At 70.0% G+C, this 56470-nt stretch carries 52 protein-coding genes, 1 tRNA gene, 1 pseudogene and 1 riboswitch (1 of these 55 running past the window's edge); of the genes and pseudogenes, 22 read left to right on the forward strand and 32 right to left on the reverse strand.

Translation table 11 applies throughout. The annotated features are described in order from the left end of the window. Positions 1-55: 55 nt before the first annotated feature. From carB to carA, 3 genes are all read right to left on the reverse strand, one after another. Positions 56-3529, reverse strand: a complete 3474-nt coding sequence (gene carB, locus MKK52_RS11735) for a carbamoyl-phosphate synthase large subunit (protein ID WP_243954027.1) — start codon at positions 3527-3529, stop codon at positions 56-58. Positions 3530-3688: 159 nt separating this feature from the next. Then, positions 3689-4066, reverse strand: coding sequence for a hypothetical protein (locus MKK52_RS11740; protein ID WP_243954028.1), 378 nt, complete (start codon positions 4064-4066; stop codon positions 3689-3691). A gap of 119 nt (positions 4067-4185) precedes the next feature. Further along, positions 4186-5418, reverse strand: a complete 1233-nt coding sequence (gene carA, locus MKK52_RS11745) for a glutamine-hydrolyzing carbamoyl-phosphate synthase small subunit (protein WP_243954029.1) — start codon at positions 5416-5418, stop codon at positions 4186-4188. Positions 5419-5597: 179 nt separating this feature from the next. Between carA and MKK52_RS11750 the strand changes: the two genes are divergently transcribed. The 8 genes from MKK52_RS11750 to MKK52_RS11785 all read left to right on the forward strand — a co-directional run bounded on the left by MKK52_RS11750 (position 5598) and on the right by MKK52_RS11785 (position 14685). After that, positions 5598-6062 carry a GatB/YqeY domain-containing protein gene (locus MKK52_RS11750; RefSeq protein ID WP_243954030.1) on the forward strand — a complete coding sequence of 155 codons (465 nt, stop codon included), beginning with the start codon at positions 5598-5600 and terminating at the stop codon, positions 6060-6062. A 124-nt stretch (positions 6063-6186) separates the two neighbouring features. Beyond that, positions 6187-8067 carry a DNA primase gene (gene dnaG, locus MKK52_RS11755; protein ID WP_243954031.1) on the forward strand — a complete coding sequence of 627 codons (1881 nt, stop codon included), beginning with the start codon at positions 6187-6189 and terminating at the stop codon, positions 8065-8067. Between the two features lie 219 nt (positions 8068-8286). After that, entirely contained in the window at positions 8287-10269 is a 1983-nt protein-coding gene (gene rpoD / locus MKK52_RS11760; protein WP_243954032.1) for an RNA polymerase sigma factor RpoD, read from the forward strand. Between the two features lie 69 nt (positions 10270-10338). Next, on the forward strand, positions 10339-11598 hold the full coding sequence (locus tag MKK52_RS11765; RefSeq protein ID WP_243954033.1) for an adenylate/guanylate cyclase domain-containing protein: 1260 nt from the start codon (positions 10339-10341) through the stop codon (positions 11596-11598). A gap of 28 nt (positions 11599-11626) precedes the next feature. Then, a riboswitch (TPP riboswitch) is annotated at positions 11627-11757 on the forward strand. Positions 11758-11825: 68 nt separating this feature from the next. After that, positions 11826-13043, forward strand: a complete 1218-nt coding sequence (gene thiO / locus MKK52_RS11770) for a glycine oxidase ThiO (protein WP_243954034.1) — start codon at positions 11826-11828, stop codon at positions 13041-13043. Beyond that, positions 13040-13252, forward strand: coding sequence for a sulfur carrier protein ThiS (thiS, locus tag MKK52_RS11775; RefSeq protein ID WP_243954035.1), 213 nt, complete (start codon positions 13040-13042; stop codon positions 13250-13252). Before thiO ends, thiS begins: the two co-directional genes overlap by 4 nt. A gap of 3 nt (positions 13253-13255) precedes the next feature. Continuing rightward, positions 13256-14056, forward strand: coding sequence for a thiazole synthase (locus MKK52_RS11780; protein WP_243954036.1), 801 nt, complete (start codon positions 13256-13258; stop codon positions 14054-14056). Next, on the forward strand, positions 14053-14685 hold the full coding sequence (locus tag MKK52_RS11785) for a thiamine phosphate synthase (RefSeq protein WP_243954037.1): 633 nt from the start codon (positions 14053-14055) through the stop codon (positions 14683-14685). Before MKK52_RS11780 ends, MKK52_RS11785 begins: the two co-directional genes overlap by 4 nt. Here MKK52_RS11785 and MKK52_RS11790 read toward each other — a convergent pair. The 6 genes from MKK52_RS11790 to map form a co-directional block, all read right to left on the reverse strand. Continuing rightward, on the reverse strand, positions 14661-15413 hold the full coding sequence (locus MKK52_RS11790; RefSeq protein ID WP_243954038.1) for a peptidase: 753 nt from the start codon (positions 15411-15413) through the stop codon (positions 14661-14663). The genes MKK52_RS11785 and MKK52_RS11790 overlap by 25 nt on opposite strands. A 27-nt stretch (positions 15414-15440) precedes the next feature. Continuing rightward, positions 15441-16265 carry a transglutaminase family protein gene (locus MKK52_RS11795; protein ID WP_243954039.1) on the reverse strand — a complete coding sequence of 275 codons (825 nt, stop codon included), beginning with the start codon at positions 16263-16265 and terminating at the stop codon, positions 15441-15443. 50 nt (positions 16266-16315) lie between these two features. Next, complete coding sequence (locus tag MKK52_RS11800) at positions 16316-17257, reverse strand: alpha-E domain-containing protein (protein WP_243954040.1); 942 nt, start codon at positions 17255-17257, stop codon at positions 16316-16318. Positions 17258-17317: 60 nt separating this feature from the next. After that, positions 17318-18754: a circularly permuted type 2 ATP-grasp protein gene (locus MKK52_RS11805; RefSeq protein WP_243954041.1), complete on the reverse strand. Its 1437-nt coding sequence runs from the start codon at positions 18752-18754 to the stop codon at positions 17318-17320. Between the two features lie 98 nt (positions 18755-18852). Continuing rightward, complete coding sequence (radC, locus tag MKK52_RS11810; RefSeq protein ID WP_243954042.1) at positions 18853-19560, reverse strand: RadC family protein; 708 nt, start codon at positions 19558-19560, stop codon at positions 18853-18855. A gap of 8 nt (positions 19561-19568) precedes the next feature. Continuing rightward, positions 19569-20393, reverse strand: a complete 825-nt coding sequence (gene map, locus MKK52_RS11815; protein ID WP_243954043.1) for a type I methionyl aminopeptidase — start codon at positions 20391-20393, stop codon at positions 19569-19571. Positions 20394-20603: 210 nt separating this feature from the next. On the opposite strand from map, the gene MKK52_RS11820 reads away from it, so the two are divergent. From MKK52_RS11820 to MKK52_RS11830, 3 genes are all read left to right on the forward strand, one after another. Continuing rightward, the gene (locus MKK52_RS11820; RefSeq protein ID WP_243954044.1) at positions 20604-20861 is read left to right on the forward strand and encodes a zinc-finger domain-containing protein; all 258 of its coding nucleotides are present in this window, start codon (positions 20604-20606) and stop codon (positions 20859-20861) included. A 17-nt stretch (positions 20862-20878) separates the two neighbouring features. Continuing rightward, the gene (locus MKK52_RS11825) at positions 20879-22084 is read left to right on the forward strand and encodes an FAD-dependent monooxygenase (protein WP_243954045.1); all 1206 of its coding nucleotides are present in this window, start codon (positions 20879-20881) and stop codon (positions 22082-22084) included. Positions 22085-22119: 35 nt separating this feature from the next. Continuing rightward, positions 22120-22206, forward strand: a tRNA-Leu gene (locus MKK52_RS11830). Between the two features lie 31 nt (positions 22207-22237). On the opposite strand, the gene MKK52_RS11835 is transcribed toward MKK52_RS11830, so the two are convergent. From MKK52_RS11835 to MKK52_RS11850, 4 genes are all read right to left on the reverse strand, one after another. Then, positions 22238-23923 carry a methyl-accepting chemotaxis protein gene (locus tag MKK52_RS11835; RefSeq protein WP_243954046.1) on the reverse strand — a complete coding sequence of 562 codons (1686 nt, stop codon included), beginning with the start codon at positions 23921-23923 and terminating at the stop codon, positions 22238-22240. 153 nt (positions 23924-24076) lie between these two features. Beyond that, positions 24077-24466, reverse strand: a complete 390-nt coding sequence (locus MKK52_RS11840) for a hypothetical protein (protein WP_243954047.1) — start codon at positions 24464-24466, stop codon at positions 24077-24079. A gap of 116 nt (positions 24467-24582) precedes the next feature. Then, positions 24583-25308 (reverse strand): YoaK family protein, encoded by a 726-nt coding sequence (locus MKK52_RS11845; RefSeq protein ID WP_243954048.1) that lies wholly within the window; start codon positions 25306-25308, stop codon positions 24583-24585. 69 nt (positions 25309-25377) lie between these two features. Then, a complete protein-coding gene (locus MKK52_RS11850; RefSeq protein WP_243954049.1) occupies positions 25378-26973 on the reverse strand; it encodes a gamma-glutamyltransferase family protein in 1596 nt (531 codons plus the stop codon). Positions 26974-27070: 97 nt separating this feature from the next. Here MKK52_RS11850 and MKK52_RS11855 point away from each other — a divergent pair, with 97 nt between their 5' ends. Next, complete coding sequence (locus MKK52_RS11855; RefSeq protein ID WP_243954050.1) at positions 27071-28606, forward strand: cation:proton antiporter; 1536 nt, start codon at positions 27071-27073, stop codon at positions 28604-28606. A 3-nt stretch (positions 28607-28609) separates the two neighbouring features. Here MKK52_RS11855 and gshB read toward each other — a convergent pair whose 3' ends face one another. Continuing rightward, positions 28610-29566, reverse strand: coding sequence for a glutathione synthase (gshB, locus tag MKK52_RS11860; protein WP_243954051.1), 957 nt, complete (start codon positions 29564-29566; stop codon positions 28610-28612). A gap of 32 nt (positions 29567-29598) precedes the next feature. Further along, entirely contained in the window at positions 29599-29886 is a 288-nt protein-coding gene (locus MKK52_RS11865) for a hypothetical protein (protein ID WP_243954052.1), read from the reverse strand. Between the two features lie 399 nt (positions 29887-30285). On the opposite strand from MKK52_RS11865, the gene MKK52_RS11870 reads away from it, so the two are divergent. After that, positions 30286-30477: a hypothetical protein gene (locus MKK52_RS11870; protein ID WP_243954053.1), complete on the forward strand. Its 192-nt coding sequence runs from the start codon at positions 30286-30288 to the stop codon at positions 30475-30477. A gap of 132 nt (positions 30478-30609) precedes the next feature. Further along, entirely contained in the window at positions 30610-31398 is a 789-nt protein-coding gene (locus tag MKK52_RS11875; protein ID WP_243954115.1) for a hypothetical protein, read from the forward strand. 7 nt (positions 31399-31405) lie between these two features. On the opposite strand, the gene MKK52_RS11880 is transcribed toward MKK52_RS11875, so the two are convergent. The 3 genes from MKK52_RS11880 to MKK52_RS11890 are packed head-to-tail and all read right to left on the reverse strand — an operon-like array spanning position 31406 to position 34922. Continuing rightward, complete coding sequence (locus MKK52_RS11880) at positions 31406-32005, reverse strand: hypothetical protein (protein WP_243954116.1); 600 nt, start codon at positions 32003-32005, stop codon at positions 31406-31408. Further along, entirely contained in the window at positions 31993-32664 is a 672-nt protein-coding gene (locus MKK52_RS11885; protein ID WP_243954054.1) for a DUF1214 domain-containing protein, read from the reverse strand. The genes MKK52_RS11880 and MKK52_RS11885 overlap by 13 nt, the downstream gene beginning before the upstream one ends. 11 nt (positions 32665-32675) lie before the next feature. Further along, the gene (locus MKK52_RS11890) at positions 32676-34922 is read right to left on the reverse strand and encodes a transglycosylase domain-containing protein (protein WP_243954055.1); all 2247 of its coding nucleotides are present in this window, start codon (positions 34920-34922) and stop codon (positions 32676-32678) included. 220 nt (positions 34923-35142) lie between these two features. On the opposite strand from MKK52_RS11890, the gene MKK52_RS11895 reads away from it, so the two are divergent. After that, a complete protein-coding gene (locus MKK52_RS11895; RefSeq protein WP_243954056.1) occupies positions 35143-35640 on the forward strand; it encodes a YcgN family cysteine cluster protein in 498 nt (165 codons plus the stop codon). Between the two features lie 10 nt (positions 35641-35650). On the opposite strand, the gene MKK52_RS11900 is transcribed toward MKK52_RS11895, so the two are convergent. From MKK52_RS11900 to MKK52_RS11925, 6 genes are all read right to left on the reverse strand, one after another. After that, entirely contained in the window at positions 35651-36304 is a 654-nt protein-coding gene (locus MKK52_RS11900) for an NrsF family protein (protein ID WP_243954057.1), read from the reverse strand. Then, positions 36301-36858, reverse strand: a complete 558-nt coding sequence (locus MKK52_RS11905) for an RNA polymerase sigma factor (RefSeq protein WP_243954058.1) — start codon at positions 36856-36858, stop codon at positions 36301-36303. The genes MKK52_RS11900 and MKK52_RS11905 overlap by 4 nt, the downstream gene beginning before the upstream one ends. A 110-nt stretch (positions 36859-36968) precedes the next feature. Next, positions 36969-37664, reverse strand: a complete 696-nt coding sequence (locus MKK52_RS11910) for a DUF1223 domain-containing protein (RefSeq protein WP_243954059.1) — start codon at positions 37662-37664, stop codon at positions 36969-36971. Between the two features lie 64 nt (positions 37665-37728). Continuing rightward, entirely contained in the window at positions 37729-38514 is a 786-nt protein-coding gene (locus MKK52_RS11915) for a creatininase family protein (protein ID WP_243954060.1), read from the reverse strand. 65 nt (positions 38515-38579) lie between these two features. Beyond that, entirely contained in the window at positions 38580-39116 is a 537-nt protein-coding gene (locus MKK52_RS11920) for a protein phosphatase CheZ (RefSeq protein WP_243954061.1), read from the reverse strand. A 104-nt stretch (positions 39117-39220) separates the two neighbouring features. Next, positions 39221-39604 (reverse strand): response regulator, encoded by a 384-nt coding sequence (locus MKK52_RS11925; RefSeq protein ID WP_243954062.1) that lies wholly within the window; start codon positions 39602-39604, stop codon positions 39221-39223. 243 nt (positions 39605-39847) lie between these two features. Between MKK52_RS11925 and MKK52_RS11930 the strand changes: the two genes are divergently transcribed. Together MKK52_RS11930 and MKK52_RS11935 are read left to right on the forward strand one after the other, a co-directional pair. Further along, a complete protein-coding gene (locus MKK52_RS11930; protein WP_243954063.1) occupies positions 39848-40834 on the forward strand; it encodes a bifunctional riboflavin kinase/FAD synthetase in 987 nt (328 codons plus the stop codon). A 49-nt stretch (positions 40835-40883) separates the two neighbouring features. Beyond that, a complete protein-coding gene (locus MKK52_RS11935) occupies positions 40884-41102 on the forward strand; it encodes a DUF2093 domain-containing protein (RefSeq protein ID WP_243954064.1) in 219 nt (72 codons plus the stop codon). A gap of 40 nt (positions 41103-41142) precedes the next feature. Here MKK52_RS11935 and lpxK read toward each other — a convergent pair whose 3' ends face one another. Genes lpxK through MKK52_RS11950 form a run of 3 tightly spaced genes read right to left on the reverse strand, consistent with a single transcriptional unit; the run spans position 41143 to position 44242 of the window. Next, positions 41143-42135: a tetraacyldisaccharide 4'-kinase gene (gene lpxK / locus MKK52_RS11940; RefSeq protein WP_243954065.1), complete on the reverse strand. Its 993-nt coding sequence runs from the start codon at positions 42133-42135 to the stop codon at positions 41143-41145. Continuing rightward, positions 42135-43454, reverse strand: a complete 1320-nt coding sequence (locus tag MKK52_RS11945) for a 3-deoxy-D-manno-octulosonic acid transferase (protein ID WP_243954066.1) — start codon at positions 43452-43454, stop codon at positions 42135-42137. Before MKK52_RS11945 ends, lpxK begins: the two co-directional genes overlap by 1 nt. Continuing rightward, positions 43451-44242 carry a lysophospholipid acyltransferase family protein gene (locus tag MKK52_RS11950; protein ID WP_243954117.1) on the reverse strand — a complete coding sequence of 264 codons (792 nt, stop codon included), beginning with the start codon at positions 44240-44242 and terminating at the stop codon, positions 43451-43453. The genes MKK52_RS11945 and MKK52_RS11950 overlap by 4 nt, the downstream gene beginning before the upstream one ends. Before the next feature lie 108 nt (positions 44243-44350). Between MKK52_RS11950 and MKK52_RS11955 the strand changes: the two are divergent. Both MKK52_RS11955 and MKK52_RS11960 read left to right on the forward strand, forming a co-directional pair. Then, a pseudogene (locus tag MKK52_RS11955) lies at positions 44351-44965 on the forward strand (rubrerythrin); the annotation flags it as partial. A gap of 57 nt (positions 44966-45022) precedes the next feature. Further along, entirely contained in the window at positions 45023-45949 is a 927-nt protein-coding gene (locus MKK52_RS11960) for a metallophosphoesterase family protein (protein WP_243954118.1), read from the forward strand. 3 nt (positions 45950-45952) lie between these two features. Here the strand turns inward: MKK52_RS11960 and MKK52_RS11965 are convergent, their stop codons facing one another. After that, positions 45953-46111, reverse strand: a complete 159-nt coding sequence (locus tag MKK52_RS11965) for a hypothetical protein (RefSeq protein WP_243954067.1) — start codon at positions 46109-46111, stop codon at positions 45953-45955. Positions 46112-46424: 313 nt separating this feature from the next. On the opposite strand from MKK52_RS11965, the gene MKK52_RS11970 reads away from it, so the two are divergent. Next, entirely contained in the window at positions 46425-47822 is a 1398-nt protein-coding gene (locus tag MKK52_RS11970) for an amidase family protein (protein WP_243954068.1), read from the forward strand. Between the two features lie 3 nt (positions 47823-47825). Here the strand turns inward: MKK52_RS11970 and MKK52_RS11975 are convergent, their stop codons facing one another. The 4 genes from MKK52_RS11975 to MKK52_RS11990 all read right to left on the reverse strand — a co-directional run bounded on the left by MKK52_RS11975 (position 47826) and on the right by MKK52_RS11990 (position 54581). After that, entirely contained in the window at positions 47826-48956 is a 1131-nt protein-coding gene (locus MKK52_RS11975; RefSeq protein ID WP_243954069.1) for a M20/M25/M40 family metallo-hydrolase, read from the reverse strand. After that, positions 48953-50434 carry a M81 family metallopeptidase gene (locus MKK52_RS11980; protein WP_243954070.1) on the reverse strand — a complete coding sequence of 494 codons (1482 nt, stop codon included), beginning with the start codon at positions 50432-50434 and terminating at the stop codon, positions 48953-48955. The genes MKK52_RS11975 and MKK52_RS11980 overlap by 4 nt, the downstream gene beginning before the upstream one ends. 275 nt (positions 50435-50709) lie before the next feature. After that, positions 50710-53040 carry a penicillin acylase family protein gene (locus MKK52_RS11985; RefSeq protein WP_243954071.1) on the reverse strand — a complete coding sequence of 777 codons (2331 nt, stop codon included), beginning with the start codon at positions 53038-53040 and terminating at the stop codon, positions 50710-50712. After that, positions 53037-54581 carry an acetolactate synthase large subunit gene (locus MKK52_RS11990; RefSeq protein ID WP_243954119.1) on the reverse strand — a complete coding sequence of 515 codons (1545 nt, stop codon included), beginning with the start codon at positions 54579-54581 and terminating at the stop codon, positions 53037-53039. The genes MKK52_RS11985 and MKK52_RS11990 overlap by 4 nt, the downstream gene beginning before the upstream one ends. A gap of 202 nt (positions 54582-54783) precedes the next feature. On the opposite strand from MKK52_RS11990, the gene MKK52_RS11995 reads away from it, so the two are divergent. Both MKK52_RS11995 and MKK52_RS12000 read left to right on the forward strand, forming a co-directional pair. Next, positions 54784-56385: an ABC transporter substrate-binding protein gene (locus MKK52_RS11995; protein ID WP_243954072.1), complete on the forward strand. Its 1602-nt coding sequence runs from the start codon at positions 54784-54786 to the stop codon at positions 56383-56385. Positions 56386-56401: 16 nt separating this feature from the next. Then, on the forward strand, positions 56402-56470 hold the start of the coding sequence (locus tag MKK52_RS12000) for an amidase (protein WP_243954073.1). It continues 1317 nt past the right edge of the window; the window shows 69 of its 1386 coding nt (coding positions 1-69); its start codon is at positions 56402-56404; its stop codon lies off the right edge, out of view.

A 56470-nucleotide genomic window follows, 5' to 3' on the forward strand; every position in this document is an offset into this window, starting at 1 on the left:
GCCGGGAGCGGGTCACTCCCTCCGGGCCCTGATAGTGTTACCGGGGCCTGCAACTTCAGGCCGCGAAATATTCCTGCAACGCGCGTACCTTGAGATCGCCTTCGAGATAGGCCTTGATCCCCTCGGCCGCCGCCATCGCGCCGGCTAGAGTGGTGTAGTACGGCACCTTATGCAAGAGGGCCGCGCGGCGGAGCGAGCGCGAGTCCGACAGGGCGCCGGCCCCCTCCGTGGTGTTGAACACCAGCTGGATGTCGCCGTTCTTGATGGCGTCGACCACGTGCGGCCGCCCCTCCAGAACCTTGTTGATGCGCTCGGACTTGAGGCCCTGCTCCACGAGGTAGCGCTGCGTCCCGCCGGTGGCGAGGATGGTGAAGCCGAGATCGGCCAGGAGCTTCATGGCGGGCAGGATGCGTGCCTTGTCGTCGTCCCGCACCGACACGAACACCGCGCCCGAACGCGGCACCTGATTGCCCGCGCCGAGCTGGCTCTTGGCAAAGGCGACTCCGAAGCCGGCATCGAGGCCGATGACCTCGCCGGTCGAGCGCATTTCCGGCCCGAGCAGCACATCGACGCCGGGGAACCGCGCGAAGGGGAACACCGCCTCCTTCACCGCGATATGCGGCAGGGTCTTCTTCACGAGGCCGAAGGTCGACAGCTTCTCCCCCGCCATGACACGGGCGGCGATCTTGGCGATCGGTTCGCCGATCACCTTCGCCACGAAGGGTACCGTCCGCGAGGCGCGGGGGTTCACTTCGAGCACGTAGATCATGCCGTCCTTGATGGCATACTGCACGTTCATCAGGCCGCCGACCTTGAGGGCCAGCGCCATGGAGGTGGTCTGCCGCTCCAGCTCGGCGATGGTTTCGGTTGAGAGCGAGCGCGGCGGCAGCGAGCAGGCCGAGTCGCCCGAGTGGATGCCCGCCTCCTCGATGTGCTCCATGATGCCGGCGATGAACACGGTCTCGCCGTCGCAGACCGCGTCAACGTCCACCTCGACCGCGTCCGACAGGTAGCGGTCGAACAGGAGTGGGTTCTTACCGAGCACCGTGTTGATCTGCCCCGTCTTGTCGTTGGGGTAGCGCGCCTTGACGTCGGACGGGATCAGGCTCGGCAGGGTGTCGAGGAGGTAATCGGCGAACTGCGCCTCATCGCGGATGATCGCCATGGCCCGGCCGCCGAGCACGTAAGACGGGCGCACGACGAAGGGCAGGCCGAGATCGGCCGCCACCAGCCGGCTCTGCTCGACGGAATAGGCGATCCCGTTCTTCGGCTGCTTCATCGCCAGCTTGTCGAGCAGGCGCTTGAACTGGTCGCGGTCCTCGGCAAGGTCGATGGCGTCCGGCGAGGTGCCGAGGATCGGAATGCCGGCGGCTTCGAGGGCGCGGGCGAGCTTCAGGGGCGTCTGCCCGCCGAACTGCACGATGACGCCGTGCAGCGTGCCCGCCTGCTTCTCTGTTTCGAGGATTTCGAGCACGTCCTCGGCGGTCAGGGGCTCGAAATAGAGGCGGTCCGAGGTGTCGTAGTCGGTCGAAACCGTCTCCGGATTGCAGTTGACCATGATGGTCTCGTAGCCCGCATCACTGAGCGCGAAGCAGGCGTGACAGCAGCAATAGTCGAACTCAATGCCCTGGCCGATCCGGTTCGGGCCGCCGCCGAGGATGACGACCTTCTTGGCGTCGGTCGGCGCGGCCTCGTCCACCACGGTGCCCGCGAAGGGCGCCACGTAGGTCGAGTACATGTAGGCGGTGGGCGACTTGAACTCCGCCGCACAGGTGTCGATGCGCTTGAACACCGGGCGCACGGCGAGCGCACGGCGCTTCTCGCGCACCTCGCTCTCTTCCATCTTGGCGAGAACGGCGAGGCGGGCATCGGAGAAACCCGCCGCCTTGAGCTGCCGGAAGGCGCCCGGCGTGGTCGGCAGGCCGTGGGCCTTCACGCGCTGCTCAAGGTCCACGATGGCCTGAAGCTGCTCCAGGAACCACGGGTCGATCTTGCAGGAGGCATGGACCTCCTCATGGCTCACGCCGAGGCGCAGGGCCTGCGCAACCTGAAGCAGGCGGTCGGGCGTCGGGGTGCCGAGCGCCGCCTTGATGGCGTTGCGGTCATCGCCCTTGCCGAGGCCCTCGATCTCGATCTCGTCGAGGCCGGTCAGCCCGGTCTCCAGCGACCGCAGGGCCTTCTGGAGGGATTCCGCGAAGCAGCGGCCGATGGCCATCGCCTCGCCCACCGACTTCATGGCGGTGGTCAGCGTCGGCTCGGCGCCGGGGAACTTCTCGAAGGCGAAGCGCGGGATCTTCGTGACGACGTAATCGATGGTTGGCTCGAAGGAGGCCGGGGTCGCACCGCCCGTGATGTCGTTGGCGATCTCGTCCAGTGTGTAACCCACGGCGAGCTTGGCCGCGACCTTCGCGATGGGGAAGCCGGTCGCCTTCGAGGCGAGCGCCGAGGAGCGCGACACGCGCGGGTTCATCTCGATCACGATCATCCGCCCGTTCTCGGGATTGATCGCGAACTGCACGTTCGAGCCGCCGGTCTCGACGCCGATCTCGCGGAGCACCGCCAGCGATGCGTCGCGCATCACCTGATACTCTTTGTCGGTGAGCGTCAGGGCCGGGGCGACGGTAATCGAATCGCCCGTATGGACGCCCATCGGGTCGATGTTTTCGATGGAGCAGACGATGATGCAGTTGTCGTTCCTGTCGCGGACGACCTCCATCTCGTACTCTTTCCAGCCGAGCACGCTCTCCTCGATCAGCACCTCGTTGGTGGGCGAGGCGTCGATGCCGCGCTCCACGATGTCGAGAAATTCCTCGCGGTTGTAGGCGATGCCGCCTCCGGTGCCGCCCATGGTGAAGGACGGGCGGATGATCGCGGGCAGCCCGACTTCGGCCAGCGCGATCAGCGCCTGCCCGAGGGCATGCTCGCCGTAGCGCTTGCGCCGTTCGGACTCGCCCGCGTGCCACTTCTTCTCGAAGGCGGCGAGGGCGTCGGCGCGGGCCTGCTCGTCGGTGTGGGCGGCCTCGATACGGGCGATCTCGGCCTGATACTTCGCCCGGTCGGCCTTCTTGACCGCCGAGGCGTTAGCCAGCGCCGATTTCGGCGTGTCGAGGCCGATCTTGGTCATCGCGTCGCGGAACAGCGAGCGGTCCTCGGCCTTGTCGATGGCCTCGGCGGTGGCGCCGATCATCTGCACGCCGTACTTGGCGAGCACGCCCATCTTCTGGAGCGACAGGGCGCAGTTCAGCGCCGTCTGGCCGCCCATGGTCGGCAGGATCGCGTCGGGGCGCTCCTTCTCGATGATCTTGGCGACGATCTCCGGTGTGATCGGCTCGACATAGGTCGCGTCGGCCATGTCCGGATCGGTCATGATCGTGGCGGGGTTCGAGTTCACGAGCACGATGCGGTAGCCCTCCTCGCGGAGGGCCTTGCACGCCTGGGTGCCGGAATAGTCGAACTCGCAGGCCTGTCCGATGATGATCGGCCCCGCCCCGACGATCAGGATCGAAGAGATATCGGTGCGTTTGGGCATCGGACGCCTTGATACAGGCACGCGCGCCCCGTCGTCGGGCATAACCCCACGACCGGACGCACGGCGGGATTGTCGTTGAGCCCTGCGTTTACACGGGGCTTCGCACCGGAGACAAGGGTGCGCGACCGCTCAACGCAAGGAGGATGCCGGCCTATCCACTCAGACGGCGGCGAAAAGCGCCGCGATGGCGCGATCGATGGCGAGATAGAACACACCGAAGGCCACGACGGCGGCGGCGGCGAACTCCACGGCCACGTTCGGCAGGGTCTGTGCCCGGCGCAGGCTCTCGCGCCCGGCCACAATGGAGACCCAGGCAAGCGCCAGCACGGCCGGCATGGCGAAAATGTAGGAGAAAGTGCTCTCGACTCTATCGAGGCCGGCCACGGGGTCGATCAGCGCGCGGATGTTGCGCACCCACGGCGCGTAGGCCGCCGCGTAGAGGGCGGTGAGCCAAGCCAGGCCCGTCGCCACCCCGAGGTGGAAGCTGAAGGCACGGTGCAGACGCGAGAAGTCGTCGCTTGCCTGTCTGGCAATCATTGGGATCATCCCCCGCCGCGGCCGGCGCGATCGCGATGGCGTCGCCGTCTCAAGCCGTTGGCGGGGGATAAGCCTTCCGAATTCGGGGTTTTTGTGACCCCGATGGGGCAGTCTCGGGATCAGGCCTGCGGGGCCGATTCCGGTTTGCCCGAGCGCATCAGCGCCACGAACCGCTCGAACAGATAGTGGCTGTCGCGCGGGCCGGGCGAGGCCTCCGGGTGGTGCTGCACCGAGAAGGCCGGGCGGTCGGTGAGCGACAGGCCGCAATTCGAGCCGTCGAACAGCGAGACATGGGTCTCGACCGCCGAGGCCGGCAGGCTGGCCGGGTCCACCGCGAAACCGTGGTTCATGGACACGATCTCGACCTTGCCGGTCGTCTTGTCCTTCACCGGATGGTTCGCGCCGTGATGGCCCTGGCCCATCTTCACGGTGCGGCCGCCGAGCGCCAGACCCATGAGCTGATGCCCGAGGCAGATGCCGAAGGTCGGCACCTTCTCATCAAGCAGCTTGCGGATCACCGGAACGGCGTACTCGCCGGTCGCGGCCGGGTCGCCGGGGCCGTTCGAGAGGAACACGCCGTCCGGCTTCATGGCCAGGATCTCCTCGGCCTTGGTGGTGGCCGGCACGACGGTGACGTCGCATCCCGCTTCCGCCAGCAGCCGCAGGATGTTGCGCTTCACGCCGTAATCGATGGCCACGACCTTGAGGCCCGTGCCCGGCGCCCGCTTGCCATAACCGTTGCCGAGCGCCCAGACGGTCTCCGACCATTCGGAGGTCTCACGGCTCGTGACCGGCGGTACGAGGTCCAGCCCCTCCATCGGGGCGAGGGCGGCGGCGCGCGCCTTGAGGGCCTCGCGGTCGAACTGTCCGTTGGGGTCGTTCGCGATGACGGCGTTCGGCATGCCCTTGTCGCGGATGAGCGCGGTGAGCGCCCGGGTGTCGACTCCGGTGATGCCGACGATGCCGCGCGCCCGCAGCCAGCCGTCGAGATGCGACGACGAGCGCCAGCTCGAGGGCTTCGTCACGGCCGAGGCGATCACGGCGCCGCGCACGCCGGAGGCCGGCGCCGCATCGAGGCTTTCGAGATCCTCGTCGTTGGTGCCGACATTGCCGATATGCGGGAAGGTGAAGGTCACGATCTGCCCGGCATAGGACGGGTCGGTCAGGATCTCCTGATAGCCCGTCATGGCGGTGTTGAAGCAGACCTCACCATCGGCCACGCCGGTCTGGCCGATGCCGAATCCTTCGAGGATCGTGCCGTCAGCCAGCACCAGAAGAGCGGTGGCGACGGGCTCGGACCAGGGCGCGGGCTCGGCCGTGGGGTGCGCGGACGCGCCGTCGTCTTGCAGCATCGGGACCTTCTCGCTTATCTCGTCGGCATCCGGCGCCTTGCGGCGCGCGCGGAACCCTCCGGCGCGTCTTAAAGACTGCGGCATGTGATGTGGTCAATGTGGCTGCAACTCGCGTGCCGTTCAACGCCCGTCGTCGCGTGGCAGCCGCCCGCTTTTCACACCCTCTAAAGGACTTCGAGATGCAGTTGCGCGAGCGTTTCACCGCCGAGATGAAAGAGGCCATGAAGGCCGGCGACAAGGGCCGCCTCGCCACCGTGCGGATGATGCAGGCCGCCCTGAAGGACAAGGACATCGAGGCGCGCGGCCTCGGTAAGGACCCGGCCTCGGACGAGGACATCCTCTCGCTGCTGCAGAAGATGATCAAGCAGCGCACCGAATCGGCCACCGTCTACGAGCAGGCCGGACGCCCCGAACTCGCCGAGAACGAGCGCGCGGAGATCGCGGTGATCGAGAGCTTCCTGCCGAAGCAGATGGACGAGACCGAGGTGAAGGCCGCCGTCGAGGCCGCCATCCTCGAGACCGGCGCGGCCGGGCCGAAGGACATGGGCCGGGTGATCGGCGCCCTGAAGGGCACCTTCGCCGGCCGCATGGACTTCGCCAAGGCGAGCGGCCTCGTGAAGGAAGCCCTCGCCGCGAAGGCGTGAGAGCCAGAACAACGCAACAGCGCGGCTCTGCCCGCAATCCCCCGGCGGGGCGGCGGGCGGGCCGGGACTCGGTGGGGTGGAACGCGCTATACTCGCCGGTCCCGCCCTCTGCCCCGCGATACCCTTGCGCTATCCGCCGCACATTCTGGAAGAAATCCGCGCCCGGCTTCCGGCCTCGGCCGTGGTCGGCCGCCGGGTCCAGCTGAAGAAGGCGGGACGCGAATGGCGCGGGCTGTCGCCGTTCAATGCCGAGAAGACGCCGAGCTTCTATGTGAACGACCAGAAGCAGTTCTACCACTGCTTCTCGTCCGGCAAGCACGGCGACGTCTTCACCTTCCTGATGGAAACGGAGGGCCTGAGCTTCCCAGAGGCCGTCGAACGGCTGGCGGGCGAGGCGGGCGTTCCGCTGCCGGCGCCGACCGTCGAATCGCGGGAGAGCGAGAAGAAGCGCGCCACCGCCATCGACGTGATGGAGATGGCCGCCGCGTGGTTCGAGGAGCGCCTGCGCTCGTCCAAGGGTGCGGACGCCCGCGCCTATCTCGACCGGCGCGGCCTCGGCGACGAGGTGAGGGCCCGGTTCCGCCTCGGCTACGCGCCGAACGAGCGCTACGCCCTGCGGGATCATCTCGCCGGCAAAGGCGTCGAGCGCGACACGATGGTCGAGCTCGGCCTGCTCGCGGGCGGCGAGGACGTCGCCGTTCCTTACGATTATTTCCGCGACCGGGTGATGTTCCCCATCACCGACCTGCGCGGTCGGGTCGTGGCCTTCGGGGGCCGCGCGCTCTCGAAGGACGTGCGGGCCAAGTACCTGAACTCGCCGGAGACGCCGCTCTTCCACAAGGGGCGGATACTCTACAACCTGCACAACGCTAGAAAGGCTGCGCACGAGCGCAGCTCGATCATCGCCGTCGAGGGCTACGTCGACGTCATCGCGATGACGCTCGCGGGCCATGGGGAAACGGTGGCGCCGCTGGGCACCGCCCTCACCGAGGACCAGTTAGCCCTCCTGTGGCGGCATGCCGACGAGCCGGTGCTGTGCTTTGACGGCGATGGTGCGGGCGTGCGGGCCGCACACCGCGCCATCGATGTCGCCCTGCCTTTGCTGGAGCCGGGCAAGAGCCTGCGCATCGCCCTGCTGCCGGCTGGGCAGGATCCAGACGATCTCCTGCGCTCGGGCGGTCCCGCCGCTATCGACCGTGTGCTCGAAGCGGCCATCCCCCTGTCGGAACTGCTCTGGCGCCGGGCGGTCGAGGCACAGCCCGTCGACACGCCGGAGCGCCGCGCCGGGTTCGCCCGCGCCCTGCGCGCCACGATCACGACGATCCGCGACGAGACGGTGCGGCGCTATTACCGCGACGACATCGAGGAGAGGCTGCGCGGGCTGTCGCCCCAGCCCGTGCGCAACGCGCCGCAGAACCGCGAGCGCGGCCGGCGGCAGCCCGAGCCGGTTTCGCCGCGCCTGCGGGCGGCGCCCAGCGCCTCCGTCACCGCCTCGGCGGGGTTCAGCGGTGCCGCGCCCGTGCGGGAATCGATGATCGCCGCCACCTTCCTCGTTCACCCGGCGATGGTCTCGACCTTCGGCGACGAATTGGCGGAACTGGACTTCGCTGATTCGGACTGCCGTGCGGTCGTCTCGGTCCTGCTGGCCTGCGCCACCGAACACACGCTACCTGACGCGACTCTGTTGCAGGAACGCCTCACTCGCACGGGACTGGCCGAGGCCGCAGAGCGCGTGCTGGGTCTGGCCCGTTCGCGGGAGCGGGCGCAACTCGATCCGCAGGGCGATCCTGCACAGTGCGCGGACGCCTTGCGCCAAGCGATGATCTTGCACCGGCAGGCCGGAGCGCTACATAGCGAACTTCACGAGGCCCGGCAGGCGTTTGAGGCCGATCCGACGGACGCCGGCTGGACTTGGGTCTGCGACGTGAAAGAGAGGCTGGCAATCGTGCTGTCTGCGGAGTCGGAGGCTGATCTGCCGGCGACGGATGCGCGAAGCGCGCCGTGACTTCCCTGGGGCGCTGGCGCTATAGGCGGCTACCGGCTGTGGCCGCTCCGCGCTGGCAGCCTTAGTTAACACAAGGTCAAGCGTCAGGCTTGCATACGAAGATGGGTCGCGCGGTCATCCGTCGCGACTCGCACCAGTTTTTGCATCGCGGCGTCGAAGGCGTGGACAGGCTCCCGATGCCTCCGCAATCCGCCGCAACGGGACAACAATAGGCTCATCATGGCGACGAAGGCAACGGAACGGGACGAGGCGGACGCTGCACCCGAGCAGCAGACCGACGGGCCGCTCCTCGACCTGTCTGATGCCGCAGTGAAGCGGATGATCAAGCTTGCGAAGAAGCGCGGCTACGTGACCTATGAAGAGGTCAACGAGGTGCTTCCCGAGGGCCAGTCCGACCCGGACCAGCTTGAGGACGTGCTGTCCCAGCTGTCCGAGATGGGCATCAACGTCGTCGAGGCCGAGGAGACCGAAGAGGCCGCCGCCGGCGAGAAGGCGGCGACCGGCGAGGCCGACGAGGAGGAGGCCGAGGGCGGCGAAGTCGCGGAGGTCACCTCGACCCGCGCCGTCGCCGTGGCCACCACCACCAAGGAGCCGACCGACCGCACCGACGATCCGGTGCGCATGTACTTGCGCGAGATGGGCTCTGTGGAGCTTCTCTCCCGCGAGGGCGAAATCGCCATCGCCAAGCGGATCGAAGCTGGGCGCGAGGCGATGATCGCCGGCCTGTGCGAGAGCCCGCTGACCTTCCAGGCCATCATCATCTGGCGCGATGAGTTGGTGGAGGGCAAGGTCCTCCTGCGCGACATCATCGATCTCGAAGCGACCTATGCCGGGCCGGACGGGCGCAACGCGCCGCAGATGGCCGAGGGCGAGGCCGACGAGGATGCCGACGCGCCGACGCCCCCCGACGGGGGCGACGAGGAGGACGACCTCGAGAACAACGTCTCGCTCGCCGCGATGGAAGCGGAGATCAAGCCGCGCGTCCTCGAAACCTTCGACGCGATCGCCCAGAACTACCACAAGCTGCGCAAGGCACAGACGGAGACCGCGTCCGTCGCCGTGGCCGACAAGACGTCGGCACAGACCAAGAAGCAGGGCGACCTGAAGGACATCGTCGTCGCCGACGTGAAGTCCCTGTCGCTCAACAACAACCGCATCGAGGCGCTGGTCGGCCAGCTCTATGCGATCAACAAGCAGCTCATCGGCCACGAGGGCCGGCTGATGCGCTACGCGGAGAGCCACGGCGTCGCCCGCGACGAGTTCCTGCGCCATTACCAGGGCTACGAGCTCGACGCGGCCTGGATGGATCGCGTCGGCACGCTCGGCGGCAAGGGCTGGAAGAACCTCGTCGAGAAGGGCCAGAAGCAGGTCAAGGAACTGCGCGCGCAGATCCTCGATCTCGCCTCGGAGACCGGCCTTGAGATCGGCGAATTCCGCCGCATCGTGAACATGGTCCAGAAGGGCGAGCGCGAAGCCCGGCAGGCCAAGAAGGAGATGATCGAGGCGAACCTGCGCCTCGTGATCTCCATCGCCAAGAAGTACACGAACCGTGGCCTGCAGTTCCTGGACCTGATCCAGGAGGGCAACATCGGCCTGATGAAGGCCGTGGACAAGTTCGAGTACCGCCGGGGCTACAAGTTCTCGACCTACGCGACGTGGTGGATCCGGCAGGCGATCACCCGCTCGATCGCCGATCAGGCGCGGACCATCCGCATCCCGGTCCACATGATCGAGACGATCAACAAGATCGTCCGCACCTCGCGCCAGATGCTGCACGAGATCGGCCGCGAGCCGACCCCGGAGGAGCTGGCCGAGAAGCTGGCGATGCCGCTCGAAAAGGTCCGCAAGGTCCTGAAGATCGCCAAGGAGCCGATCTCCCTCGAAACGCCCATCGGCGACGAGGAAGACAGCCACCTCGGCGACTTCATCGAGGACAAGAACGTCGTCCTGCCGATCGATGCGGCGATCCAATCGAACCTGCGCGAGACCACGACGCGAGTGCTCGCGTCACTGACCCCCCGCGAGGAACGCGTGCTGCGCATGCGCTTCGGCATCGGCATGAACACCGACCACACCCTTGAAGAGGTCGGGCAGCAATTCTCCGTGACCCGCGAGCGCATTCGTCAGATCGAGGCGAAGGCGCTGCGCAAGCTCAAGCATCCGAGCCGCAGCCGGAAGCTCAGGAGCTTCCTCGACAACTGAGTCGGCGGCGCGTGCCGCCGGCTCACGGCAAAGCCTTGCTTTGCCGTTACGGAATCCCACCTTGGCGCCATGCTCGAACGACGTCCGCCACTGCCCGGAACACCGACGGCCGATGCGGACGGCTCCGAGACCAGCGACGTGCCGTTCGGCGCGCTGGAGCCCTCGGTCGGCATCCGCGACTGGCTGCTCGGTGAGGGCGCCCGCATCGACAAGGCCGAGCGGATGCTCGAAGGCTTGGCCGAGCGGCTGATCGACATCGGTGTTCCAGTCGATCGCGCCTCCACCGCCATCGACACGCTCCACTCGGAATATGCCGGCGTCGGGAGGGTCTGGACGCGCAACGGCGGCGTCACGGTGCGGCTCTTCCCGCACGGCAGCCGCTCGCAGGAAGCCTATCTCCGCAGTCCCTTCGCGGAGGTCCACCGGACCGGCCGGTGGCTGATCCTCGACCTCTCCGAGACGCCGGACGACTCCTACGCCATTGTGCCGGACCTCAAGGCGGAGGGGTTCACGCACTACGTCGTCGCGCCGCTGTTCTTCACGAACGGCACGCAGAACGGCATCACCTTCGCCACCAAGTGCCCGACGGGGTTCGAGCGCGAGCACATCGCGATCCTGCGCTTCATCATGCCCGCGCTCGCGGCGGTGATGGAGATGCGGGTGCTGAACAAGCAGCTCGACCACGTGCTGCGGGTCTATGTCGGCGACGAGCCGCACCGGGCGATCCTGTCCGGCGACATCCGGCGCGGGCAGGTGACGCGCATCCGCTCAGCGATCCTGTTCGCCGATATGCGCGACTACACGCGCATCTCCGCCGACATGACGCCGGAGGAGGCGGTGGCCCTCCTCAACGTGTTCTTCGATTGTCTCGTCCCGCCCATCGAGGGCGAGGGCGGCGAGGTGCTGAAGTATCTGGGCGACGGGCTGCTCGCGATCTTTCGCGAGAGCGGCGACGACCTCGGCGGCGCGGCCAAGGGCGCCCTGACGGCGGCCCAGCACATCCTGGCAGCCATCGACGAGGCCAATGCCCTGCACCAGTTCCCGGTGCCGATCCAGGCGGGCATCGCCCTCCACCACGGCGAGGCGGCTTACGGCAATGTCGGCTCGGGCTCGCGCCTCGACTTCACGGTGATCGGCCGCGACGTGAACCTCGCGAGCCGGCTCGCCAAGCTCAACCGGGGGCTCGGCGAGGAGCTTCTGATGTCGAAGCCCTTCGTGGATTTCCTGTGGGGCGACCCGGTCCCGGTCGGCGTCCACACGCTCCACGGGTTCGAGGAACCGATGGCGGTGTTCAAGCCGAAGTTCCTGCGGCCGCGCAAACGGGATTGACCCCGGCGGCGCGAGGGCCCACATCTGCCTCTGTTCCAGGGAGATCCCCGGCAAGGGGCTGAGAAACCGATGGCACGCCCTTGATGGGGCCTGCGGCGCGGAAATCCTTCGAACCTGATCCGGTTCACACCGGCGTAGGGATTGGACCGCGGCCGTCGTCCTGACAGGCCATCGCTTTTCACGAAGCACCCGGCCCCATCCCTCCGCCCGATATGCGGAGTGTCGCCATGGGGCTTCCGAGGCCCGTTTCACCCATCGGACAGCGCCGGGATCCGGGGCTCGACGCCCGGACCACGAGCCTGCCCACGCGCGCGGATGTCGCCGTCATCGGCGGCGGGCTGATCGGCCTGGCCAGCGCGTGGCGCCTCGCGTCCCGGGGTGTTTCCGTCACGGTGATCGAGCGGGGAAGCGTCGGCTCCGGCGCGAGCCTCGCCGCCACGGGAATGCTGGCGCCGGCCGCCGAGCACGAGCCGGGCTCCGATCCGCTCCTGCCCCTCGCCATGGACTCGCTCGCCCGCTGGCCCGGCTTCCGCGACGAGCTCGAAGCCGCCTCCGGCCTCCCCATCGATTACCGGCCGGACGGCACGCTGGTCCTCGCCGTCGGCCGCGACGAGGTCGAGCGCCTGCGCTTCCGCTACGATCTGCAGCGCCGCTCCGGCCTCGACGCGACATGGCTGAACGGCACCGAGATCCGCCGGCTTGAGCCCGTCTTGCGTCCCTCGGTGACTGCGGGCGTGCAATGCCCCCTCGACCATCAGGTCGATCCGCGCCTCGTCATGGCGGCACTGGTCCGCGCCTGCGAGGCGGTGGGCGTGACGATCATCGAGCGCATGGCCGTCACCGGCCTCGACTGGTCGGGCGGGCGCGTGACCGGCGTGCTGACGGAAGCCGGGCGCCTCTCCGCCGAGACGATCGTGCTCGCGGCCGGCGCCTGGAGCGGGGAGGGCGGGCTCCTGCCCGACAGTCTCGCCTTGCCGGTGCGCCCCCTGAAGGGGCAGGCCCTGGCCCTGCGGACTACACGCCAGACCGGCACCCTGTCCCACATGGTCTGGACCGAGCAGGTCCACATGGCCCCGAAGAGCGACGGCCACCTTATCGTCGGCGCGACGGTAGAGGATTGCGGGTTTCGCGCGGGCGTCACGGCGGGCGGGCTCTACGCCCTGCTCGAAGGCGCGCGGCGGGTCCTGCCGGGCATCGAGGAAATGGAGGTCGAGGCCGTGTGGAGCGGCTACCGCCCGACCTCCGACGACGACGCGCCGATCATCGATGCCATCGCACCGGGGCTGGTCGTCGCCACCGGCCACCATCGCAACGGCTATCTGCTGGCGCCCGTCACCGCCGATGCGGTGGCCGACCTCGTGGCCTTAGGCGAGATGCCGGCCGTGGCCCGCGCCTTCACCCTGGCGCGCTTCGCGCGACCGGAGCCGAGGAGGGCCGCACGGTGAAGCTCTTCGTCAACGGCGAGCCCCGCGAGAGCGAGGTCGCCACCGTCGAGGCCCTGTTCACCGCCGAGGCGGAAGAGGCCGGGATCGAGGGGCCGCAGGGCATCGCCATCGCCCTCAACGGCCGCGTCCTGCGCCGGAAGGACTGGGCGGACACCACCATCACGCCGGGCGACCGCATCGAGATCGTCCGCGCCATGCAGGGAGGCTAGAGCATGGACAGCATCGTCGCGCCGCTGCGCCCCGAAGAGGACGACGCCCTGGTCATCGCCGGGGTGCGCCTGGGCTCGCGCCTGTTCCTCGGCACCGCCGGCTACCCAACCCAGGCGATCATGCGCGACGCAGTCGAGGCGTCCGACGCGGAGGTCGTCACCGCATCGATCCGCCGGGTCTCCCTGCGCGGGCACGGGTCGGACACGGTGAGCCTGCTGAAGGGGCGCCGCTTCCTGCCGAACACCGCCGGCTGCGAGACCGCCCGCGACGCGATCATGACGGCCGAACTCGCCCGCGAGGCGCTGGACACCACCTGGATCAAGGTCGAGGTGATCGGCGACCGCGAGACCCTGTACCCGGACGTCGCCGAACTGATCGATGCCTGCCGCCACCTCGTGGACGAGGGCTTTACCGTCCTGCCCTATTGCAACGACGATCCCATCGTCTGCCGCCGGCTAGAAGACATCGGCTGCGCCGCCGTGATGCCCATGGGCTCGCTGATCGGCTCCGGCATGGGCGTCGCCAACCCGGCCAACATCGAGTTGATCTGCCGCCGGGCGGGTGTGCCGGTCATCGTCGATGCCGGGATCGGCACGGCGTCCGATGCGGTGATCGCCATGGAACTCGGCGCCGCCGCCTGCCTCGTGAACACCGCCGTCGCCAAGGCGGACGATCCCGTTCGGATGGCCCGCGCCATGGCCCGCGCCGTCCAAGCGGGCCGCGATGCCTATCTCGCCGGGCGCATCCCGCGCCGGGGCCGGGCCGATCCGTCGAGCCCGCAACTCGGCCTCGTCGGCTCGTGAGCCTGCCGTCGTCGCTGCTCGCGGTGACGGACCGGCACGGCCATGCCCGCCCCCTCGCCGAGACGGTGCGGGCGGTGCTGGCCGGGGGAGGGCGCTGGATCTGGTTCCGCGACCGCGATCTGCCGGCGGACGAACGGCGCGATCTCGGGGAGGCGGTGGCGGGGGCGGTGCGCGCGGCCGGGGGATTCCTGAGCGTCGGCGGGGATCTCGACCTCGCTCATGCGCTCCGCGCAGACGGCGTTCACCTGCCGATGTCCGCCCTACCCGGCTTGCAAGAGCGGGCAGGGCCTAAGTTGCTGGTCGGCCTCTCCGCGCATTCGGTGGGCGATGTCGCGGCGGCGGCCGAGGCGGGCGCCGATTACGTGACGCTCAGCCCGATCTTTCCCACCGCCAGCAAGCCCGGTTACGGACCGTCCCTCATGCCGGAGGCGATCACTGCCGCGCGACGCCTTAGCCTGCCCGTCGTCGCCCTCGGGGGACTCGCGGAGGACACGCTCGGCCCCTGCCGCGCGGCAGGGGCGACGGGGTTCGCCGTCATGGGCGGGTTGATGCGGGCCCCTGACCCGACTGACGCGACGCGCCGCCTCCTGGCCGCGTGGTCCGCTCAGCCCTGCGGCGAGGGTCCGTAGGGCGGGCGCGGGATGGCCCGGTGGGCCGCGCGCAGGGCGGCGGACCAGCGCTCACGCAGGTCGTGGAAATAGCCCTCGCCCGCCTCGATCCGGTGGTTCACTTCGAGGGTCAGCACCCCGCGCCGGGCCACGGCGATGTCGATCGGCAGGCCGACGCCGAGGTTCGAGCGCATGGTCGAATCCATTGAGACGAGGCCCACCTTGAGGGCGTCGTAGAGATCGGTCTCGAACTTCACCGCGCGGTCGAGGATTGGCTTGCCGTATTTGTGCTCGCCGATCTGCAGGAACGGCGCGTCGGTGCTGCACTCGATGAAATTGCCGGCCGAGTAGATCAGGAACAGCCGCATCGGCTCGTTGCCGATCTGGCCGCCGAACAGCAGCGAGATCGAAAACCGGATGCTCGCCGCCTCGAAGCCCTTCTGCTCAATGGTCCGCACCTTGCGGATCGCCCGGCCGACCAGCTGGGCTGCCTGGAACATGGTCGGCGCGTCGATCAGACGTTGGGCGGGCTCGCCCTCCTCGCCCGGAACCCCCTCCTGCAACATGCTCAGCACCGACTGGGTGATCGAGAGGTTGCCGGCCGAGGCCAGCATCATCACGCGCTCGCCCGGCACGTTGAAATGGTGCAGCTTGCGGTAGGTCGAGATGTCGTCGAGCCCCGCATTGGTGCGGGTATCGGCGACCATCACGAGGCCCTCCTCGACGAGGACACCGACGCAGTAGGTCATGGGTTCAGGGTTCCGGCGTGGGATGCGTCAGCATTGGACGGCAGACCTGCCTTGCTCGACGCGAAGCTTCACGTCCAGCGTCTCGGTGCCGCCACCCATGCGGCTGCCGCGGATCGGGGCCGCGCCGAGATAGTCCAGTCCCATGGCGAGGCGGATATACTGCTCGGACGGGCTGATCTTGTGGACCGCATCGAAGGCGACCCATCCGAGATTCGGCACCAGCGCTTCGGCCCAGCCATGCGGGGCCTCGACTTCGGCCTCGCCGTCGTCGCGCGCCCGGTAGCCCGCCACGTAGCGCGCCGGGATGTTCAGGTGCCGCGCGCCCGCGATGAAGACGTGGGCGATGTCCTGCGAGTTGCCGCTGCCCGCCGCCAGGGCCTTGGCCGCCGGAACGGCGGCGTTCGCCGGGCCCGATTCGAACGTCACCGCGTCGTGCACCGTCTCCATGAGCCGGTGAAGCACGGCGAGCGGGTCTTCGGCGCCGCGCGCGGCTCCTTCCGCGAGGTCGTGCAGTTCGGGGCTCGTGACGCAGAACTCCGTGTCACGCAGGTAGAACAGGTCGGGCAGCCGCTCGACCGAGCCGCGTACGACGCCGTGCGTGTCGTCGGTATCGGCCTCGCCGGTCACGCGGATCATCAGGGCGTCGGCCGCCTCGTCCGGGGTGAACCAGTGGACGATGTTGCCGAACCCGTCCTCGCGGGCGGTCAGGCGACCGTCCACGGAGGTGTCGATGCGCCAGCGGCGGATGTATTGCCCGTCATGGTCGCGCGGCGTCAGGCGCAGGATCTGGATAAGACCCCGTGCCGGCTGCTCGTAGGTGTAGCTGGTCTCGTGGACCACGCGGATGCGCATGCGCCTTTCCCGCCTGTGATGATCGTCGGATGCCCGGCCCCCGGCCGGACTCAGCCGACGAGATACTGCTTGGCGATCGCTTCGCCCACCCCGTTGTTCTCGACGATGAACGCTTCCACGAACTCGTGGAGGCCGGCGTTGAAGATGCGGTCGATGTTGTCGCTCTCCAGCTTGGCGAGCAGGTTGCCCGCCAGACGCTGGCTCGGCCCGCGCCGTCCGTAGGCGTCGGCGATGAGGTCGAGGTACTCCACGATCACGCCGTAGCAATTGGCGAAGGAGCGCGGCATCTGCTTGTTGAGCATCAGCAGGTCCGCCACCAGCAGGGGCTTCACGCTCTCGCGGTAGACCCAGTGGTAGGCCGTCAAGGCCGAGACTTCGCGCAGGATCGTGGTCCACTGGAAGTAGTCGAGGCTGCCGCCGATCTTCTCGTCGTGCGGCAGGAGGATCTGGTACTTCACGTCGAGGATGCGGGCGGTGTTGTCGGCGCGCTCGATCGCCGTGCCCAGCCGCGTGAACCAGAAGGCGTCGTTGCGCAGCATCGTGCGGAACGCCGAGCCGTCATAGGTGAGCGAGACGGTCTTCACCCAATCGAGGAAGCGGCCGAACTCGTCGCGGTTCAGGTCGCGCCCGGCATAGGAGCGCAGTTCGAGCCACGCGCCGTTGATCGCGTCCCACATCTCGGTGGTGAGGGCGGTGCGCACGGAACGGGCATTCTCCCGGGCCGCCTCGATGCAGGAGCGGATCGAGGACGGGTTGTGGGGGCTGAATGCGAGGAAGTCGCACACCGTGTCGGCGTTCACGACGCTGTAATGCGGCTTGAACAGCTCCGGGTCGCCGGCCGAGGCCAGGGCCGATTCCCACTCGTTGCTCTCCCCATAGCTGGAGGGGAGGGCGGCGAGGCGGTGAGCGGCGTCGAGGATGCGCGCGACGAAGTCGGCGCGTTCGACGTAGCGCGAGAGCCAGTAGAGGTTGTCGGCAGTCCTGGAGAGCATGGTGCGGCTCGATCGTCCCGGCCCTGAGGGGCTTACGCGGTCTTGAACGGGTTCAGGCGGTCAGGCGTCGAGTACCCAGGTGTCCTTCGTGCCTCCGCCCTGGCTCGAATTCACCACGAGGGATCCTTCCTTGAGGGCGACGCGCGTCAGACCGCCCGGCACGATACGAATCTCGTCCGCCCCGCATAGCACGAAGGGCCTCAGGTCGACGTGGCGCGGGGCGATGCCGGAGGCGACGAAGGTCGGGCAGGTGGAAAGCGAGAGGGTCGGCTGGGCGATGAACCCGTCCGGCGCGTGGCGCAGCTTCTTCGCGAAATCGTCGATCTCGCGCTTGCTGGCATGGGGGCCGACGAGCATCCCGTAGCCGCCCGAACCGTTCACTTCCTTCACCACCAGTTCGGACAGGTTTTCCATCACGTAGGAGAAGGCCTCCTTCTCGCGACAGCGATAGGTCGGCACGTTGTGCAGGATCGGCTCCTCGCCCGTGAAGAACTTCACGATCTCCGGCATGTAGCTGTAGACCGCCTTATCGTCCGAAATGCCGGTGCCGACCGCGTTGGCGAGCGTCACCGAGCCCCGCTCGTAGGCGTTCATGATGCCCGGCACGCCGAGCACCGAATCCGGCCGGAACACCAGCGGATCGAGGAAGTCGTCGTCGAGGCGACGGTAGATCACGTCGACCTTCCGCGGCCCCTCGGTGGTGCGCATGTAGACGACATCGTCCTTGGTGAAGAGGTCGGACGCCTCCACCAGTTCGACGCCGAGTTTGTCGGCCAGGAACGAGTGCTCGTAGAAGGCCGAATTGAAGCGGCCGGGGGTGAGCAGAACGACGGTCGGGTCGCGGGTGGCCGAGGTCGGGGCGAGGCTGCGCAACGTCGCGAGGAGGGCGTCGGGATAGTTCTCGACCGGGGCGACGCGATGCTTCGAAAACAGGTCCGGGAACAGACGGAGCATCACCTCCCGGTTCTCCAGCATGTAGGAGACGCCGGAGGGGATCCGGGCGTTGTCCTCCAGCACGAAGAAGTCCTTCTCGCCGGTGCGGACGATGTCGATGCCGGCGACATGCACGTAGAGATCGTGCGGCACCCGGAAGTTGCGCATCTCCATCCGGTAATGGGCGTTCCGGTAGACGAGGTCGGCGGGAATGATGCCGGCCTTGATGCATTCCTGCGCGCCGTAGACGTCCTTCAGGAACATGTTCAGCGCCGTGACGCGCTGCTTCAGCCCCCGTTCCAGAAAGTCCCATTCCGGCCGGGTGATGACCCGGGGAATGATGTCGAAGGGGATCAGGCGTTCGGTCGATTCGGTATCGCCGTAGACCGCGAAGGTGATGCCGATGCGCCGGAACAGCAATTCGGCCTGGGAGCGGCGGGTGTTGAAATGGTCGGCGGGCGTCGAATCGAGCCAAGCCTTCAACCGACCATAGGCCTCGCGGAGGGTGCTCGGATCGGCGGAGCCGCCCAGGCCGGTCATTTCGTCGAAGGCTGCGGCAGCCATGCTGTGCTCTCTCCCAAGCGCTCAAGCTCAAGAGGCAAGAGGCGCGCCATGGCCGTTAGCGTAGCGGTCCCGAGCCGGCTTGCCAGGGGGCACCACTTCTAGATGAGCTTGAGCCCTTTCAGGCTCGCATGACCGTTACGGGCCATGATGACGTGATCGTGCACCACGATGTTCAGCGGCGCCAGGACTGAAACGATCTCGCGGGTCATGCTGACGTCCGCCGCCGAAGGTTTGGGATCACCCGACGGGTGGTTGTGCGCGAGGATGATCGCCGTCGCCGAGAGTTCGAGCGCCCGCCGTGCAACCTCGCGGGGATAGACGGGGGTGTGGTCCACCGTACCCCGCCCCTGAACCTCGTCGGCGATCAGATGGTTGCGCTTATCGAGGAAGAGGATGCGGAATTCCTCGCGCGGGGCGAACGCCATGGTCGCCCGCAGATATTCGGAGAGGGCGCTCCACGAGGTGAGGACGTCGCGCTCGCGGATCGCGCCCCGGGCGAGGCGGCGGCCGGCGGCCTCCACGAGCTTCAGATCGGTGACGACGCCCGGCCCGATCCCCTCGACTTCGAGGAGCCGGGCGCGCTCGGCGCCCAGCACCTCCGCGAGGCTGCCGAAGCGGCGGATCAGCGCCTTGGCCAGCGGCTTCACGTCCCGGCGGGGAATCGCGCGGAACAGCAGCAATTCGAGGAGTTCGTAATCGGGTAGGGCGTCGCCCCCGGCCTCCGCAAACTTGTCGCGCAGGCGATCCCGATGGCCGAGATAATGGGGCTCTTCCGCAGGGGGAGCCGGCGGCGGCGCGGACTCCACGCCCGTCCTCAGGCCGCCGGGTTGACCGGCTGGTGGAGGCCCTTGGGTGAGATCGTGAAGATCTCGACGCCCGTTTCGGTCACGGCGACCGTGTGCTCGAACTGCGCCGAGAGGGAGCGGTCACGGGTCACGGCGGTCCAGCCGTCGCCCAGCACCTTCACCGCCGGGCGGCCGAGATTGATCATCGGCTCGATGGTAAAGAACTGGCCGGGCTTGAGCGGCACGTCGTAGCTCGCCTCGACATAGTGCAGGATGGTCGGCGCATCGTGGTAGCTGCGCCCGAGGCCGTGGCCGCAGAAGTCGCGCACCACCGAGCAGCGCTCGGACTCGGCGAAACTCTGGATCGCCCGGCCGATGTCGTTGGTGGAGCCGCCGGGCTTCACCGCCGCGATGCCGCGCATCAGCGCCTCGTAGGTGATCTCGCACAGGCGCTGCGCCTTGCGCGGCACCTCCCCGACGAAGGCCATGCGGCTCGAATCGCCGTGCCACCCGTCGAGGATGAGGCAGATGTCGAGGTTGATGATGTCGCCCTCGCGCAACGGCTTGTCGTTGGGGATGCCGTGGCAGACGACGTGGTTGATCGAGGTGCAGATCGACTTCGGATAGCCGCGATAGAACAGCGAGGCCGGATAGGCCTTGTTGTCCATGGCGAATTCGAAGGCGAGCTTGTCGAGGGCGTCGGTCGTCACGCCGGGCTGGGTCGCCTCCATCAGGAGGTCGAGGGCCTGGGCGGTGAGGTGCCCCGCCCGGCGCATGCCCGCGAAATCCTCCGGGCCGTGGATCGGCGGCTCCGGCGCCCGGCGCGCCTGGGCGCTCGCCTGTTCCTGCATCATGATCAGCGGTTTCTGATAGGATCGTCTTACTGGCGTCGGTGTCTATGTACGGCGCGCCAGCCGGCAGGCCAAGCGCCCCGCGCGACGGGCGATGCGCAAACGGCATGTCCTGTCCGCGAGGCTCGCGTGCCGCCTCCCTTGCGCGGGCAGGGGCCGGGGCGGCATAAGCGCAGGCGGACATGCCCCACGGGCGGGGCAGGCGAGGGCCGGATGGCAGGCAAGTCGGTACCGCACTTCCACAACGAACCCGGCGTCCCGGCCATTGCGGTCGGCGCGAAGGAGTTCATGTGCATCGGCGCGCTGCCGCCGTTCGACCACCCGCACGTGTTCCTCGACATGGGCGCGGACAACGAGATCATCTGCCAGTATTGCTCGACGCTCTACCGCTACCAGCCGTCGCTGGGTGCCGGCGCGGCCGACCCGGCCGAGTGCGTCTGGCACGACGATTCGGCGGCGGTGGCGGCCTGAAAGGGCGCCCGAGAGCGGTGTCGCCCGAACCGACCCCTCCCGCCACCCAACTCGACATCGGGATCGTCGGCGCCGGCATCGGCGGCCTGACGGCGGCGCTCGCCCTGTCGGATGCGGGCCACGCGGTCACGCTGATCGAGCGGCGCACCGGATTCAGCGAAGTCGGGGCGGGTATCCAGGTCTCCCCCAATGCCAGCCGGGTGCTGGCCGGGCTCGGCCTGTCCGCCGCCCTGCGCCGGGCGGCGAGCGAGCCGCCGGGGGTCGAGGTGCGCGCCCTCGAAAGCGGCCGGCGGATCGGCGGCGTCGCCCTCGGTGCGGGCGCGCGTGAGAGCTTCGGCGCGCCCTATTACGTGATCCACCGTGCCGACCTGCAGACCCTGCTGCTCGACGCGGTGCGGGCGCGGCCCCGCATCCGCCTGTTGATGGGCCGCTCGGCTGCGCAGGCGCGGGAGGGGTCGGAGCGGGTCCAGCTCACCGTTGAGACCGGCACGGGCACGCAGGACTTGGACTTCGATCTCCTGATCGGAGCAGACGGGCTGCGTTCGGTCCTGCGCCAGCATTTCGACGATGCGCCCCTGCGGCCGGGCCGGGCGGCGGCGTGGCGTGCCCTCATACCGCGCGAGGCAGTGCCGGACTCCCTCCAGGGGGAGGCAACGGGTCTGTGGCTCGGACGCGGCCGGCACGTGGTGCATTACCCGGTGAGGGGCGGAAGCCTGCTGAACGTCGTGGCCATCGTCCCCGAGGCGGTGGGCGAGAAGGGTTGGGGTCGGCTCGGCGAGCCGGCCGTGCTGCGCTCCCATTTTCGCCGCTGCGCCGAGCCCCTGCGGGAGGTTCTGGCCCTGCCCGATTCGTGGCTCGTCTGGTCCCTGGCCGACCGCCAGGCGCCGCGCCCCCTGGCACGGGGGCGGATCGCCCTGCTCGGCGATGCGGGGCATCCGGTCCTGCCCTATCTCGCGCAGGGCGCGGCGCTGGCCATCGAGGACGCCGCCGTGCTGACACGCTGCCTCGCGGAAGCGCCGGCCGTCCCGGCGGCCCTCGACGCCTATGCCCAGGCCCGCGAGGCGCGCGTACGGCAGGTGCAGCGGGCGGCCCGCGCCAACGGGCGCACCTACCATGCCGGCGGCGTGGTCGGCCTCGTCCGCGATGCCGTGATACGGCGCCTTGGGCCGACAGGCATGCGCGACCGTTACGCCTGGGTCTATGGATGGACGCCCCCGGCTTGATCCCGGCGAGCGCGGCGGCTACCGCTGCGCTTCGAGCGGACGTGGCGGAACCGGTAGACGCACGAGACTTAAAATCTTGCGGCCGAAAGGCCGTGCGGGTTCGAGTCCCGCCGTCCGCACCACATCACCTGCATCGTCGTCACCGGCCCAGCCTCACGCCGCGCGAACCGTCGTCACGAAGCGGGTCATCTCGGCCTGGAGCCGCTCGGAATGGCGGGACAGTTCGGACGCTGCGTCGAGCACCTGGCTCGCCGCCGCGCCGGTCTCCTCGGCCGCACCCGCCACATCGGCGATGGTGTTCGTGACCTCGCCCGTACCCGTCGCCGCCTGAGCGACGTTGCGGACGATCTCCTGCGTCGCCGCGCCCTGCTCCTCCACCGCCGCCGCAATGGCCGTCGCCACGCCGCTGATCTCGCGGATGCGCCCGCCGATCGAATCGATGGCGCGCACCGCTTGGCCGGTCGAGGCCTGGATCCGGGCGATCTGGGTCGCGATGTCCTCGGTCGCCCGCGCCGTCTGACCGGCGAGTTCCTTCACCTCGGAAGCCACCACGGCGAAGCCCCGTCCCGCCTCTCCGGCGCGGGCGGCCTCGATGGTTGCGTTCAGGGCGAGCAGGTTGGTCTGCCCGGCGATGTGGGCGATCATCGTCACCACGTCGCCGATCCGCGCGACGGCCTCGTTCAGCTCCTGAACGGAGGACGCGGTCTCGCCGGCCTCGTCCACGGCCCGGCGCGCCAGATCGGCCGAACCCGCAACCTGTCGGCCGATCTCCTGCACCGACGAGCCCAATTCCTCGGCGGAAGCCGCCACCGTCGTGACGTTCACCGCCGCCTCCTCCGCCGCGATGGCGACGGTGGTGGATTGCGCGGCGGTGCGGGAGGCCGTGCCGGACATCGCCTGGGCCGTCGCCTGCAACTGCGTCGCCGAGGACGAGACCAGCGCGGCGATGCCGCCGATGGCGGCCTCGAACCCGTCGGCCATCTGGCGCATAGCGCTCTGGCGCTGCTCCTCGGCCGAAAGGCGGGCGACGCGGGTCTCCTCCTCGAGCTGCTGTTCGCGGAGGAGGTTGTCGCGGAACACCTGCACGGTCGCGGCCATGGCGCCGATCTCGTCCCGGCGGCCCGCGCCGGGGATGGCGACGGTGGTGTCGCCCCCCGCAAGCTTTTCCATCGCGCCGGTCATGCGCTGGATCGGCCGCGAGATGCGCAGGAAGCTGAACAGGGCCGCCAGCAGCGACAACACCACCACGAAGCCGGCGGCGAGGCTCGCCGTGCGGATCGACGCTTCGGCATCTGCGATGGTGCCGCTCACCGCGACCTCGGCGGCCTGCTTGTTGACCGCGACGTTCTTCTTCAGCGTGTCGGAGGCGTTGGTCGCCAGTTGCAGCAGGTCAGGCCCGAGCAGGATCGCCAGAGCTTCGCTCCGATGGCCCGCAGCCAGGGTGTCGATCACCGTCGCCTGCTGCGTAAGATACGTGGCCCACAGGGTCGAAAACCGCTCGTAGAGGGCGCGCTCCTCGGCGGTCTTGTCCATGGCTTCGTAGTCGTGGCGCAGGGTGTCGATGGTTTTGCCGACGCCATCGACCGACTTCCGGTTCTCCGCGAGATTCTCTGCCGTCTCCGACGACAGCACCAGCCTGTAGAGCTTCACCCGGTGGTCGCGGATCGCGGTGTTGATCTGGTTGACGACGTTGACTGCTGGAAGCTTCACGCGGCCGATCTCGCCGACGTTCTGCTTCATCTCGGACAGGCTTCGGACGGCGACGTAACCTTGCCCCGCCGCGACCAGGGCCGCCAAGCCGAACATGCCCCCGAGGGCCGCCTTGATGGAGACATGCATGAGAGACGGCCAGTCAAAAGAACACTGCCGTCATGCATAAAAATACAACTTGAAGATTGTATAAACATCGTCCAATCGCTGCCTAATTTCACGACAGCGATATCTTTCCGCACCCCGCAGCGATGGTTGTATCGCTGCGGGGTGCGGGGGCAATCACCAGCCGCCGTAGCCGTAGGGCCGGTCGCAATGGCGGCGGTGGCTATAGCCGTAACCGGCGTAGCGGTAGCCGTCGTCGGGATCGACGTCGTAGCGCCGCACGACCCGCTCGGTGCGGTAGACCGGGACTTCGTCGACCTCGTAGGCGCGAACGCGCGGGGCCGGAGCATAACCGTAGCCGTAGGCCGGAGCGGGCCGGGCGTAGCCGTACCCGTAGGCCGGCTCGGCATGGGCCTCGGAGATGGCGGCGCCGAGGAGGGCGCCCGCCGCGAGGCCGCCGATCACGCCGGCGGCGACCGCGCCACCACCCCGGGCCTGCGCCTGCGGAGCGCCGAGGGACCCGACCATGACCAGGGTGGCGGCGGCCAGGGTAGCGAACGTCTTCATGGCCCAACCCTCTCGATGTGTTCGGCCGGCTGTTCCGGCCATGGAGAGAGAATGCCGTGCGCCGCCTGCATCGGCCCTGAAGCCGTCTGGCAGCAATCGTTCAGCTTGCGGTGGCGTCAGGCTGAGCGGGATTCCGCCGGCCCCGCATAGGCCCGCAGCCGCCGGGCCGCTGCGATGCCGGGGATGGCCAGGGCGGCGAGGACACAGGCCGCCACGACGAGGAGCGCGGTGCCCATCACTTGAAACAGGACCACGCCGAGGATGCCGCCGCCGAGGAAGGCCGCCACGGTCACGAGGTGGAGGCGCAGCTTGTCACGGTCGACGCCGGGGTGGCGTTCGAGGAGGTTGGCGAGCCCGATCCCGATATCCGTCACCATGCCGGTGACGTGGGTGGTGCGCACCCGCGCGTTGGTGATCTGCGTCACGGTGGCGTTCTGCAACCCGAGGAGGAAGCTGAGTCCCAATGCCAACACCGCGCCCCGCGCGTCTTCCGGCAGGAACGGGGCGGCGCAGCCCAGCACCAGCAGCATCGCCGCTTCGCCGAGGATGCCGTAGGCGTAGACCCCCGGCAGATGCCGCGTGCGCCCGGCATCGATGAGCAGGGTCGCGGCCATCGCCCCCGCGACGAAGGCCAGCACGAGGAGCAGGCCGAACAGCGCCATCCGCACCTCGCCGAGACCGAGATGGTCGGCGAGCGCCGAGACGTTGCCGGTCATGTTCGAGGAGAAGGTGCCGAAGGCGTAGAAGCCGGCGACGTTCAGGGCCCCCGCGATGGCGGCGAAGGTCCAGCCGAGGCGTTCATCGATCCGGTACGTCCGGGTGGACCCTTCATGGACAAGCATGGCGGCGGCGGTCTGGTCAGAAGCGAAAGATCGAGCGCGGCCGGATGATACCGGCCGGACGTTACCGAGCTACAGCCCCAGCGCCCCGCCATCGGAGCGCGGATCGTGCGTGGCGGCGATGCGCCCGTCGCGGGAATGGCGCACCAGCATCCCGGCATGGCCGAGGGTATCGCTGTAGGCCTGGCCCACCGGCTCGATCTCGTGGCCCATCCGCTCCAGGGCGGAAAGGCAGGCGGGATCGAAGCGATCCTCGACCTTCACGCTGAGCGACGGCGCACCCCAGGTACGGCCGTAGAGCAGGCGCGGAGCATCGACGGCCTCGGCCACCGACATCCCGTAATCGGCGTAGCGCGCGAAGATCTGCGCCTGGAATTGCGGCTGCCCGTCCCCGCCCATCGAGCCGTAGGCCATCACGCGGCCGTCGTCGAAGCAGGCGAGCGCCGGGATCAGGGTGTGGAACGGACGCCGCCCCGGCTCCAGTGGGTTCACCGAGGCCGGATCGAGGGAGAACGACACGCCGCGATTGAGCCACGCGAGGCCGGTTCGCGGCAGCACCGTGCCGGAGCCGTATTCCCAATAGACCGACTGGATGTAGGAGACGGCGAGCCCGTCCTTATCGATCACGCCCATCCACACCGTGTCGCCGCTATGCGAGACGATTGGGATCGAGGCGGCCCGCTTCATCTCGATCCGCGCCGCCTCGGCGGCGAGGCGCTGCGCGTCGAGAAAGGTCGCGGGATCGTGGCGCAGGCGGGAGAAGTCCGTCACCACCCGGTCGCGGATGGCGAAGGCGCGCTTCGTCGCCTCGATCATCCCGTGATAATGCGCGGCTGTCTCCGGCTCCGCAATGTTGAGACGGTCGTAGAGGCCGAGGATGATGAGCGCCGCGAGCCCCTGGGTGGGCGGCGGGAAGTTGTACAGCGTCGCGTCCCGGCGGCGCAGGGTGAGGGGCGCCCGCTCCGCCGCCCGGTAGGCCTTGAGGTCGGCGCGGGAGACCGGGGCGCCGAGCTTTTCGAGATCGACGCCGATCTCCCGGCCGATATCGCCCCGGTAGAAATCGTCCAAGCCGGCATGGCTCAGCTGTTCGAGCGTTCCGGCGAGCGCCGGCAGACGGCGCGTCTCGCCCGCCGGATAGGGCTTGCCGTCCTTCAGGAAGGTCGCCGCGAAGTTCGGCGCCTCGTGCAGGGTGTCGCCCGGCTGCGGCGTGTAGCGCGCCTCGCTCGCCGAGACCGGTACGCCCTCGCGGGCCTGACGCGTGGCGTCGGCCAGCAGCGTTTCGAGGGGAAGCCGCCCGCCCAGCGCCTTGGAGAGTTCGAGGGCGAGCGACCAGCCGCCGACCGCGCCGGCCACCGTCACCATCGCCTCCGGGCCACGGGGCGGGATCGCGTCGTAGCCCTTCTCGCGGTAGCGGGCGATGGTGGCCTCGCGGCCCGCCGGCCCGCAGGCCTCGATGCCGCGCACCCGTCCGCCGCGCTCGCGGACCAGCCAGAAGCCGTCCCCGCCGAGGCCGTTCATGTGCGGGTAGACCACCGCGATAGAGGCTGCCATGGCGACCATCGCCTCGATGGCGTTGCCGCCCTGCGCCAGGACGGTGAGGCCCGCCTGCGCCGCGAGGCTGTGCGGCGCGGCGACGGCGGCGGACGAGAAGATCGGTGTCTCGGGCATGGCGTGTCCGGCGGGTCTTGCTGTCGAATAGGCGAGGGCGGCGGGCAACGCAAAGCTTATACCCGGCGCGAGACCCATCGCGCCCTATGTCTGGGTCATGTTGATTTTCGAATGGACCGTCGCCGTCCTGCTCGGCGCGGTCGTCCTGACGGGGCTCGCCGCACGGCTCGGCGCGCCGTATCCGGCGTTCCTCGCCATCGGCGGCATCGGCCTCGCGTTCGTGCCCGGCGTGCCGAACCTGCGCCTCGATCCCGAACTGGCGCTCGCCCTGTTCCTCGCCCCCGTCCTGCTCGATGCCGGATTCGACGCGTCCCTCCGTGACCTGCGGGTGAGTTGGCAGCCGGTGCTCGGCCTCGCCGTGGGTGCCGTGGTGGTGACAAGCCTCGCGGTTGCGGTCGTGGCGAAGGTGATCGTGCCCGACATGCCGATCTCGGCCTGTCTCGCGCTGGGCGCCATCGTCGCGCCTCCCGATGCGGTCGCAGCGATGGCGGTGCTTCGGCATGCGCCGATGCCCCACAGGCTCGCGACCATCCTCAAGGGCGAGAGCCTGCTCAACGATGCGGCATCGCTGCTGCTCTACCGTCTCGCCGTCGGTGCCGCGATGGCGGGCAGCTTCTCGATGCAGGAGGCCCTACCGGGCTTCGTGCTCGGCGTCGCCGCGAGTTTCGTCGTCGGCCCGCTTCTCGGGATCGCCTTCGTCGCCCTGCGCAAGCGGATCAGCGATCCGCCGACGGCCATCGTGCTGCAATTCGTCGCCGCCTTCGGCCTATGGCTCGCCGCCGAGAAGGTGGAGATGTCGGGCGTCCTCGTCGTCGTGACCTTCGCGATGACCGTGGCCAGGAAGGCGCCGGGCGTCACCGCCCCGCGGGCGCGGATCGTCTCCTACGCGGTGTGGGACACGGCGGTGTTCGTCATCAACGTCCTGGCCTTCGTCCTCATCGGCATCCAGATCGATCCGATCCTGGAACGGCTGAACCCCACCGATCAATGGCAGGCAATCCTGTTGTCGGGCTTCGTCTTCCTGACGGTCGTCGCGGCGCGGCTCGCCTGGGTGCTGCCGACGAGCGGCCTGCGCGGTTTCGGCCTCGGCCGCCACGGCGACCGGGCCCGCCTCGGCGCCGGGGTCGCGGTCGCCTGGGCGGGGATGCGCGGGATCGTAACCGTGGCGGCGGCGCTCGCCCTGCCGCAGGACTTCCCGCACCGCGACCTCGTGGTGTTCACGGCCTTCTTCACCGTGCTCGGGACGCTGGTGCTGCAGGGGCTCACCCTGAGTCCGCTGCTCAGACGGCTAAAGCTCCCCGACGACGACCCCGTGGGGCAGGAGGTCGGGCGCGGGCGGGCCGCCGCCTATGGCGCGGCGCTCAAGAGCCTCGAAGCGCGCGAGGATTGCGCCGCCACGGACGCCTTGCGCGCGGAGTTCCGCTCCGCCCTCGCCGAGGCCGAGGCGCATGAGGAAGGGCGCGCGCCCGAGAGCCTTCCCGCCGACGCCGCGCGCCTCAACGCCATCCTCGCCGCCCGCGACAAGGTGATGGAGATGCGCCGCAAGGGCGAGATCGGCGACGACGCCTACTTCCTGCTGGAAGAGGAGTTCGATTGGGCCGAACTCAGCGCGACCCCGCGCGCCGACCTGTGAGAATCAGCCCGCCTTGCGCGCGGCGATCCGGGTCTCGATGGCATCCCACACGGTGACGGCGAGGTTCGGCCCGCCGAGGCGTTCGATGGCGCGGATGCCGGTGGGGGAGGTGACGTTGATTTCGGTCAGATGGCCGTCGATCACGTCGATGCCCACGAGGATCAGGCCGCGCCGCGCCAGCTCCGGGCCGATCGTCGCGCAGATCTCACGCTCGCGCTCGGTGAGTTCGGAGGCCGAGGCCGCGCCGCCGCGCACCATGTTCGAGCGGATGTCGCCCGCCGCCGGCACGCGGTTCACCGCGCCCATGGCGACGCCGTCCACGAGGATGATGCGCTTGTCGCCCTCGGTCACGCGATCGAGGTAGCGCTGCGTCACCCAGGCTTCCTTGAAGGTCGTGGCGAAGAGATCGAACATCGAACCGAAGTTCGGGTCCTTCTCCGTCACCTTGAACACCGCTGCGCCGCCATGGCCGTGCAGCGGCTTCATCGCCACCGTGCCGTGCTCCAGGCGGAACGCCTCGATCTCCGCGCGATCACGGCTAATCAGCGTCGGCGGCATCAACTCGGGGAAGTCGAGGACGAAGAGTTTTTCCGGGGCGTTGCGCACCTCGGACGGGTCGTTGACGACCAGCGTCTTCGGGTGGATCCGCTCCAGCATGTGGGTCGCCGTGACATAGGCCATGTCGAACGGCGGATCCTGGCGCATCAGCACCGCGTCGCACTCGGCGAGGTCCATCCGCTCCGGTGGCGCGAGGGTGAAGTGATCACCCTGCACGTCCTGAACGGTCAGGGCCTCGACCCGCGCCGTCACCCGCCGGCCCTGCATGGAGAGCCGGTCGGGGGTGTAGTGGAAGAGCCGGTGCCCCCGGCGCTGGGCTTCGAGCAGCAGCGCGAAGGTCGTATCGCCCGCGATCCGGATGTTCTGGATCGGGTCCATCTGGACCGCAACGGTCAGGCTCATGGTGGCTTTCCCATGCGCGGGTGACGCGGCTGTCAGTTGTTCTGCATCGACTTACCGCCGGTGCGGCGATCATAGTCGCCGATGGCCGCGCGGCACTTCTGAGACAGCTTGGCACGGTTGCGCTGCATGCAGCGGTCCGCGTCGGGGCTGTTCGGATCGACGCCGATGCAGAGGCGGAAATAGTCGTCGGCGCAGCCGAGCTGCAGGCCCTGATCTTCGCGCTGCGCGAAAGCCGGAGCGGCCGAGAGCGTCAGAAACGTCAGTGCTGCGAGCGCGACGGCACGCGGCGAACGAAGGGAATTGTCCGGAACCAGTCGCATCCAGCCTTGTCCTCAAACAACGATTGCGGGGCGGCGGACCGGCCCGCGTTGCGTCCGCATATCGGGCCAGCCGGGCGGTAGGCAAGCGCCCCGGCCACCACTTGTGTCGCACGTTGCAGAAATACGGCGGCCGGCTCCCGGCGAGAAAACGGCCCCGCCCGCATCCGGGCAGGGCCAGTTAAAGGGAGGAAACGCCCGCCATGGGCCACGCTGTTCAAGCAAGGCGCAGGCCAATCGAATCCGGCCGCACCGCAACCCCGGCAAGCATCTGTTAACCATCCCGTGATGATCTGATCAGGCAGCACGAGACCAGAATTCAGGCCCTTCCACCTAACGCCCCTTGCCGACGCCCATTGCCGGGCCTGGGCAAAAGCCCGGATCGCCGACAGGAGCCAGATCATGAACCGCCACCGGAAAATCGAACGCAGCGCCGTGTCCTCTCCGGCATCGGACGAGCCCGCCGGCACCGGCATCGTCGTTGCCTTCCCGTCGCGGGGCACGCGGCCGAGCCGCCCGGCGCCCGTCTCGGGCGAGGCGCGCGGCCAGATCCTGCTCTTCCTCGGCGTGCGCTACGAACGCCTCGCCTCCTGAGCGACCCCTCGCCCCGCCCGGGCCCCTTCCCGGCACAGTGACGCGTCCGGCGCGGCCGGCGGATGCGACCGCACGCCCGCAGCCCCGTTCAGCGCCATGCCCCAGACACTCAGCCTCCCGCATGCGGGCGCGATGCGCAGGCGCCGCGCCCTCCGCACGCTGCCCTTCGGCCTCGCCCTCGGCCTTCTGGTCTCCTGCGCCCAGCAGGGGGATTTCGGGCGGCCCCAGGCCGGCGTCTGGAACAGCCTGATCGACGCTACCGGCAGCGTGGCGGCGGGCGAGCGCGGCGGCCCGGCCTCGGCCTCGCCGCTCACCGACGACGAGCAGGACCTGCGCGCCCGCGCCTGGCGCTTCCTGATGCCCGCGACGACGCGGGAGGCCTTCCTCGACATCCTGGCCAACCTGACCCGCGCACGGGTGCTGCCGCCCTCCTGGCGGCCCCACGATCCGGCGCGCTACCATGACGCGATCCTGGCGGAGGGGCTGCGCTCCCCGGTCTCGCGCTACCGCCGCCTCACCGACGACGCCGTGGCCGATGCGCGGCTGATCCCGCCCTTCGCGTCGCTCGCGATGCGGGTGGCCGACGCCGACGCGCGGCGGCTGAAGAGCCTCCCCTTCGCCAAGACCCTCGACGATTGGGACGTACGGCAGGCGGCCATGCGGGTGGCGGAAAACCGCTGCCTCGTGGCCTGGGTGCGGATGGAGACGGGCGAGCGCCTGGAGGCGTATCGCTACGCCTTGGAACACCTGTTCGCCGAGGCACCGGACCCCGCCGCCGCCGAATCCGAACGCGCCCTGGCGATGCTCTCCGGCCGGCGCCCCCTGCTCGATCCGGTGCTGCCCTCGGATGCGGCAATCCGCTGCGGGCTCGTTCCCGCTCCGGACGTCGCCGTCACAGCGCCGCTCGTCGTGAAAGACTGACGCGGCGCTAGCGCTTGGCCGAATCGTCGGCGGCGGCGTCGGTGGTGCAGTTTACCGCGTGCACGGCGGCGTTGGCCGCCTCGCGCTGGCTCGGCAAACCGGCGATCACCCGCACCACGACGAAGCCACGCCCCTCGGGGGCGACGATGCGCACATCGCGGCTCGGCTCGTTCTCGTCGTCGTCGGCGAGTGCCTGATCGTATTGCGCGCGGGTGAGGATCACGAGGTCGAGGGCCCCGCGCACCGCCGCCTGATCGGTCACGGCGTAGAACGCGCCCTGCCGCCCATGGGCTGCGAGGGACAACGCCAGCGGACCCGTCCGGGCCGAGACGCGCATCGGCCCGTCCGTCAGGTCGAAGGCGCAGACGCCCACCGCCACGGCCGGGTCGGGGATCGGCAGCCACACCTCCTGCGGCGCGGGCGTCTCGCCCGTCGAAAGGGCGTAGATCACCTGCGGATGGTCCAGGCTCTCGCTGGTGCGGGCGCGGGTCACCGCATCCGTCTCCGCGAGGCGCGGGATGGCCAGCACCGCCGCGATGTGGACGATGCCCGCCAGGACGAGCCCCGCGAGGGTGGCGTAGGCAAGGCGCAATCTCACGGGGCGCAGCCCTTCCGGGTGATGGAGGGCACGACGCTCCGGTCGAGGGAGCCGACGCCGGCGGCGGCCGGCGTGTCGTAGAGGCGCAGCGCCAAGCGCATCGGCCCGGTCGCGCGCGGGCTCGGGAGCCAGTTGCCGGGTTCGGCCTCCGGCGAGAGGGTGATCACGAAGCGCCCGTCCTGCCGGCGCAGGATCTCGGTGGAGGTGAACCCGTCACGGATATGCGGACGGTCCGGGTCGCGGGCGCCGCGCCCGGCGACGGTCAGCGTCCAGGCGCGGGCGGGGGGCACGACGCCGCCGATGGCGTAGGTGCAGGAGGCATCGAGGGCGCGGCCCTCGTCGTCCTCGGCCGCCGTGAGGAGCAGGCCCTCGCCCACCGCGAGGGGGACCTCGCCCCGGCGAGCGTTCACGGCGCGGGTATAGGGGTCGGCGCCGGTCGCCCCGGCGCGGGGCCACGCCATCCAGGGGCCGATGTGGACGCCGCCGAACGGATAACCGCCCCGCGTCGCCCAATCGGCGCTGGCGAGGCCGAGTACCGCCCCGAGGGCGAGGGCGTAAAGCACCAGAAGCGGCGTGCCGCTCTTGCGGACGAAGCGGGCGACGAGCCCCCCGGCCGCCCCGGCGGACGCGGGCAGGCGGGCGGCCTGACCGGACAACGCGACCTTCATGGCCTCATGCCTCACGGCAGGGCGATGCGGCCGCCCACGGCGCGCGCGCCCTCGGCGACCTCGCGAGCGGGCGCGGCGGACGCGCGGTCATCCGAACCCGGCCGGCCATTGGCGCGGGGGCGCTCGGCGGCGCGGAACAGCCCGTTCAGCCCGCCGATCACCTCGAAGGAACGGCGGGAGAGCTTGCCGAAGGCGCTGGCGTTCGGATCGACCGGCGCCGTCGCCCCGCCCGCCGCCGCCTGCGCGGCGGCCTTCGCGCTGTCTTTCAGGCCGGGCAGGCCCTTGATCTCGATGCCCTGGTGGGCCGGTTCCATCACGTCGTGCCAGGTCTGGGCGGGCAGGGAGCCGCCGGTCAGCTTGTTGGTGGAGGTGTGGTCGTCGTTCCCGTACCAGACGGCGGCGACGTAATTCCCCGTGTAGCCCACGAACCACGCATCGCGGTAGGCGTTCGTGGTGCCCGACTTGCCGGCGACCTTGATGCCTTCGAGCTGCGCCCGCTTGCCGGTGCCTTCCTCGACCACCTTGTTGAGCATGAAGTTCATGTCGGCCACGACCTGCGGCGACAGGATGCGCTCCGGTGCCTCGTCGGCGTGGCGGTAGATGACCTCGCCGGAGGAATTGCGGATCTCGGTGGCGGCATAGGGCTTCGCCTTGAAGCCGCCGTTGGCGAACACGGCGTAGCCCGCGGCCTGATCGATCACCGTCACCTCGTCCGAGCCGATGGGGAGCGACACCGTGTCGATGAGCGGCGCCGTGACACCCATGCTGTGGGCCATGGCGATGATCTTGGCGCGGCCCGCCTTGGCGGCCTTCGCCTCATGGGAGATGCCCATCGCCTTGCCGAGCGCGATGGAGATCTTGATCGGGATCGTGTTGATCGACTTCGCCACGGCGAGCCACATCGGCACCCGGCCTGTATAGGAGCGCCCATAATTCTGCGGGCACCAGTTGCCGATGCAGACGGGACTGTCGACCACCGTCGTGTCCGGCTTGAACTGACCGGAGGCGAGGGCCGCCGCGTAGACGTAGGGTTTGAACGACGAACCGGGCTGGCGCATCGCGTCGGTGGCGCGGTTGAACTGGCTCTCGCCGTAATCGGCGCCGCCGACCATGGCGCGCAGGGCACCGTCGGGATCGAGGATCACCATCGCCGCCTCATCGACGTCGTAGGCGTCGCCGGACTTGCGCAGGATGTCGGCCACCACCTCGTCGGCGCGCTTCTGCACGGCGAGGTCGAGGGGCGTCTTCACCGTCAGCACCCGGTCGCGGATCTTGCCGCTGTCGGCCATGGCCTTCACCTGACCGAACGCCCAGTCGAGGTAGTAATCGGCCGTGATGTCGCGCGTGCGGGTGACGGGCGTGGCGGGGTTGCGCAGGGCCGTCTGGATCTGGCCCTCGGTGACGAAGCCGGCCTCGACCATGTTGTGCAGCACGTCGGCCGCGCGGGCGCGGGCGGCCGGCAGGTTCACGTGGGGCGCGTATTTCGTCGGTGCCTTGAACAGGCCCGCCAGCATCGCGGCCTCCGCGAGGCTGATGTCCTTGAGCGGCTTGCCGAAATAGTAATCCGCCGCCGCCACCGCGCCGAAGGTGCCGCCGCCCATGTAGGCGCGGTCGAGGTAGAGTTTCAGGATCTCGTTCTTGGTGAGGTGGCTTTCCAGCCAGAAGGCCAGGAAAGCCTCGTTCACCTTGCGCTCCAGGGAGCGCTCGTTCGTCAGGAACAGGTTCTTGGCGAGCTGCTGGGTGATCGAGGAACCACCCTGCGTGTTGCCGTTGCCGCGCGAGTTCGCGACCAGGGCGCGCAGCGTCCCGATCGGATCGATGCCGTAATGCTCGTAGAAGCGCCGGTCCTCCGTGGAGATCAGCGCCTTGATCATGATGTCGGGAAACTGGTCGAGCGACAGCGAATCGTCGTGCTTGATGCCGCGCCGCCCGACCTCGGTGCCGTAACGATCGAGGAACGTGACGGCGAGGTCCTGCTGCTTCAGCCAGTTGTCGCTGGTGAGCTGGAAGGCCGGCTGCGCCAGGGCGAGCATCGCCAGGATGCCGCCCACGCCGAGCGTCAGCGCCTCGCTGGTGAGGTCAAGGAAGATCCGCTTCCACCCGCGCACGGCGAAGCGGCTCATGAAGCGCTGGAAGCGCTCGTAGGCCTCGCCGGTCGAGCGGCCGCTGTCGTAGAGCGAGGCGTTGACCCACGCGTCGAAGGCGAGGGCCGCGCGCTCGATACGAGTCTTGATCGCGTTCAATCTGGGCAGGCGCACGGTGTTCGGATCCGGTGTTCGGGCGCCCTCTCGGCTACCCTTTCCTTATCAGGGTTGCATCGCGGCGGCGAGGCGGCGCGATGCGCAGGTTAACGCGTGGGCCCCTCCGCGGGCCCTTTCCCCAGGGGCGGGATCGTCATCGCGGTTAACGCGGCGATTGCAGCGGGCGCGGGACGGCGGCTTGCCTCCGGCGGGCGCCTCGGGCAGACGGTCGGGGCCGATGTCCCGATCCCCATTCAAACCCGAGCCGCCTGCGGACGCGCCGTTCTGGCGCACGAAGTCCCTCGAAGAGATGTCTCCCACCGAGTGGGAGAGCCTGTGCGACGGCTGTGGCCGTTGCTGCCTCATCAAGCTCGAGGACGAGGATACCGGCGAGGTGCTGCACACCGATATCGGCTGCACGCTCCTAGACGGCTACGCCTGCCGCTGCCGGGATTATCCCAGGCGCCAGAAGAAGGTGCCCGATTGCGTGCGCCTGACCCCCGAGGCGGTGCGCGCGATCCCGTGGCTGCCGCCGACCTGCGCCTATCGCCTGGTCCGCGACGGGCAGCCGCTCTATTCCTGGCACCACCTCGTCTCGGGCAGCCGCACCACGATCCACGAGGCCGGCATATCGGTGCGCGGGCGCATCGCCGGCGCCGAGGAGGAGTTCGGCGAGGACGAGTATCCCGAGCGCATCGTGGACTGGCCGGCGCTCTCGCCCGAAGACGAGGCGTAGCGTCGCGCCCTCAGGCGGGCGCCTTCGAGAGCAGCCGCCCCCCGGCCAGGGCGTTCAGCCCGATCACCCCCGCCACGACCACGGCGTGGACGAGGATATCGGACGCGGTGGCCTCCGCCGGATGGAACGGCACGAGGAGCGTCGCGGCGGCGCCCGCGACGGCGAGGCCGGCGAGCGCCGCCGTCAGGTTCGGCCGCAGGGGACAGGCCCGGCGCAGCATCCCGACGATCAGCAGCGACAGCGGCACCGAGACGCAGACGAGGAAGCTGAAGCACCTCACCGGCTCGTGCGCGTCGCTGAGGTCGAGGGGCGGGGCGACCCACGCCCGCAGGCAACCGAGGCCGCTCGCGCCGATCCAGAGGGCGGCGGCCGGCACGGGCAGCAGCGCCCAAGCCGGCGAGCGGCCCGGCACGCTTGTGGCGAAGGCCGCGTAGGCGGCGGTGATCGCGGTGAGGGCCCCGCCCGCCGCCGCGAGCCACAGATCGACCCGGCCGGCGCGGTGGTCGAGCCCGATCATCGCGAGTTTCGAGGCGAGCAACGTTCCGATGACGACGGCCGCGCCGATCCACAGCGCCGCCCGCAGTGCGGGGCGGGGCAGGGGCCGTACGGGTTCGAGGCGGCCGGCGAGATCCTCGACCAGCCGGTCGTGGCGCGTGTCCATCATTCGCCCCCCGGCGTGAGACTGGCCCGGAGCGCCTTCAGGGCCCGATGCAGGTTGACCTTCAGGGCGTTCTTGCTGCGCCCGGTGAGGGCGGCGGTCTCGTCGAGGCTCAGTTCGCGCAAACCCAGATGCTCCACCGCCTGCCGCTGCCCCTCCGGCAGCGCCGCCACCGCCCGCGCCAGGGCGGCACCGCGCTCGCGCGCCTCGATGCCCGCGCCGGGGGCGGGAAGGGGATCCACCTCCGCCTCGTAGGAGAGGGGATCGAACACCTCCTGCGGCCGGCGCGCGGCCCGGCGCAGCCGGTCGATGGCCCGGCGCTGGGTGATGGCCCGCAGCCACGGCATGAAGGGGCGGGCGGGATCGTAGCTCGCCCGCGCGGCGTGCAGGGTCATCAGCGTGTCCTGCACCACGTCGTCCACCGCGTCGCCACGCACGCCCTGCGCGCGTGCGAAGCCGGCGATGACGGGCAGGCAGGCGCGCAGCAGCGCGCGGTAGGAGGCCGCATCGCCCCGCTGCGCCGCCGCCATCAGGCCCGCCAATTCGCCTTCGAGCGCCATTCCGCTTCCGGCCCGTGCCTCTCCGCGTGCGCTTTCTAGCGCAGCCGGCCGAAATGCGCGACCGACCGGGGTGAACCCGCCGGCTCCGAAGGCGAACGAGGCGGCCATGGCTAACCTCCCGTCCGCGCGGCGCCGATCACGTGGCCTGCTCCGTCCTGCACGATCACGGCGGCGGCCTCGCCCGCCGGCCAGGGCAGGGTCCATTCCCGTGCTGCGCCGGTCCAGCGGCCGATCTCGGCGACGGAGCGGACGACGTTCGCCTGCTTGATGGTGCGCCCGGCATTCTCGCCACGGGCGACGGATGTCACGTGGCTTGGATCGAACCCGACGAGGGTGACGGTGCCGGAGCCCGTCCCGGCGCCGAGGCGCACCCGGAGGCCGCCCTCGCGCGCGAGGCTCACCGGCACGGCCTCGCCGCCCCCCGCTTTCGCCGCCGCGATGGCCGCGCGGACGGCGGCCTCCTGCGAGCCCACGAGGCCTGTCTGCCCGTCAATCACGGCCTGGGGGGTGTAGACCTGCCCGTCCAACCGCTTCGCATAGGCGTTCTGCCGCTCGGTCGCCGCGGGCAGGGAGTAGGTGTCTCGCCAGTCGAGATGGTTCCAGTAGGTCACGTGGTAGGCGAGGGGCAGAACGTCGCCGCCCTCGCGGGCCAGGGCGCCGATCAGCGCCTCGGCGGGCGGGCAGGACGAGCAGCTCTGCGACGTGAACAGCTCCACCACCACCGGTCGGGCGGCGGCGGGCGCGAGGCCGGCAAGCAGCGCCAGGGCAGCGGCCGGGAGGAGGCGAATGGAAGGCTTCTGTCTCATGGAAGGCTCCGGCGGGTCGCGAACCGCGCCCCTGCCCGCTTGTTCGGCGGAGGGAGCGTTCCGGTTACGCCGACGGGCTTCCGAAGCGGGCGACATCGCGCAGAAGGTCCACGAAGACCCTCGCCCCATGGTCGAGCAGGCGCTCTCCCGCCTCCGCGCTGCCGAGCCGGGCATCGCCGACGGCGCCGGCCGGGTTGAGATCTCCGGCCTTCCAGGCGAGCGCCGCCGGGCGGCCGGTGCGCAGCACGGTGTGGGTACGGGCGATCTCGGCCCCGCGCGAGGGGTAATCGGCAATCTTGTCCCGGCGCACGAGATCGGGGCGCAGGGCCAGCATCAGCGCCGTCTCGATCCCGCCGGCATGGATACCGTGGGTGATCTCGTCGGCCGGGAACAGGCCGTCCGGGTAGCCGAGCCGGCTCCACGAGGTCGTGACCGCGACCATGCCGAGCCGGTTGCGCAAATCCCCGGCCACGAGGTCGATCAGGGCCGAATTGCCGCCGTGACTCGTGACGAGGACGAGGCGCTTGCAACCCGCGCGGGCGATGCCGGTGCCGATCTCGGTCCAGGCGGCGAGCGCCGTCGTGGTGGTGAGGGTGAGCGTGCCGGGGAAGTCGTCGTGCTCATCGGACTTGCCGATGGTCTGGATCGGCAGGATCAGCGCGTCGATGTCGTCCGGCGTCAGCGCGACGACCCGGTCGAGATAGCCCCGCGCGATGTCGGTGTCCGTCGAGAGCGGCAGGTGCGGCCCGTGCTGCTCGGTGGCGGCGACGGGCAGGACGGCGACCGTCCGCGCCATGTCGCAGGCGGCGAATTCCTCGGTCGTCAGGTCGGACCAGTAACGCGCCGCCATTCCCTTACACCGTCCGAACCCGGCCCGGTAACGGTGTAACCGTCTCCCGGCGCCGGAGTCGACCGTCAGGCGAAGAGGGCGTCGATGTCGTCCTGGCTGGTGGCGATCTCCTCCGCCTGCGGCCCGTTGAGCATCAGCTCGGCGGCCCGCTCGCGACGGGCGCGCTCGGCCGGGTCGGAGATGGCGGCATCCCGCGCCCGGACGGCGCCGATGAAGCGGTCGAGCCGCTGCTCGAAGCTCTGCAGCGCGCTCACCACCTTGGAGATGCGCTGGCCGGTGATGTCCTGAAAGGCACAGGCCTCGAAGATCGTCCCGACATGCTCCTCGAGGTCGGGGCGCGCCGCGGGACCGTCCGGCAGGTTCAGGATCGACTCGGCGGCGGCCATGATCCGGTTGGTGGCGCCCGCCGTGGCGGCGAGGACGCTGCCCAGCTCCTCATGCGCCATGGGGATCCGGTCGCGGGTCATCTCATTGGCACGCAGGGCCGCGATCTCCTCGCGCATATGCGTGATGTATTCGGCGATCTGGATCAGTTCGGAGACCACGGCGGTCGATTCGAACTCTCGGATATCGGCGGATTGTCTCCACAGCGCGTCAGACATCTGATCTACCTCGAGTGCCGGACCACCTTCTGTGACCCGCCCGTCCCCCCCGCAGTCTTGCCGGGGGCACGCGGCGGATCCGCCGTCGCACCCCGGCGGGGCCGTCAGCTGCCGCAGACGGCTTCGATCTTCGACTTCAGCGTGGCCGCGTTGAACGGCTTCACGATGTAGTTGTTCACGCCCGCCTTCTTGGCGGCGATGACGTTCTCGGTCTTCGACTCGGCGGTGACCATGATGAACGGCGTCGTGCGCAGCGCCTCGTCGGCGCGGACATGGCGCAGGAGCTCGTAGCCGGTCATCGGCTCCATGTTCCAGTCCGAGATGACGAGACCGTACTTACGGCCTTTCATCCGGGCGAGGGCGGCCGTCCCGTCGGAGGCGTCGTCCACCTCTTCGAAGCCGAGCTGCTTCAGCAGGTTGCGGATAATGCGGACCATCGTCTGATAATCATCGACGACGAGGATCGGCATGCTCAGGTCGAGAGCCATGAACCAAATGCTCCGAAGTCACCCGGGAAATTGAAATCCCGGATCGTTGGATTGTCGTGTCCGCCGGAAGGACCGTGCGGAACCTGTTGTGACCCTAGCTCCGACCGCGTTGCAAAGGCGTTAAAGCGGTCGATGAGAGCTCGCTTGACCGGCTCGGCCCGTTTCGGCAGGGTCCGGCCGCGTCGGGGCCCGGGCGGGCGCCCCGGCCTTCCCGCGCTCTCGCGAGTTTCGATCCCAGATCCGATGGCCTCAGGCGACGATACGACCGCGCGGCCCTTCCACCTTTGCCGTGTGGACGAGCCCGTGCCGGCCGCCCTGCGCGGAGCCGTGGCGGCGATCGGCAATTTCGACGGCGTACACCGTGGCCACAGGGCGTTGGCGGCTGCCGTGCGCGAGGAGGCGAGGGCGGGGGACCACCCCGCCGTGGCCCTCACCTTCGAGCCGCATCCCCGTGCCTTCTTCCGCCCCGAGGCGCCGATGTTCCGGCTGACCGGGGAGCACGCGAAGGAGATCCTCTTCGCCCACAGCGGCCTCGATGGGCTGATCGTCCGGCGCTTCGACGCCGATCTGGCGGGGACGAGCGCTCGCGCCTTCGTGATGGATTTTTTGCGCGACGGGCTCGGCCTGTCGGGCGTGGTGGTGGGTCACGACTTCCATTTCGGCCGCGCGCGCGAGGGCACGCCGTCCCTGCTGCGCGATCTGTGCCGCGAGGCGGGGCTCACCTGCCGCCTCGTGGATCCCGTGGCCCTGTTGGGGGAGGAGGAGCCGGTGTCGTCCAGCAAGATCCGCAATGCGCTCGCCGACGGGGACGTGGCGCGGGCGAACGCGCTGCTCGGCTACCGCTGGTTCGTGACGGCCGAGGTCCGCCACGGCGACAAGCGCGGGCGCGTCCTGGGCTACCCCACCGCGAACCTGATGCTCGCCGATTGCGCCCTTGCGCACGGCATCTACGCCGTGCGCATCAAGCTGCCGGACGGCGCGATCAAGGACGGGGTGGCGAGCTACGGCCGACGGCCGACCTTCGATGACGGTGCGCCGCTTCTCGAAGTGAATCTGTTCGACTTCGCGGGCGACCTTTACGGCCAGGAACTGGCCGTGGAGTTCGTCGCCTACATCCGGGGCGAGGAGCGCTTCGCCAGCGCCGACGACCTCATCGCGCGGATGCATCTCGACGCTGCCGAAGCGAAGCGGCTCCTCGCGGCGGATGCCGTGCCGTCCATGCTCGCCTGAACGGGCGGGACGGGTATAGAAAGGCGCGAATTGTCGTCGGAGGCGTGACGTGCTGGGCCGTTTGGATCGGGGAAATTCGGGTGAGGCGGTCGTCTCCTACGGCGACGGCACGATGCGGGTGGTGAAGCCCGGCGCCTTCGTGCGCTGCGCGGTGACAGGGGACGCGATCCCCCTCGACAATCTCCGCTATTGGAGCGTCGCGAAGCAGGAGGCCTACGCCACGCCCGAGGCGCTCATGCAGCGCTTGAAGGAATACGGGCGTCCGTAAGCTGCGCCAACGGGTTGCACCAGAAACTCAACGACCAACTTTAACGGGGTTTCGGCGACGCTGACAGCGCGGCGGCCAGCTGCTGCCGCAGTGGTTCGGGCTCGGCGAAGACGAGCCTGACCGCCAGCACAGCGACCCGCGCCAGGACATCCTTCGGGAGGCGGACGGCGTCCTTCTCCGTCGTGATGAGCCGCGCGCCGAGGCGATCCGCGTCCGCCGCCAGCCGCGCAAGGTCGCTGTCGCGATAAGGGTGATGGTCCGGGAAGGCGCGGGTCTCAGCCAGCACGGCGCCCTGCTCCCGAAGCGTCGCGAAGAATTTCTCCGGCCGCCCGATCCCGGCAAAGGCCAGCCAGCGCCCGCCCGCGAGGTCGGCCCGCTCCGGCACGAGCCGCGCCCGGTGGACGGGCAGCCCCCGCGCCTTCGCCTGCGCGGTCACGGCCTCACCCGCCGCACCCTCGCCGATGAGGATCACCCCGCCGACATGCGCCCATTGCCGCTCCAATGGCACGCGCAAGGGGCCTGCGGGGAACACGCGGCCGTTGCCGATCCCGGCGGCGGCATCGACCACGGCGAAGGAAAGGTCCTTCGCGAGGCTCGGATTCTGCAACCCATCGTCCATCACGATGGCGGTGGCGCCGAGGCTACGGCACAGGGCGGCCCCGGCCGGGCGGTCGCGGGCGATCACGGCGGGCGCGGCCCGGGCGAGAAGGAGCGGTTCGTCGCCCACGTCGGCGGCCCGGTGCACGGCGGGCGCGACCCGAACGGGGCCGGGGAGGCGTCCGCCATAGCCCCGGCTGAGGAAGGCGGGCGAGGCGCCGAGGTCGCGCAGGATCGCCGCCACAGCCAGCGCCGAGGGTGTCTTGCCAGCCCCGCCGAGGGTGAAGTTGCCGAGGCATATGACGGGGCAGGGGGCGTGTGCGCCCGGCCTGTCCATGCGGCGGGCGCCGGCCGCGCCGTAAAGCGCGCCGAGGGGCGCGAGAAGCCGCGCCATCGGATGGCGAGGCCCGGCCTGCCAGAAGCCGGGCGGGCGCATCAGGCCCGGCCGCGCGCCGCCGGGTGCAGCCCCTGCAGCTTCATCTGCGCCACGAACGGATCGAGTACCGCCAGGGTGCGCGCCACCGCGCCCTCGAAGGGCTGCAGGGCGGCGTGTCCCGCCTCGGCCATCGTCGCGAGGCGCGCCGGATCGTCGAGCAGCCGCCCGACGGAATCGGCGAGTTCGGCGCCGTTGGCGACGAGGGCCGCGCCGCCCGCCCGGTCGAGGGCATCGTAGACCTGCGCGAAATTGCCCGTATGCGGCCCGTGCAGCACCGCCGCGTCGAGGCGCACGGGCTCGATGGGGTTCTGTCCGCCGCGCGGCACCAGCGATCCGCCGACGAAGACGAGGGGGCTGAGCCGGTAGAACAGACCGAGTTCGCCGATCGTGTCCGCGACGTAGAGGTCGACGCCCGGATGCGGGCGCCCCCCCGCCGAGCGCCGGGCGCTGCGCAGGCCGGCGGCGGTGGCGCAGGCGGCGGCCTCGGCGCCCCGGCCGGGATGGCGGGGGGCGAGCACCGTCAGGAGGTTCGGGAAGCGGTTCTTCAGCTCCGCATGGGCGTGGGCGATGGCCGCCTCCTCGCCGGGATGCGTGCTCGCCGCCAGCCAGACCGGACGCCCGGTCAGCATCGGCCGAAGGTAGTTCAGTTGCTGCGGGTCCACGGGCGGGACCGGCGCGTCGAACTTCAGGTTCCCGGCGATGGAGACGCGCGGGGCGCCGAGCTGAGCGAAGCGGGCACCGTCCTCCTCCGTCTGCGCGAGGCAGACGGCGATCCGCGACAGCAGCGCCGCCGCCGTGCGCTTGGCGCGCTCCCAGCCTCGGAAGGAGCGTTCCGACATCCGCCCGTTCACGAGGATCAGCGGGATGTCGCGCTCGTCCAGGGCGACGATGGTGTTCGGCCAGATCTCCGATTCGGCAACCACGGCGATGTCGGGCTGCCAATGGTCGAGGAAGCGCTCGATCCAGCGGGGCGCGTCGAGGGGCATGTATTGATGCACCGCGCCGGGCGGCAGGCGCGCGCCGATCAGGTCGGCGGCGGTGCGGGTGCCGGTGGTGACGAGCACCGAGTAGCGGCGGGCGATCATGCCCTCCACCAGGGCGACGAGGGACAGGACCTCGCCAACGCTCGCGCCGTGCATCCACACGAGCGGGCCGACCGGACGGGCCCGGCCCGGCAGGCCGCGCCGCTCACCCAGCCGGCGCGGATCCTCCTTCCCGCGACGGGCGCGCCACGCGAGCAGTCCCGCCACGGCCGGCTCGCCGACGCGCAGGCCGGTGCGGTAGAGCCGCAGGGGCAATGTCAGCGGGGCCGGCCTCATACGGCGACCTCCGGCATGGCCGCCGCCGGGGCGACGCTGTGCCCGTAATAGGCAGCGCGGTCAGGCCGCCCGACCAGGGCGTAGGCGCGGGCGTGGACCCGGTCCATTTCCGTCTCGACGAGGAGGCGCAGGCGCTCGAACGCCTCGCCCTCGCACTCGCGGGGCACGAAGACCGGATCGCCCAGCACGATCGCCGCCCGGCCGAAGGGCAGGGCGAGGCAGGCGCGATCCCAGGAGCCGAAGCGGATATGGCGGCTCATCACCACCGCCGAGGGCACGATGGGCCGCCCCGAGAACCGCGCCAGGGTGAGGATGCCGGCATCGCAGCGCCGCGTCACCTTCGGCACGTCGGCGCTGAAGGCGACGCATTCCCCGGCCTTCAGGGCCTTGAGCATGGCGCGCAGACCCTCCGCCCCGCCCTTGGAGCGGGCATCGGCCGTCCGCCGCCGGCCACGGGCCCCGGAGGCGCGCATCACCCGCACGCCCAGGCGTTCGAGGGCGATGGTGTTGATGTCCCCGTCCGGGTTGCGGGAGATGATCGTCGCGACGCGGTCGGTGGCGCGCATCATCAGCGGCATCTGGATGTGCTGGCCGTGCCACATGCCGAAGATGGCGGGCAATTGCGCGTCGAGCCACGCATTCGCGGCCGGCAAGTCGCCCGCGAACCCCGCGCCCGTCTCCATGGTGAAGCGGTTGGTGGCGCGGACGAGGCGCAGATAGCCGGCGGCGAGACGCCCAAGCGCCCGCTTCACGAGCGGCTGTCGAAGGAGGCGCTTGAAGAAACTCATCACGGCCCGCGTGTCAGGCCCGGCGGCATAGCCCCGCGAGCCGGCTCGGTTCAAGCCGCCCAAGCCAGACAATCGCTCATCCCGAGAGGCAAGAGCCATCGCGCACACGACTCACAAAGGCGTGTCATGGCTTGTTTTGAACGATTACAAACTGGAGATTGGAACCGTTCCAGGGAAAGGACGGCGATGGCGATGGTGGTGGACGATACGATGACGGCACTGGCCGAGGCGCGGCGCGATCTCGTGCTGCGCTATGTCCAACCCGGCCTCGCGGGGCTGATCGACGGATCGGTCTCCACCCTGGCGCCGATCTTCGCCGCCGCCTTCGCCACGGGCCACAATTGGTCGACCTTCCTCGTCGGGCTCGCGGCCTCGGTGGGGGCGGGAATCAGCATGGGCTTCACGGAAGCCCTCTCAGACGACGGCAGCGTGACCGGGCGGGGCAGCCCATTGATGCGCGGCCTCGTCTGCGGGGTGATGACGACGCTGGGCGGCCTCGGCCACACCTTGCCCTACGCGATCCCCGACGCCCTGCCGCCGGGCTGGCCGAACGCCTTCGTCCTCGCCACCAGCCTCGCGGTGGCGGTCGTGGTGGTCGAGCTGGCGGTGATCGCAGGCATCCGCACCCGCTACATGGCCACGCCGTTCTGGCGGGCAGCCCTGCAGGTGATGCTGGGCGGCGTGCTCGTCCTCGTGACCGGGATCCTGATCGGCAGCGCTTGACGGCGCCGCCCCGCGCCGCGATGCCGGGGGCGAAGTCCGGAGCGCCCCCTCGCCTTGATCTTCCGCCTCGCGCATCTCAGCGACCCGCATGTCGGCCCCCTGGGTCGGCCGCGCCTCCGCCAGTTGTTCGGCAAGCGCGCCACCGGCTACGCCAACTGGCGCCGGGGCCGTTCGCGCAGCCACGACATGGCGACCCTGTCGCTCCTCGTCACGGACCTGCGGGCGCAGGGGGCGGGGCACATCGCCTGCACGGGCGACCTCTGCAACATCGGCCTGCCGAGCGAATGGGAGACCGCCCACTCTTTCATGGAAGCGCTCGGTCCACCCGATGACGTGAGCCTCGTGCCCGGCAACCACGACGCCTATGTGCGCGGCTCGCTGGAGGGGCTGCTCGACGCCTGCGGCGCCTACACGGCGGACGATTCGGGCACGCAGGCCCACTTCCCCTACCTCAGGCGGCGAGGTCCCCTGGCGCTGATCGGCCTGTCGAGCGCCATTCCGACGAAGCCCTTCGTCGCGAGCGGGCGCCTCGGCCCACCGCAACTCGCGGCGGCGGAAACCCTGCTGCGGGCGCTGGCCACCGAGCCGGGGCGGCCCTGCCGGGTGGTGATGATCCACCATCCGCCCCATCCGGGCGGTGCCTCGCCGGGGCGTGAACTGAAGGACGCCGCCGCCTTCACGGCGATGATCGGCCGTGTCGGCGCGGACCTGATCCTGCACGGCCACAACCACATCGCGAGCCTCGCTCGAGTCGCCGGGCCGGGCCGGCGCATGGTCCCGGTGGTGGGCGTGCCCTCCGCCTCGGCCCTGCCGGACGGGCATGGCGCGGTGCCGGCTCGCCGGGCGGGCTACATGCTCTACGACATCGCGCGGGTGAACGACGGCTACGCCATCGCGGCCCGGCGGCGCGGCCTCGACGCCGCCGGGGCCATGGGTGACCTCGGCCCCCTCGATCTGGGGCCGGGCGCGACCCTGTCGGTTTGAGGTTCAGCCGGCGCTGGCGAGGACCGGGGCCTGCATCCGGGTGATGCTGGCCTCGTAGCGTTCGGCCTGGGCGCGGGTGAGCCCGCTGACCAGGGCGAGGTTGCCGCGATAGACCGTGTAGGTGCCGTCGTGGGTCGGCTTGACGCGAATGGCTTCGGACATGGAAACCTGCCTCTTGCTGGAGAAAGCTGCCGCAGGGGTCATGGGATGCCGAACCCGTTCTGGGCCGACGCCCAGGTCGGACGCGCATCTAAGCCGAGGTTAGGCATGCGCCGCTTGGACGCAAGACCGGCCTGTGGTGAAGTACGGATGGCAGGGAATGTGCAGTGCGGGAAAACGTTGAGCGGTCTCGCAATCCTGCCGATGCCTAAAATGACGGCAGCATCAATGCATTTTGTATAAGTCGGTCGGAGGCTGATTTAGCCGGTTCAACGAACCCCGAATCACGCAAGTTTAAGTCAATCGAGGACGATTCATGGAACTCTGGCGCCTGTCCGCGACGGACCTCGCGAATCGCATCCGAGCCGGCGACGTGTCCGCGCGGGAGGTGGCCGCCGACGCCCTGGATCGCCTCGCGGCGGTCAACGGCGCGCTGAACGCCGTGGTGGATCACCGGCCGGAGGAGGTTCTGGCCGAGGCGGAGGCGGTGGATGCCGCCCGCGCGCGAGGCGAGGCGCTGGGGCCGCTCGCCGGGGTGCCGGTGACGACCAAGGTCAACGCCGACCAGCGGGGCTTTGCCACCACCAACGGCCTGCGTTTGCAGAAGGACCTCGTCGCAAAGGACGACAGCCCCGTCGTCGCCAACCTCCGGCGGGCGGGGGCGGTGCTGCTCGGGCGCACCAACACGCCGGCCTTCTCGCTGCGCTGGTTCACTACTAACAGCCTGCACGGCGAGACCAAGAACCCGCGCGATCCCGGCCTGACGCCGGGCGGCTCCTCCGGCGGGGCGGGGTCGGCCGTCGCGGCGGGCATCGGCGCCATCGCCCACGGCACCGACATCGCCGGCTCGGTGCGCTACCCGGCCTATGCCTGCGGCGTCCACGGTCTGCGCCCGAGCTTCGGCCGCATCCCCGCCTGGAACGCCTCCTCGCCCGAACGTGGGATCGGCCCGCAGCTCATGGCGGTTTCGGGTCCGCTCGCGCGCAGCATCGCCGATATCCGTCTCGGCCTCGCCGCCATGGCCGCGCCCGATCCGCGCGATCCGTGGTGGGTGCCCGCGCCCCTCGAAGGCCCGCCCGCGCCGCGCAAGGTCGCCCTGTGCCTGCGGCCGGGGGGCCTCGCCATCGTGCCGGAGGTCGAGGCGGCTTTGCGAGACGCAGCCCGGCGCCTCCAAGCCGCCGGCTGGCAGGTCGAGGAGATCGCCGACACGCCGCCGCTGCGCGAGGCGAACGACATCCAGTTGACCCTCTGGCTTGGGGACGGCTTCGCCGCCGTCCGCGCGGCAGCCGAGCGCGAGGGCGATCCGGCGGCGATCGGCCTCCTCGATGCCTTCCGCGCGCGGGCCGAGGCCCTGGGGCCCGACGCGATCACCCAGGCGCTGACCCGCCGGGCGACGCTCGCGCGGCAATGGTCACTGTTCCTGGCCGAGAACCCGGTGCTGCTCGTGCCCGTGTCGGGCGAATTGCCGTTCCCGGACGGGCTCGACCGCACGCCGGAGGGCATCGCCCGCGCCTTCGAGGCGCAGTTGCTTCAGGTCGCCCTGGCGCCGCTCGGCATCCCCGCCCTCACGGTGACGACCGGGCTCGTCGGCCGGAGTCCGGTCGGCGTGCAGGTGGTCGCCGGCCGCTTCCGGGAGGATCTGTGCCTCGCGGCGGGCGAGGCCATCGAAGCCGGGGGCGTCCCGCCGATGCCGGTGGACCCGGCGGGCGCCTGAGCCTCAGGCGCCGAGGCGCATCAGCAGGCCGGCGAAGAGCGCCGCCCGGCTCGGCAGGGAGTCGATGAGGACGTGCTCGTCCAGCGTGTGATAGCCGTGGCCGAGCACGCCGAGCCCGTCGAGGGTCGGGATGCCCATGGCCCCGGTGAAGTTGCCGTCCGAGCCGCCGCCCGCGCTGCAATGGGTGAGCACAACGCCGGCCTCGGCCGCGAGGTCCTTCGCCAGGGCGTAGAGGGCGAGCGTCCCGGCATCCGGCTCCCAGACCGGCCGCGTGACGCCCCGGCTGACGGTGAAGCGCACGCCGTCCTCCTCGCCGGAGAGGGCGAGCATCCGCTCGACCACCCGGTCGAGGTCCGCTTGGCGCTTCGCCATGCTGAGCGCCTGCCCACGGCACAGGGTCGGCACGCAATTCACCCACATCCCGCCGGAGACGATACCCGTCGAGACCGTGCAATCGGCGTCCGACAGGGCGTCGATGGCCAGCACCTTGCGGGCCAAGGCGCGGATGGCGGAGCGCCCCTCGCCCGGCGATGACCCCGCATGACTCGGACGGCCGACCGCCTCCAGGTCGAACCGGGCGATGGCGTAGCGGCCTGTCACCACCCCGTCGCCGGGCTGGCCGGGCTCCGGCACGAGCACGTGGGAATGCCGTGACGCCTCGGCCTCGATCAGGTCGCGGGTGGCGGGGCTGCCGATCTCCTCGTCGCTGGTGAACAGCACCGTCACCGGCAGGGGCGTCTGCGCCCCGGCGGCGATCAGGGCGCGGAGCGCAGCCACCGCGATGACGTTGCCGCCCTTCATGTCGAGGATGCCCGGCCCGTAGGCGCGGTTGCCCTCCACCCGCCAGGGCAGGCGCGCGAGAGTGCCGACGGGATGGACTGTATCCAGATGGCCGAGGACGAGGATGCCCTTCTCGTTGCCCTTCGGGTGCGGGAAGCGCGCCCGCACGCAATCGCCGAGTCCCATCCGGCCGGGGATCGTCTCCACCTGCGCGCCGATCAGCGCGAGGTCGCGGGCGGCCAGCGCCATCATGCGGTTGACGGCGAGCGCGTCGTAGGTCGGGCTTTCGCATTCGACCCAGGCGCGCAGTTGCGCGAGCAGGGCCTCGGGGGCGAAGTGCAGGTCACGGGTCATCGGGCAGCCTCCGGGGCCGGGCCGGCAAAGGGGTCGTCCACGCGCGGCCAGAAATTCGGGTCGCGCTTCGTGTAGGGAATCGCCCCGTAATCGGGCGGCACCGCGCCCGGCGCCGCGACGTAGCGCACGGCGGAGGCGATGGGGACGAAGCCGGCATAGAAGTGCTGCATCGACTTCACGACGACGATGCGCTTGTCGTCGAGGGTCAGGCCGAGGCCGGTGAAGGCGTCCGGCGCGAAGGGCTGCTGCCGCTTGTGGGTGAGGACGAGGTGGATGCCGTCCGCCTCGACCCAGGCGGCCGGGCCGAGCGTGGCCCGCCCGCCGCTCAACCCGCCTTGGCTGTGATCGTCCGAGAGGCCGCGCACGGTGACGCGCAGGTCCACCGGATCGCCCGAGGTGACGCCGCACTTTCCCCCGACTCGCAGGTCGAAGGTCGCGCCGAGCCCGGCCTCGTGGCAGATGCCGACCGCGCCGGGGTCCCAGATCATGCCGAGCGCCGCGCCCTTCACCTGGCGGGCGACGAGCCGGGCGAGGATCGCCGTGTTGTCGGAGGGCGCGCCGGCGCCCGCATTGTCGGCGGTGTCGGCCAGCACCATCGGCCGGGGATCGTCGGAGGCCAGCGCCGCGTCGAGGGCGGCGTCGATGCTGTCGAAGGCGGTCGAGGCTTCCACGCGCATCGCCCAGATCTCGGCGGCGAGTTTGTCGGCGAGCGCCTGGGCCTTCGCTATGTCGCCATCGGCCACGACGAGCATCTTCGCCCCGACATCGGCCACATCGGCGTAAGGAAAGCCGTGGCCGAAGGAGACGGAGAGGATGCCGTCGCGGCCCTCCAGGTCGAGCATCCGGCGCACGAAGCCGGCGATGGGCTCGCGGGTGGTCTTCCACATGCTGACCATCCGGCAATCCGCATAGGCCATGACCGGGCGGATGCGCTTCTCGACGGTGCCGACGACCAGCGGGTAGAGGTCGCGGGCGCGGTCCACGATGTCGGTGTGGGGATATTCCTTGTAGATCACCACCACGTCGGCCTTGCGGCGCAGCGTCTCCGTGAGGTGGCAATGCAGATCGAGCTCGACGCCGATGGTCACGTCCGGCCCGACCAGGGCGCGGACCCGCTCCACCGTGTCGCCCTCGCAATCGTCGTAGCCCTCGGCCACCATCGCCCCGTGCATGAAGAGCAGCACGGCCTGGACCGGCATCGCGGCGCGGAGGTCATCGAGCAGGGTGTCGCGCAACTCCTCATAGACGTCGCGCAGGGTGATCCCGCCGGGCTGGGCGAAGGTTGAGATGCTCTCAGCGACCTCGTGGCCGTCGGCCTCGGCCATCTCGCGCCACGCCTTCAGGCCGATATTGCTGAGGGAGGGCGGGGCGCGGGTGCCGTCGCGGCGGGAGTAATCGGCCAGGAACGCCGCGCGGCCGGTCGGCAGCGGGGCAAAGGTGTTGGTCTCGGTCGCAAGCCCGGCAATGAAGATCTTCAAGACTTATCCTTCGTCAACATTCTTGCAGGGTGTCAAACCCTCGACCCGTCATTGCGAGCGCGGCCACGCTAGAGCCGCACCCGAACGCGTTGGTTCAGCCAGCCTTCTCCAGAACTTCTCCTCATCCTGAGGTGCGGCGCAGCCGCCTCGAAGGAGAACTCCAGGGATCGCGCAGCAGGCTGGACCATTCCTTCGAGGCCCGCTGACGCGGGCATTTCAGGATGAGGTGAGTGCGTGGGGGCCGCCTCACCATGATCAGTCGCTGCGCTAGCAAGTCACGCGCCTTCCTCCGGCGTGAGGAGGATCACCGTCCGCGTCGCCGCCGCGACAGCCTCCGGCGAGTACGGCATCGGCGCGTAGCCCTGCCGGGCCCAGACCTCTCCGAGGTCGCGGTAATGGGGATCGCGCGGGTCGCCCGATTGGCCGGGCACGTTCACGAAGACCGACGCGTCCCAGGCGCCGACATCCACCACCATGCGGAACGAGGCGCCGTTGGTGACGCGGAACGAATCCGTACGGTACTCGGCGTGCATCACGCAGGCGCCTGCGCCGCCGAGGGGAAACGGCCCGACATCCCATCCCTCGTCCCCCCCGAGGGCCGATAGGGGATGGGCGAACAACGCTTGGTGGAGGCGGCCCCAGGCCCAGGTGGAGGCATCCGCGCCCATCAGCTTGCCACAGGTTGCCCACGCGGCGGCGAGCGCCGTTTCGAGGAGCGCTCCGGGCCGGTCCATCGCCTCGAGCCGGTCGAGCAGGCTCTCCGTGTCGCCCGGTGGGATGAGCGCGCGGACCTTCGCATCGGGCACCAGTTCCGCGATCAGCGCCGGCCTCAGATGGCGGACCCAGAGCACTTCCACCAGGGCGGCGGCGGCGCTGTCGGGGCCAAGCCGGCCGTCGAAGCCCCGCAGCAGGTCCTGCGCGTGCCGGGCCTCGGCGCTCCCGGCCGGGACGGCGCAGGCGACCCGCGCGATGCGCAGGGCCGGCTCCGAGACGACATCGGCCTGCAACGCCTGCGAATCGGCCAGCGAATGCCTGTCCTGCGAACCCAGCACCGCGCGCAGACGCGTGGCCCGCCACGGCTCGTGCCACTCGAAGCCGACCTTTTTGTCCTCCGCCGGGTAGCCCGGCGGAAGGTTCATCTCGTTGGCGGTGGCGAACCAGCCCTCGGCGGGATCGATGGCGCGGGGCAACTCGTCCGCGTTTAGGAAGCCCGCCCAGTCGAACCGTCCGTCGCCCGGCACCGGCAGGAGACCGTCATGGCCCGGCCGGCGCGGCGCCTTGCCGGCCATGAACCACGCGATCCGCCCATCCCGGTCGGCATAGAGCTGGTTCACCGACGGCGCCGACCAGTGCCGCAGCGCCTGCCCGAAGGCCTCGGGGGTCTTCGCGTCGAGATAGGCGAGGCTGCCGAGATAGGCCGCCGAGCCCGGCGCAGACCAGACCGTGGCCAGCGCGAAGGCCCGGCGCGCATCCTCCGCGATCACCGGCCCATGGCGGGTGAAGGCGAGCGAGACGATCTCGTCCGGCCCGCCCCGCACGGGGATCGCTTCATCAACGCGCGCGATCCGCTCCCAGCCCTCGCCGTGGCGGATCAGGTCAGGATCGTCCGCGTGCTTCCCGCAGACGAACAGATCCTCCTGATCCATCGGCGCGATGGTCAGGCTGAAGGCGGCGTGGCCGTTATGGCCGATGGAAATGCCAGGCAGCGCCGGCTCGCCCGCGCCGATCACGTCGAGGCCCGGCGCCGTGAGGTGGACGGCGTAGCGCAGCGACGGGTTCAGATAGATCCGGTGCGGATCGCTCGCGAGGATCGGCCGCCCGGTGGCGGTGCGGCCGGGGCCGATGACCCAATTGTTCGAGCCCTCGCTCGGCTCCGGCGGCGGGGCGCTTCGCCGCCCGACGGTGCCCTGCGCATCGACCTTCGACCACGCCCAGGCCTCCTCGCGGCTGGCCTCCAACCGCGCGGGGCTGAACTGCACCTGCGCGGTGGCGAGGCGGAACAGGTCGAGGAGGTCGTCGGGCCAGTCCGAGGCGTCGAGGCCGTCCAGCACGATGGGATCATGCGGCGGGTACAGGCGCTTGCGCAGGTCGTCGGTGGCGTGGTCGCCGCCGAGGGCGAGCACCTTCGCGCGGGCGACCTCGGAGAGGACGTTGCGCACGAGGCCGTGGCTGCGGATGCGCACCACGTCCTCCGGCGCCCAGCGGGCGGGGCGCGTGCCCATCCGGCCGAACTCGGGCGGCAGGCGCTCCGGCCTCGCCTCGGTCAAGGCGATGTAGGCGTTGAGCCCGCCGACGAAGGCCGTGACGATGGCTTTCGTGTCCTGCGGGCCGTAGGCGGCCCATTCGGCGGCCATGTCGCCCCGATAGAGGAACAGGCGCGCGGCCCTGTCCTGCGCGAGGTAGCCCGGCCCGAAATCCGCCGCGAGCAATCCCAGGCCGCGCTTGCGCCACAGGTCGAGTTGCCACAGCCGGTCGCGGGCGGCGGTGAAGCCCTGGACGCGGTAGGCGTCGAGGGCGCTTCCCGCCCGGATATGGGCGAGGCCCGATGCGTCGATCCGGATCTCCGCCGGCCCGGTGAGGCCGGGCAGGGCGAAGGCTTGGCTCACAAGACCACCTCGATGAGGTACGGCCCCTTCTCCGCGAGACCGTGCTTCAGGGCGTCGATGAACTCCGGCAGGGTCTCGACCCGCCGCCCGTCGACGCCGAAGCCGCGCCCGAGCGAGACCCAATCGATGGCCGGATCGTCGAGGCTCAGCATCCCGATGGCCTTCGGCCCGGGATTGTGCGCGCCGACATTGGCGAGTTCGCCGCGCAGGATCGCGTAGGCGCGGTTCGACCAGACGATGGTCACGACATCGAGGCGCTCGCGGGCCTGCGTCCACAGCGCCTGGACCGTGTAGAGGCCGCTGCCATCCGCCTGAAGGTTGATGACCTTGCGGCCCGGCGCACCGATGGCGGCGCCGGTCGCCATCGGGATGCCGACGCCGATGGCGCCGCCGCTGAGTTGCAGCCAGGAATGCGGGGCGCTCGCCTTGGTCAGCCCGAAGAAGTTGCGCCCCGTGGTCAGCGACTCGTCGCAGATCACCGCACCCTCGGGGATCAGCGCGCCGAGGACGGCGCCGATGGCGTCTTGCTCCAAGCGCTCGGAGGTGGGGATCTCCGGCCGGCGTCCGAGATCGGGGAGGGCGCTCTCGGGCGCGTTCACCGCCTCGGCCAGCCGTTCGAGGGCGTCGATCTGGTCCTGCTCCGGCGTCGCCAGCGTCAGGGTCGTGCAGCCCTCGGGGGCGAGCAGGCTCGGCTTGCCGGGATAGGCGAAGAAGCCGACCGGCTGGGTCGCGCCGATCAGGATGACGTGGCGGAAGCCCTTCAACGCGTCGATGGCCTGATCGATCGGGTAGGGCAGACGCTCGATCGGCACGGTGCCGACGCCCCGGTCGATGCGGGCATTCGAGGTCATGGCCAACAGCTTCGCGCCGGTCTTGCGGGCGATGTGGTCGGCGATCACCCGGCCCTCCTTGCGCACCGCCTGGTCGCCGAGGTGGAGCAGCACCGGCTCACCGCTCGCGAGCAGCTTCGCCGCCTCGCGGATCGCCTCGTCCTCGGCGCGGGCGCGCTCGGGGATCGGCGGCACGGGGGCGATTCCGGTGCCGGGATCCCAAGCCGTGTTGGCGGGCAGGATCAGAGTCGCGACCTGCCCCGGCGCGGTACGGGCGGCGGCGATGGCGTCGGCGCCGTCGCGGCCGATCTCCTCCGCGCTCATCCCCGTGCGCACCCAGGCCGACATCGGCCGGGCCAGCCCCTCGATGTCCGAGGTGAGCGGGGCATCGTATTGCCGGTGGTAGGTGGCGTGCTCGCCGACGATGTTGACGAGCGGCGAGCGCGCCCGCCTTGCATTGTGCAGGTTGGCGAGGCCGTTCGCGAGGCCGGGGCCGAGATGCAGCAGCGTCGAGGCCGGCTTGTCGGCCATGCGGGCATAGCCGTCCGCCGCGCCCGTGGCGCCGCCCTCGAACAGGCAGAGCACGCAGCGCATCCCCTCGACTCGGTCGAGGGCGGCGACGAAGTGCATTTCCGATGTACCGGGATTGGTGAAGCAGACCTCCACCCCACCCGCCACCAGGGTGCGCACCAGACTTTCGGCGCCGTTCATCGGCGCAGCCGCCGCCTCATTCGTCGGTTCAGCCACGCCAATCCTCCCAGCACGCCTCAATTCCACTCATCGTGGCACGGTGGAGCGGCGGCGCAAGGCCCCTTGGACGCAGGATGGACAAGCATCGCCCTGCGGCGTCACCGCCTGTTCTGGCGCGGGACTTGCCGGGGGCGCGGCGTCAGCCACGGTATCCGGACACCCGATGACGTTCCCCCGACGCACCGCCTTCGCGCTCACCGCCAGCCTCGCCCTCGTGGCCCAAGCCCAGGCCGACAGCGTGCTGCGCATCGCCATGACGGCGACCGACGTGCCCACGGCCACCGGCCTTCCGAACAACGGCTTCGAGGGCATGCGCTTCATGGGTTACCCGATCTTCGAAGCCCTCACGCAATGGGACCTAACGCAGACGGACAGGCCCTCGGGCATCAAGCCGGCCCTTGCGCAGAGTTACGAGCAGGACCCCGCCGACGGCCACATCTGGACCTTCCACCTGCGCCAGGGAGTCAAGTTCCACGACGGCACGCCCTTCGACGCGAACGCCGTGGTCTGGAACCTCGACCGGTTCTTCAAGAACGACAGCCCGCAATTCGAGCCGCAGGCGGCGGGCATCTCGCGGGCGCGGGCACCCATCGTCGCGAGCTACCGCAAGATCGACGACGCCACGGTGCAGATCACGACCACGCAGGTGGCGTCGTACTTCCCCTACATGGTGGTGTACCTGCTGTTCACGTCGCCCCAATCCTTCGAGAAGGCAGGCCGTGACTGGACCAAGGTGCCCGCCCTGCCGGCGGCCGGGACCGGGCCGTTCAAGATCGTGAAGGTCTCGCCACGCGAATCCGTCGATCTCGCCCGCAACCCCGACTATTGGGATGCCGGCCGCATGGCGAAGGTCGACCGCATCCGCCTGATGCCGATCCCGGAGGCGAATGCCCGCGTCGCCGCCCTGCGCTCGGGGCAGGTGGACTGGATCGAGGTGCCGGCCCCGGACGCGATCCCCTCGCTGAAACAGGCCGGCTTCACGATCACGACGGGCTCGTACCCGCATGTCTGGCCTTGGATCTACAACATCGCCGGCACGAACAGCCCCCTGAAGGACGTGCGCGTGCGTCAGGCGTTGAATTACTGTGTCGACCGCGAGGGCATCGTCGCCCTGCTGAACGGCACCGCTGAACCCGCCTCCGGGTGGCTCAACGACAAGGATCCAAACTTCGGCAAGCCGCAGAACCACTACGTCTCGGATCCAGAGAAGGGCAAGAAGCTCCTGGCCGAGGCCGGCTACGGGCCGAGCAAGCCCCTCAGCCTGAAGGTGATGGTGTCGTCGTCGGGCTCCGGCCAAATGCTGCCCATGCCGATGAACGAGTACCTTCAGGAGAACTTGAAGCAGTCCTGCAATGTGGACGTGTCGTTCAACGTGGTCGAATGGCAGGTGCTGCTCAACGCGAGCCGGCTCCTGCCCGATTCGGGCAACCTGCAGGGCTCGAACGTGCTGAACGTCTCCTCGCCGTCTTCCGACGCGGCGGTGATGGAGCGGTACTTCTCCTCGTCCCGGTTCCCGCCGGGCGGCTTCAACTTCCCGAACTGGAAGGACGACCAGTTCGACGCGGCCCTCAAGGCGCTCGCGGAGACGAAGGACCAGAAGGTGATCGACTCGCAGACGCAGATCGCCCACGAACGCCTCGTGGACAATCCGCCCTGGCTGTACGTGGTCCACGATCTCAACCCGCGTGCCATGTCGAAATCGGTGAAGGGCTTCGTCTCGCCGCAATCCTGGTTCGTCGATCTCACCCGTGTCAGTGTTCAGTGAGCGGCCGGAGCCAGTCATGACCGAACTCCACACCCTCCCGGCCGCCGCCCTCGCCCGGGACATCGCCGCGCGGAAGCTCTCGCCG

The organism is Methylobacterium sp. J-067 (assembly GCF_022829465.1).
Taxonomy (GTDB): domain Bacteria; phylum Pseudomonadota; class Alphaproteobacteria; order Rhizobiales; family Beijerinckiaceae; genus Methylobacterium; species Methylobacterium litchii.

Bases quoted from the DNA above. Each gene is read 5' to 3' on its own strand.
- carB (WP_243954027.1), bottom strand. From the start codon at position 3,529: ATGCCCAAACGCACCGATATCTCTTCGATCCTGATCGTCGGGGCGGGG.
- MKK52_RS11950 (WP_243954117.1), bottom strand. From the start codon at position 44,242: ATGAGTTTCTTCAAGCGCCTCCTTCGACAGCCGCTCGTGAAGCGGGCG.
- MKK52_RS11800 (WP_243954040.1), bottom strand. From the start codon at position 17,257: ATGCTCTCCAGGACTGCCGACAACCTCTACTGGCTCTCGCGCTACGTC.
- MKK52_RS11780 (WP_243954036.1), top strand. From the start codon at position 13,256: ATGGACAGCATCGTCGCGCCGCTGCGCCCCGAAGAGGACGACGCCCTG.
- MKK52_RS11765 (WP_243954033.1), top strand. From the start codon at position 10,339: ATGCTCGAACGACGTCCGCCACTGCCCGGAACACCGACGGCCGATGCG.
- carA (WP_243954029.1), bottom strand. From the start codon at position 5,418: ATGCTGCAAGACGACGGCGCGTCCGCGCACCCCACGGCCGAGCCCGCG.
- MKK52_RS11795 (WP_243954039.1), bottom strand. From the start codon at position 16,265: ATGCGCATCCGCGTGGTCCACGAGACCAGCTACACCTACGAGCAGCCG.
- MKK52_RS11945 (WP_243954066.1), bottom strand. From the start codon at position 43,454: ATGAGGCCGGCCCCGCTGACATTGCCCCTGCGGCTCTACCGCACCGGC.
- MKK52_RS11885 (WP_243954054.1), bottom strand. From the start codon at position 32,664: ATGAAGGTCGCGTTGTCCGGTCAGGCCGCCCGCCTGCCCGCGTCCGCC.
- MKK52_RS11970 (WP_243954068.1), top strand. From the start codon at position 46,425: ATGGAACTCTGGCGCCTGTCCGCGACGGACCTCGCGAATCGCATCCGA.
- MKK52_RS11925 (WP_243954062.1), bottom strand. From the start codon at position 39,604: ATGGCTCTCGACCTGAGCATGCCGATCCTCGTCGTCGATGATTATCAG.
- MKK52_RS11990 (WP_243954119.1), bottom strand. From the start codon at position 54,581: ATGAACGGCGCCGAAAGTCTGGTGCGCACCCTGGTGGCGGGTGGGGTG.
- MKK52_RS11865 (WP_243954052.1), bottom strand. From the start codon at position 29,886: ATGCGACTGGTTCCGGACAATTCCCTTCGTTCGCCGCGTGCCGTCGCG.
- MKK52_RS11840 (WP_243954047.1), bottom strand. From the start codon at position 24,466: ATGAAGACGTTCGCTACCCTGGCCGCCGCCACCCTGGTCATGGTCGGG.
- MKK52_RS11845 (WP_243954048.1), bottom strand. From the start codon at position 25,308: ATGCTTGTCCATGAAGGGTCCACCCGGACGTACCGGATCGATGAACGC.
- MKK52_RS11905 (WP_243954058.1), bottom strand. From the start codon at position 36,858: ATGGCGCTCGAAGGCGAATTGGCGGGCCTGATGGCGGCGGCGCAGCGG.
- MKK52_RS11835 (WP_243954046.1), bottom strand. From the start codon at position 23,923: ATGCATGTCTCCATCAAGGCGGCCCTCGGGGGCATGTTCGGCTTGGCG.
- MKK52_RS11915 (WP_243954060.1), bottom strand. From the start codon at position 38,514: ATGGCGGCGCGTTACTGGTCCGACCTGACGACCGAGGAATTCGCCGCC.
- lpxK (WP_243954065.1), bottom strand. From the start codon at position 42,135: ATGCGCCCGCCCGGCTTCTGGCAGGCCGGGCCTCGCCATCCGATGGCG.
- MKK52_RS11790 (WP_243954038.1), bottom strand. From the start codon at position 15,413: ATGACCTACTGCGTCGGTGTCCTCGTCGAGGAGGGCCTCGTGATGGTC.
- MKK52_RS11855 (WP_243954050.1), top strand. From the start codon at position 27,071: ATGTTGATTTTCGAATGGACCGTCGCCGTCCTGCTCGGCGCGGTCGTC.
- map (WP_243954043.1), bottom strand. From the start codon at position 20,393: ATGATGCAGGAACAGGCGAGCGCCCAGGCGCGCCGGGCGCCGGAGCCG.
- MKK52_RS11900 (WP_243954057.1), bottom strand. From the start codon at position 36,304: ATGATGGACACGCGCCACGACCGGCTGGTCGAGGATCTCGCCGGCCGC.
- MKK52_RS11975 (WP_243954069.1), bottom strand. From the start codon at position 48,956: ATGACCCGTGACCTGCACTTCGCCCCCGAGGCCCTGCTCGCGCAACTG.
- rpoD (WP_243954032.1), top strand. From the start codon at position 8,287: ATGGCGACGAAGGCAACGGAACGGGACGAGGCGGACGCTGCACCCGAG.
- MKK52_RS11820 (WP_243954044.1), top strand. From the start codon at position 20,604: ATGGCAGGCAAGTCGGTACCGCACTTCCACAACGAACCCGGCGTCCCG.
- MKK52_RS11895 (WP_243954056.1), top strand. From the start codon at position 35,143: ATGTCCCGATCCCCATTCAAACCCGAGCCGCCTGCGGACGCGCCGTTC.
- MKK52_RS11995 (WP_243954072.1), top strand. From the start codon at position 54,784: ATGACGTTCCCCCGACGCACCGCCTTCGCGCTCACCGCCAGCCTCGCC.
- gshB (WP_243954051.1), bottom strand. From the start codon at position 29,566: ATGAGCCTGACCGTTGCGGTCCAGATGGACCCGATCCAGAACATCCGG.
- MKK52_RS11870 (WP_243954053.1), top strand. From the start codon at position 30,286: ATGAACCGCCACCGGAAAATCGAACGCAGCGCCGTGTCCTCTCCGGCA.
- MKK52_RS11740 (WP_243954028.1), bottom strand. From the start codon at position 4,066: ATGATTGCCAGACAGGCAAGCGACGACTTCTCGCGTCTGCACCGTGCC.
- thiO (WP_243954034.1), top strand. From the start codon at position 11,826: ATGGGGCTTCCGAGGCCCGTTTCACCCATCGGACAGCGCCGGGATCCG.
- MKK52_RS11805 (WP_243954041.1), bottom strand. From the start codon at position 18,754: ATGGCTGCCGCAGCCTTCGACGAAATGACCGGCCTGGGCGGCTCCGCC.
- MKK52_RS11930 (WP_243954063.1), top strand. From the start codon at position 39,848: ATGGCCTCAGGCGACGATACGACCGCGCGGCCCTTCCACCTTTGCCGT.
- MKK52_RS11910 (WP_243954059.1), bottom strand. From the start codon at position 37,664: ATGAGACAGAAGCCTTCCATTCGCCTCCTCCCGGCCGCTGCCCTGGCG.
- MKK52_RS11920 (WP_243954061.1), bottom strand. From the start codon at position 39,116: ATGTCTGACGCGCTGTGGAGACAATCCGCCGATATCCGAGAGTTCGAA.
- MKK52_RS11875 (WP_243954115.1), top strand. From the start codon at position 30,610: ATGCGCAGGCGCCGCGCCCTCCGCACGCTGCCCTTCGGCCTCGCCCTC.
- MKK52_RS11965 (WP_243954067.1), bottom strand. From the start codon at position 46,111: ATGTCCGAAGCCATTCGCGTCAAGCCGACCCACGACGGCACCTACACG.
- MKK52_RS11750 (WP_243954030.1), top strand. From the start codon at position 5,598: ATGCAGTTGCGCGAGCGTTTCACCGCCGAGATGAAAGAGGCCATGAAG.
- MKK52_RS11850 (WP_243954049.1), bottom strand. From the start codon at position 26,973: ATGCCCGAGACACCGATCTTCTCGTCCGCCGCCGTCGCCGCGCCGCAC.